This is a genomic window from Legionella steigerwaltii (genome assembly GCF_001468065.1).
Taxonomy (GTDB): Bacteria; Pseudomonadota; Gammaproteobacteria; order Legionellales; family Legionellaceae; genus Legionella; species Legionella steigerwaltii.
The window spans coordinates 164,039-221,709 of record NZ_LNYZ01000038.1 but is presented as its reverse complement, the minus strand read 5'-3'; the positions used below and the strand labels follow the sequence as shown (position 1 = coordinate 221,709).

The window sequence follows — 57,671 nt, the reverse complement described above, 5'->3', positions numbered from 1 at the left end:
CGCTTTTGACGCGAAGTCAACGACATCGACCCACTGGCCTTGAGGTTTTAACCCAGCTTCTACAGCATTAAAAAATAAAATCCATTGTTGTTTTGCTGCAACACTCATTTTCAACAATGGAAGTTGAATACAACCTTGATGGCTTAATTGTTCTGACTGGTTTAAGCAGGCAGTGACACGTTGCTCATAATGGGTTAGAGAATGTAAAGAGGCAGGCGGCTCTTGGTAAAATCGATTTCCCATGCTGTTGGCAGGATAAGCCATCAGGCAACGAGCTAAAAACCCGCTTTGTCGACTAATACCTGATGCTTTCTTGGTAAGTTGTTGTAATATAAGTGGTTGCATCATCAAGTTAAGTGTTAAACGTCGATTTTCAATGGTAAATCCTTGCGTTGTTTTACGATGAGCCGTAAACGTCTTGCCGTCCCACAAACGATTAAGCAAAGCTACAAAACGAGTCGGATTGCCTTGCATGCTATGGCTACCTAAGATGATGCCTGCCTCATCAGACCATAAGGATGCAGAAGGCCAGCCTTGGGCCAAATGAATAGCCAGTGCTTCTTGGGTAGCATCTTCAAAATAAAGAGTAGGTTGCAAAGGAATTTCCGGTTCTTGATGAATTAATTCATCGAGCATTTCTTTGGCATAATCAGAATCTTCTCCCGTATAAGTTGCACGTTTGATTTGGGAGAATAAACTGTCTTTTTCCATTTGCCATACTTGGTGTTGCGTTAGCGCTGATAACACTTCAGGTTCACGCCTTTTACGAATAAGTGTCTCCCAGTGACGCGCTGCTTTCGAAAAAACATTGTCTGCAGCAGTTTTTCGAGTACCAGAGCCGCTGGCAATTAAAAAATAAAGCGATACAGGACTAATTAAATAGTTGTCTCGTGCTACATTGGCAAGAGATTGGCATGATAGAGACATATTAGCCAAGGCGCTGCATGCAATTAAAGGTAGCGGTTGCTGTCCATATTGTTGATAGTCCACTACGGCTTTTCTAACAATTAAGGGAAGTGCCTCAACTGGATAAGGACAGTCAGGGGCTAAGATTGGAGAAAGCGGGATAGGTTGTCCCCATACGAAGCTTTGATGTGACTTATTTCTGATCTCTAATTCATTTTGTTCGATAGTCATTATTTTAAGGATTGTATTTTGTAATAGACTTTTATTTTACCCTAGCTTCAATATCATGCAAAATGAGAGGACTGAAAAGCTCTGTAGCTAAGAAAATAGAAGATCAAATACAAGAAGTAAATTCTTATTGCTAAATTATTGGGGCAACTACTAATTAATTTTTAGTAGTTGCCGTATAAACCAGCATTATGCTAATAACAGCCAACATTCTGTAAGCAGTTCTGTCTCAGAAACTTCATGATCAAAGTTGTAATAGCAAAAAATACAGGGCAAATCACCCAGCTGTTCATCGGAGCTTGGCAACCAATCACGATATAAACTATAAACGGTATCACTAATAGTATCTCGTGTTCCTTTATGCGTTGCTACAGCATAACGTCCTGCAGGTAAACGTCTTTCAACGATATTACCCTCAAGTTTTATTTGTTCTGGTACAGTAATCGCTAAGTCAAAACGAAAATCGGAAGGCTCTGTTGTCTTAGGATCGTCGTAAGCAAAACCAAACGCTTCTCCTGCTTTTGGCTTTAAGTTAATTGATTGAGATTTTGCCCAATCAATTAGCTGGTTAACACTTTCACCTAATTTTTCAGGCGTACCTCGATGTTCAATAATCGCTAAACGTCTAGCAGGTATTTCTTTAATCAATACATTCATAATATTACCCTGGTTTGGCAATAAATACGGTGGACGCTCCCAAAAACTCCAATTTGAATGCAGCCTAAACTCACTAGGACTCAGTCCACAGCTTTGTTTAAATACACGAGTAAATGCTTCATGAGATTCAAATCCCGCACTTATTGCAATTTCAATAATGGTTTTATTCCTATCTACGATTAATTGATGGGCTGCTCGTTTTAAACGAAGCCACCGAATATATTGTTGTAGTGATAAACCCGTATAAGCAGTAAATAAACGATGAAAATGATATTTTGAAAAGCAGGCAATATAACTCAATTGAGTCAAATCAAGCTTTTCATCAAGATGTTTGCCGATAAACTCAATTACTTTTTCTAATTGTTGCTTGTAATTCATGCTTTCCTCAATTTAAAACCATCAAACTATTTACACAAACCATGTTATCTTATTTATGTAGATATACTTTGACCATTTTTGCTAATTTTAATGCTGTTTCAATTGATGTAGCCAAACTCAGAAGCAACACTAAAAGCGATTCATGTTAAGAGCAAGAAACAAGCTCAAATAAACCTTATCAGGCATTGAGCAAATAAAAAATGACGATAAAATGTAAGAGTCGCAGAAATTCAAACCCACCCCATTTTCAATTTTTATAACTATTCTAATAACAAGATGAGTATATTGGGGCTATAGATAAGAAGATACTATGAGTGTATTAAAATTTATTATTCAAAGAGCAATCCCGTACCGTTGGTATTTGTTCGGCATTTTTGCTGCTATGTGTCTTATCACTATTGATAACACATTAAAGCCTTTTTTGGTCAAACAACTTATCGATACGGTTTCTGGAAGACAAAACACAAATCTATGGCTTATTGCTGGATTCTATGGATTTTTGCAAATAATGCTGGTCAGCAGCTGGACTCTTAGTGATTATTGTTTGACCCGTTACGTTGCCAAATTTAGGCTGGATGTCGCTGAACATTTTATGAAACGTCTCTATGATTATCCTTATAGTTTTTTCCAGAATCAATTGTCAGGAAGCTTAACTTCCAAACTAAATGATGTATTTCAGCATTTGCCCCATCTTATTTTTACTCTCATTAATCCGTTTTGCTATTTTCTGATACTCATTTCTATTTCTCTTGTGTTGCTCTTTTTTGTTGCCCCAGTTTTTGCGGTGATATTAACTCTCTGGGTGCTTTTATTTTTTTTAATCACCTTTTTTTCATTGCGACAAAGCATCATTTTGAATAAGGAATATTCTGAAGAAAAAGCAAATATTATTGGTCTTTGCGCAGATTATCTAAGTAATATGCTAAGCGTTAAAACTTTTACGACCAAGCAATATGAGCTCGGTCGTTTTGAACGTTTAAAGAAGCCTTTTATTGCTATTGCTGAACGTGGCGGCTTTTATCATACCTGGCTTTATGCCATTTTAGGTCTTTTTACTTCAATTTATGCCTTTGGATTTATTGTATTTTTGATTCTCGGTTACCAAAAAGACAGCTTAAGCCCAGGAGATTTTGCGCTGGTTGTAATGCTTAACTTCAATATTATTAATACAGTCTTTGAACTATCACATAAATTAAGAGACTTTGTTGTTGATTGGGGTGCCGTCACTCAAGCATTAGCAATGCTTGAGGAAATGCCCCAGAAACTAGACAAGAAAAATGCAAAAAACCTTGTCGTTAATCAGGGCCAAATTGTCTTTGATAAGGTTAAGTTCAATTATCATGGGGGATATTCACTTTTTCAGAATAAATCGGTTGTCATTGAAGCAGGGCAGAGAGTGGGTTTGGTGGGTTATTCTGGTGGAGGTAAATCGACCTTTGTGAATCTAATCTTACGACTTTATGATGTAGTTGATGGTCAAATTCTAATCGATGACCAAGACATTCAATCTATTACCCAAGATAGCTTACGTCAAGCGATTGCTATGATTCCCCAAGACCCAATGCTTTTTCATCGAAGCCTGATGGATAACATTCGTTATGGCAGGACAGGAGCTTCGGATGAGGAAATCATTTTAGCCTCTCAGAAAGCTCATGCCCATGAATTCATTAGCAAGTTACCTCATGGTTATGATGCTTTGGTTGGAGAGCGCGGAGTTAAGCTTTCAGGCGGTCAGCGCCAGCGTATTGCCATTGCTCGTGCCATTTTAAAAAATGCGCCTATTTTAATCCTGGATGAGGCCACGTCTCAGCTGGATTCCATTACAGAATCCAACATTCAAGACAGTCTTTGGGAGTTGATGCAGGGAAAAACAACCTTGGTCGTTGCTCATCGCCTATCTACTTTGTTGCATATGGACCGAATTTTAGTATTTGATAAAGGACATATTATCGAAGACGGTACACATACAGAGCTATTGATGCTTGGTGGTTTGTACAAAATCCTGTGGGATGCTCAGGTTGGCGGCTTTTTACCAGATAAAAACCCTTCGGATCAACTCAATTAATACTTAGAACAGTCCTAAGTCAGAAGGCTTTTGCTCTCCTTCTTGCTGTCCTATAGTAGCGACTGTCGTCTGCTCCTGTACACGTTGGTTCATTTCTTGAGTTGGATTTTCTTTTACGCGCTTATCAAGAGGTAATTCTTCTCGTATTGATAACCATTGCCTAATAGCACTTAAATCGCCAACGATAGGCTCTGCAATTTCTCGAAAAACAGCGGGTCCATTTTCACTATTGGTGAGACAAACAACCGCTTCATCGGTAGTAAGATTAATCGCTGCTAAATTGCGTCCAGTTCCATTGTCACCCCAATGAAATGCGATACGGGTTCCATCGGTATTTTTCTGAATACCAATGCCTAGACCCCAAGAGATTTGATCTAAAATATCAGTAGAAACTCCCTGGCTCATTGCTTTAGTATCTTTATCTCTTAATGATGAAACAATAGGTTTGAACATTTCCCACCTAACATAGGGATCGTTAACACAGGCTTTTAAAAATTTTGCATAATCAGAAGTTGTTGTATACAAAGAGCCTGCCGGGTGAACCATATAAAATTTTTGCTTAAGATTTACTGAACCATCTTTATCATGACCTATTGCTATTGTTGCAGCATGTGCTGGGGGATGACCAAAAATAGTAGTCACAAGGGGTAATTCCCTTGCTTCAACCGGTATGGGTTTTGACCAAAAAAATGGTGGTATTTGAGCAAAGCGGGCTTTGATTTCTTTTAGACTTTTTTCTTCAACTTGGCTGGAGTTTTTTTCAGTAATTTGTACGCTGCCGTCTACTGCTCTTTCAGCAACAAATAATTTATCCTTATGAAGGATAATACTTAATTGACCATGTACATCTAAAGTATCTTTTAATAATTTTTTAATGCGTTCAGGCGTTGGCTCTTCCTCTTCATCTGACAGTTTAATAAGACTGCAACCCGTTGGTGGCATGAAGCTACTATCGGTCATACCTATATTAGCGAATTCTTCTTGGGCTAAAGCTTCCAGTGATTTTGAAGTAATGTGTTCCACAATTTCACCTAAAAATTGATAAGCCACACCTGAATAATCAAATTGTTTTCCTACTTCAGAAACATACTTTAGAGATTCTGGGGATGAAAATTCATTAGGTAACCCTGCTTGATGAGATAGGATCATACGAGCGGTTAATTTTTTATAATTTTTATCAGCTCGCATCTCCAGAGGACCAAAATCACCGTACTCATGAAGTGGTTTATCTAAATCAATGAGACCTTTTTGCGCTAGTTTCAATACAATATAAGCAAATACAGGCTTACTCAATGAAGCGGCTTCAAAAACAGTTGAACTAGTAACTTCTTCTGGTTTGTTGACATTAGTCACACCCACCTCTTGCGTAGTAACAACTCCGCGGTCAGAAATAATTGCTGTAGCAATACTTGGGATATTAGTTCTTTTTTGCAACTCACCTAAGGAGCTTGTTAGCTCTTTAGATGGATTGGGTCTTGGAAATGGATTTATGCCCCAATTATTCGTTTTACCACATAGCTCATCAAGAGTTCTAGCAAAACCCCATTTGGGGAAAAAATAGTGTGAAGCCAGTTCTATTTGAATTGTCGAAGGGATAATGTGTTCCGCAAGAATATGTCCATTATGCGAATTAGCAAAGAATACCACGGCACTCTTATCTTTTAAATTGACTGCAACCCATGCTCTACAATCATTCATGTCGCCTGAGTGGTAAGCCGTAACAACATCCTCCTTTTCATTGGTTTGTAGCCCCCAACCTAAGCCCCATGCGACATGACTTAAAATGAGCTCGGGTATCTTGTCTCTAGCAATTCCGATCGCTCCAGCTAAACCTCTATCGTGCGTCATGAAGGCATGCGGAACAAAAGGATTTTCAATGGAGTTGTCATGGCTTAGATGTTTGACAAACTTTGCATAATCTGTTGCTGTAGTTCGTAGTGTATTGGCGGCACATGGTTTGGGTTCTTTACATCCATATTGCGAGATTACAGCTTCTATCAACTCCAAATTGTTTGAAAGTTTACCTTTATCAGGTAACTGTCTAAGAATTCCTGGAACTACTCTTTCCGGAAAAGAGCGATTGACTATTTTTCCATTCTCTAACCAATAGGCTGTTAGTTGCTCATCTTCTTTTAGTATGACAATCTGACCAGGCTTCATTTCATCAAACAAGGGTTCTTTTTCAGCATGCAAAAGCAAGTGATAGGCCTTTGGTGGCTCATAAGTGCTATGAGTCATGTCACAATGATCAAACACATGGTTTTTGGCCAATGTTTCTAGATTTGCTTCAGTCAATTTTTCAATCACTTGATGTAAGTACACAATACCAACATTTGAATATCCATGCATTTTTTCTTTAGAATCTTTTTCTTTAGGATTAGGAATGAACTGAAACTTCATTTCACCATGAGCAAGGCCTGTTGTATGTGATAACACCATCCTTGCAGTAAGTGCTTGGGCACAGACAACAGCAGATGTGTTAGACATATCAAATTTCATTCCATCTATCTCAAATTCTTCTAACGGCAAGATATGAAAAAGAGGGGTATCTAAATCAAATTGACTCAGGTTGAATTTATCTAAATTAAATTTACCTGTCCCTTTCTCTGCTTGATTCGTCGCATTTGACTGAATCAACTTTTGCACTAAATAAGCAAATACGGGTTTGCTTAGCGAGGCTGCTCCAAAAACGGTTTCTGGTTTCACTCTCGTAGGTGGTGTAAGACCTGTTAGAGTAGTTATTAATTCAGACTCTTGAGGATCGGCCAATTTATAGGTATCAGTACAACTTTTTCGTAACTTTTGATATGAGGATTGATTACTTTCATTTAACTGTATTTGATGAACGCTTTGTGTCGTTTGATTTACATAATAAAGTTTGTCGTCAAATAAAACTACAGCATCTTTAGTTCCTAATCCCAGCTTATTAAAGGGACACTTGAGTGGATCAACTGGTATTGCAAAAAGACCGCAACCCTCTGTAAGGCCTTGTTCTTGAGTAGATATGATTCCATCACTGCTTATGAAGGCAATAGAAACTCCTGGAATCTGTGCTTTAGACATGACGTCCAGCAAAAGTAATTCTGCCATTTTTGCATAAGACATAAAATTGCTCAAAATACAAACTAGTGATTTAATTATACCTGATGCCGTAAAATTTATTCTCAATCAGCATTTTTTTACGAATTTTTTAACATTGGCGGATGCTCAGGTTGGCGGCTTTTTACCGAACAGAATCCCCCTAGATGGATTAAGTTGATATTTAATTAAGATTGGATCGGTAAAAATAGCACCGATCCAAATTTACATCTATTGTTTACATTTTGTAGGCATCTAAGATACTTTTAAGCCAAGTCTTTGCCTCTAGACTGACCTTGTCATCATTCAAAGCAATGTCACAAACATCATATTTTCGTGAAATTTCTTCACCATACATATCATCTAAGGCCTTATTCCAAAGCATTAGTACAGTGGAAGCTGAAGTTTTTCCTACTTGTTCAAGAATGCCATAAAGTCTATCCTTCCAATAAGCATCTAAAGCTTTTTCTAACCATGCCATGATCTCTGATGTTAATCCAATGTCGTCAAGACCTTTTCCTTCTCCAAATCCTTTTTCCCATTTTTTGGTTCTTAGATGAGCATATTTTTTACCGTATACGCTGTTAACCCATTCCATGTAGTTTTTTCCTGTTTGGATACCTATAGTGGAATCAGGATCGTGTTTCACGTTTTGTTTCAGTTCATCTAAGAGTTGATGCCATTGTTTTTCAAACTCAGCCTTATTATTTGTTTTCATTTCCTTTTCAAATGCTACATATTGTTTTAATTCATCAGGAGTGAATATTTCCTTAACCCAATCATGTTCAAGATGTTCTGCCATTTTATATACCTCAATCAGCTGAATAATGGTTTCCCATGGAATGGATTGATTGATATCAACAGAGTTAATAATGCTTCTTAAGGTTTTAGCTCCGGAAGTACATGCCGCTGCTTTTTGTTCTAACACTTGAGCTTGGGCCTCAAAATGGTTTAGCGCATGACGTTCTTCAGAGAGCAAGGTTTTGATTTGTGACAACTCAAAACCAAAAAACTTTAAAGCAATAATCTGTTGTAATTTCAATAAATCCTTCTCGGAGTAAATACGATACCCATTGGACTGTCGCAATGAAGGTTTAAGTAAACCAATGCGGTCATAATGATGCAATGTTTGCACCGAAACACCGGTCAATTTGCTTAAGTCTTTTACGAACCATTGAGTCATAGTATTACCTCCTTAGGAACAAAGGTAAGATATATAGTAACAATAGGGTCAAGCGGTTTTTTCATAAAATGGATGTTTATTTTTTTATACCTAACGTTTCAAGGACAAATCGGCAACGCTCTTCAATCGCATTATTAGGCACAAGCACAATTTCAAAACCAAACTCTTTGTATACCTCTATGTGAATTTGCTCAAAAATAAGGGCATCTTCATAACTGATTTTGCGAGCGGAGGTTGGTTCAATAAACCCCAAGTTCTCAAAAAAGAATACTTTGCGTTGATAGATACCCGCTTTTAGGCAGCGGTCAACTTCAGCTAATAAAACAGGTGAGGGTGTAAAATCACGATGATGCCAATGAGCGGAATAACGTCCCAATGCATAAGCACAAAATGGTGATCGATCATAAAATTGTAACTCACCTTTAGCATTCAATTGCCTTAATTTTTGTGTTAAGGCAATCTTATCTACAAAATCAGCCTGCTCCCATGGGCGCATAGTTCCCTTTGCCTGCTCTTCTGCAATGACATCCGTTGCAGATTCAGGAATCACTACATGCCCTAATCTTTTCAATGCCAAAATAACAGAAGTTTTTCCACTGCCTGGGGTGCCAGTGAAGATAAAACGATTTGCTTGTTCTAATCTATTCATTTAATTCAAATCTTTTTTGGATCTCACCGTTTATCTCAATGTTTTCAAGGAACATCTTAAGAGGTCGAACCCATAGTTTAAAATCACCGTAAAGCGCTCTGTACACCACCATATCTTCCAAGCTTTCCGAATGCCTGGCGATATCAATTACTTCATACAAATTACCTTTATAATGACGGTATATTCCTTTTTTTATAAAACTCATAGTACCTTCTTCATATAATAACGCTTATGACCTTTAGGGCAGTCATCCAGAACTCCAAACTCTTCGTAACCATATTTGAGATAAAAATCTTTTGCTTGAAAATCAAAGGTATCGAGGTGAATTAAAGTAACTCCTAATTCTTTAGCTTTTTCCTCAACTTTATTGAGTAAAATGGTACCCAAACCTTGGTGGCGATATTTTTCCTCAACAAAAAAGACACTGATGTACAGGATCTTCCATGTATAAACCTCCGAACAAATACCCGCTATTATTTCATCACCATTCTTGATCGTAACATTTATATCAATTACTTCAGGTTTTTGTGTGGAAGGGACGCACGATGTATTAAACTCAAACAACTTTTGATCTACAATTTTAAATGAATCTTTTGCATTGAACTCCAATTTATAGTTTGTATTTGGTACATACACATCGTGGCTATCAGTTGTTTTTTTAATTACGGCATCACTTTCTGCATGCAAATTGGTTAATTTTTTAGTAAACCACAAAATTAAATCATCATCCAAAGGATATGTTTCCCCAGGAATGGTTGGTTTATAACTATAAGTTACCCCTAAACCATCAGGAATATAACCACGGGTAACATAAAGTCGTTGAGCTTGTCCATATCCTCCATCGGAACCACCATATAACCCAACACCAATACCTACAACATCACACTGACTTGCTGCCTTGTCTTCAGCAACAGTGAGTAAAGCACTGCCTATTCCGAGCTTGCGAAAAGCAGGCAATACATTTAAGTCCATAATTTCTGGGATTTCTTTATGAGCAAAGGGTTCATAGTGTGAGGCCCATTTTAGAGTAACATAGCCCGCAATTTGGTCTTGAACATAGGCTACCCAAACTACTCGCTCAGATTGTTGTTGTTCTTGATGATACCCTTCAAACAAGACGTAAGGTTTTTGCCAATTTGCTTTTTGAAACGCATCGACCAAAACGGGGATATCAGATAATTCCATTAGCTTAATGGCAATTGACCGTTGGTTTTCTGCTAAAGGTTCAAGCTGTTTTATCATGTACACCATATTCCACTCATACCCTGCAGGTTTTAAATCAAAAAGAGCGTTAAAACCAACTGACTGATAAAATCGGTAGGTTTTAAGGTAATTCTCTTCCAATTCAGAGGGGCTAAGTGTTTCAACGGTTATGGTTTTAGCTCCTTGTGTTGCAGCAAAATGGCAAGCCGCTTCGATTAATTGCTTTCCTACACCTTGACGATGATAATCACGTTTTACAGCCATCCAGTAAATATTGGCATTATTAGGATAAGGAAAATCAATAGAAACGAGGCCCATAGTGTCATCTCCATCTTTCGCCGCAAAATTAGTGCGTGTGTTTACACCTATTGCGTAGTGCTCGTTCGCTTCTGGTAAACCAAAGTATTCTGGCAAATCCTTTGTAATGGTTCGACATAAGGTTTGAGCCCAATCTCCCGTTATTTTTTCGATTTGAATCATAGTATTTTCCCTACCGCAGTATCTCTCGCATCACCTTCATAGCCATCTGGATCATCAAATGGCATGTCGATATAACCATTATTTCTATAAAATCTTAGAGCATCCGGTGAGGACTCCACGTGCAAGCTTTGATATCCTTGGTTTTTGAGCCACTTTTCACATAACGCCAAGAATTGGCTACCGTATTGATGGGTTCTTTTTTCCTCATCAATCACAATGATACGCAAAGCGGCTCTCTGATGAGGCCATAATTGCAGATGGGCATAACCAATGATGTCGCTTCCTTGAGATAAAACAAAATGAACATGAGCATCATGCTCAAAAGTCCAAGTGTAAGGGTCAGAAAGCCCAGCTTTATCAAAAAAATAGAATTGTCTGAAATGACGTACTTTATCCCATTCTCGCGGCGTTAATGCCTTCACCACTCTTAATCCATTAAACCCTGCTTTTTTATCAATTGTTGCAATAAAATCTTCTTTGCCCAAACAATAGGCAGTAATGTCATAGGGATATTGATGGGCCAACTCTTGTTTTAAACGAGCATAAGCTTCTCTATCTTCTGGATGTGCTCTCATCCAGTCCCTAAATTTTAAATGCCGCTCGATTTCGGAATTTCCAAACTCAAAAATATGAGCATGATGTGTTCGTAGACTTTCTCCCTTTTGGAAATAGCGGCGAAAAGGAATACCGTATTCTCCTTTGGCTTCATAGCCAAGTGCCTGCATAGCAGCATTGGCACTGTCCACTTTGCTAATATCTAAAACAACTGGAATCATATCGATTACTGGTTTTGCAGCCAAACCTGGTACTGATGTGGAACCGATATGATGAATTTCAATGCAATTACTGCCTAATGCTTTTTTAATTCGCTTTGCTTCCTGTTCAAATTGCATAGGCCAATTAGCATTATAAGGAACTACTTCGATGAGTCTTTGTTCTTGGTTGACTTCCATCATTTATTCTCTCTCTTGAATATGCTGAACTATTTCACCCACAAATGCAGTGACTTCTTGATAGGTTTCTTCGGTCAAGATATCGCTTGCATGATTTAGTTCAGCTTTAGTTAATGCTCGTTGAATTAAAACTCGCCATTTTGGGAATTGATTTTTAGCCCAAGTTCCAGCTTTTAACTTAGAGCCTTGTTCCTGATGTTGGAGCACATACAAAGCCCGGCATAGAGTTAATACAACATAATATTGGTACCCTAAAGAATTTTTGGTATGAGTAACCCAATCTTGCCACTCAATGGCCTGTTTTTTGACATGCTCTATAAACTCACTATTTGATACAGGAGCAATAATCGACTTTGCTGATGGACCATATAGAATGAGGCTATCTCTTTGCAACAAATAATAATTAATAAGCCAGTCAGTCCCCGCCTGTTTGAGGTGAAACGGTTCCCCTGGGCTAATGACAGCAATTTGACCTGGCTCTGTCTTAAAATGTTGTAACATTTTATAAGATGCATAAGCTACTTCAATTCGGTCATTCCAAGCTGGAAAATGCTGAACCAGATTGGCATGCAAATCATCTAAAGCCGCGAATTCTTCTGGTGTCATTTCTTTGTTTAATGCCACAAGAACATCAATGTCGCTGGTTGTTTCATCAAAATCACCCCAAACAAATGAACCATACACATAAACGCCCAGCAAATGTTCCTTTAAAATTGATTGCAAACCGGATAGTAAGTCATTAAGTAAATGATGCACTACCCTAAACTCTGTATGTGGTTTATTCATTTGCTACCCCACTATCCACTAAGAGACTCTTCTTTTCGTTCATCTGGTAAAAACCCACCTACCTGCGCATCCCATAGTGTTTTGTACAAACCACCGCGATCTAATAGTTCAGCATGTGTCCCGTCTTCAACGATATGGCCTTTATCAAATACTAAAATTCGGTCCATATGCAGCAGAGTCGATAAACGATGTGCAACGACTAAGGTTGTTTTTCCCTGCATCAACTCCCAAAGACTGTCTTGAATGTTAGATTCTGTAATAGAATCGAGTTGAGAGGTGGCTTCGTCCAACATTAAAATGGGCGCATTTTTTAAAATCGCACGTGCAATGGCAATGCGCTGGCGTTGACCACCTGAAAGCTTCACCCCACGTTCCCCGACCAAGGTCTCATAACCTTCTGGCAAAAGACTGATGAATTCATGTGCATGGGCCTTCTTGGAGGCTGAAATGACTTCCTCATCCGAAGCTGTTGTCCTGCCATAACGAATATTATCCATCAGGCTTCGATGAAAAAGCATTGGGTCTTGTGGAATCATGGCAATGGCTTGTCTTAAACTCTCTTGAGTCACTTCGGATAGGTTTTGACCGTCGATTAGAATTTGCCCATCCACCACCTCATATAGTCGTAAAATCAAATTAACAAAAGTGGACTTGCCGCTTCCTGAATAGCCCACCAAACCCACTTTTTGACCGGCTTCAATTGTGACGGACTTATTTTGGAACAGGGAGTAACCACCTTGGTAATGAAATTTCACCTTGGAAAATTCAATTCGTCCTTGCGTGACCACTAATTGGGATGCATTATTTTTATCCTGTATCTCATGAGGGATGACCAATGCATTTAAACTTTGTCTTGCCTTGCCTAAAGCTTGGTTAAATTGGTCCACTTGGTACATGGTGTACCACATCATGTGTCCCAATTCCATGGAAAGCCCAAGAATCAAAGCAAAATCACCAATGCTCATCAGTCCCTTGCCATACAAGTGAATTAAGGTAATCGAGGCCAAACCTATCATTACCGCAATCATTCCACCCTGTGCGCAGCATAACAAAACAATAAACAGCTCTTTTCTTTGAAAAGCCCGTTGTACCAAGCTAAAAAACGTGTTCATACGTTCCACTTCGTAGATTTTGCGTGAAAAAATACGAATATTGGATTGATTCGCCAGGCTATCGACTAATTGCCCAGAAAGCTGCGATTCGGAATTTGCATGGTCATCGGACAATTGAACCAATCGTGCCGACATCCAAATACTAAATGAGGCAAAGGCAATGAACCAAAGAAATAAAATATAAAAAAACAGGACATTAACAAAATAGGCTGTAATAAATGAAACCACTAATAATGAAGCACCACGAAGAAAGTCGATAGACACGCGATGCAAAATAATCTCAAGATTATCAGCAAGAGTAGTAATTTGTGTGGCAATTCTCCCCGATAGATTATCCTGAAAAAATTGCGTACTACTTCCCAACACATACTCAAACATTTGGCTAATGATTTGGTTTTTAAGCACTGCTTCGTATTTATAGTTCAAGTACCCGATTGTTCGCCAGGTGATATTGTCAAAAACAATAAAGTTCACTACCAGTAATCCAGCGATCCAATACAAAGAGGAGAAGTCCGTACTTGTTTTTGCTGCCAAGGTATTAATAAAGGATTTAATCAATAAACTATTAAACGGTCCCCAAAATCCAGCCATTAAAGCAAGCAGGATAAATAAAAAAACCATGCGTCGATACGGTTTTAAAAAATGCCACATAAAAGAGCCTATGTGGTTAGGCAAACGATTAGTCATGATGAACACCCTCTGATTGTTCCTCATTGAAATGATGTATCTTCCCTTGATGAACGTGATACTTAGTTTCAATGTGAATGGAATCTAAAAAATCATAATCGTGAGAAATAACCAGTATTGCACCTGAAAATTCACGTAATACTTGAATGATATGATCGCGTGTTTCCAGATCTACATTGTTGGTTACCTCATCTAAAATAATTAGCTTAGGCGGATTGGCAGCAATTAAGGCTAAAGAAAGCCTTGCCTTTTCACCACCAGAAAGATCTTTGACCTTTATTTCTACCTCGATGTTTTTGCGAAATAAAAAGTCATTCAAATGGACACGAAGTTCAGCATGAGAAGCATGGGGCATCTGACTTTTCATCAAATCCAGAACTGTTTCGTCACAATTCAGATGTTGATAATGCTGATCGAGATACCCAACTGTATTGCGCTCTGGAAGAGTCCACTCACCTGTTCTCTTAATGTGACTATCCTCCAAGATCGCTTTGACAAAGGTGGACTTCCCTGATGCGTTGTCCCCATACAATGCCACCCGTTCGCAGCCATTCAAGTGAAAATGAATCTCTTCAAGAATCACATCGAAAGCCTCGTAGGCAATAGAAGCGTCTTGAATACTGATTAGGGGCTTATGGTGGTCAAGACCGTTTAATTTAAATTTGGGCTTAATCGTTTCCGGAAGGTTTAAAGATGAAAGCTCTTCAAGCACCTGTTGTTTTTTATGATTAATCTGACTTAATCGTTTATTTCCTGTTGTCATTGCATTGGCAAGCTTTGTATGAGACCGAATCGTTGGCCATTTACGCTGCGCTATCTTTTTTTCACCCTGAACACGAGAACGTTTATTCCGTTCTTGTTCTCTCATTAGAGCAAGATGTGATTCTTTCTTCTCCCGTGAAATCCGTGATAATTCCTGTTCAATCGATGCTTTCTTGTCTTCAAGCATTTGCTGATAATCACAATAAGCCCCTCTAAATACAGCGAGCTTACCTAAATCAATATGCCATAGAGTATCTGCGACTGTATTGATGAGCTCCGTATCATGAGAAGCAATGACCAACGTCCCCGGATAATGCAGGAGCATACGCATTAAAGAACGGCGATTGCGTCTGTCCAGATGATTTGTGGGTTCATCCAACAACAACACATTCGGATCTTCAGACAATATCTTGGTTAATGCTTGGTTTAATCGTTGACCACCACTTAAATCAGGACATTCTTCAATCACTTGGGGTAAATAACCAATACGAACATCCTGTGGCATTTTAATTTCGCCAGCAGAGGCTGAACAAAGACCAGCAAATCTCTTAAGTAAGGTTGATTTTCCTGAGCCATTTCGGCCAATCAGTGCAATACGCTCACCAAAGTGAATTTCACCACTGAAGTCTTGAAAACAGATTTTATGCGGGTAGATAAGACCTAGGTCTTTAAATTGAATCGGTTTATGATGCATGATTTACTCTTAAGCATATCTTTTAGGACAATAAAAATAGAAAATCAAAAATGATTTACTCTCTCTGCCCTGTAGAAGGGCGTACTTAAGATGTAATTTTCATGGCGTTATAAACCTACTTTTGATGGTTTTTTATATCACTTGATATTTTAATGCAAAATAGTTGCTGATGTCAATTTTTATTTCACTCTCTTTGGGCTCGCGAAACCATCTTTTTTATAAGAATTTCTTAGGCTTCAAATAGGCCTAGTGTAATGAAATGAACTCCTTATTTATTCCAATCCGTAAACTGGGATATTATCCCGTCTGTAAGGAGAGGAGTCCATTTCATTACACTAGGCCTATTTGAGGAAAAAGCGAAGGATTGGATGGCACAACAATCGAAAAAACTTTCATCCAAGGTTAACATACATTTTAATTATGGCGGCAAAGGTAGTGTGGTTACAATTTTTGCTTCTTTAGAGGAAGCAGAATGGTTGATGTCACATCTTAATGGTGAGTCACTAAAAAAAGAATGACTGAACACAATTTATTCGATAGAATGATCATAATTTAACCGCTCCAGGAAAAAGTGTTCGGTTGACTGTTGTTTCAAACCAAATTAAGGAAAATGGTAATGAGTAACATTCTAAACATTAAAAATCAATTTCACCTCTCAATACACAACCTTAATGCCTTATGTACAGGATTGTTACACCTCAATCCAATACATAAAAAAAGTACGGGTAATTAATTCAATAATTACGGGATTTTCCGTCACTTTGTTTCTCTTAAGGTAAGTCCGAAACTCATGTGACACCGTTTAGCATTAAAAAGTGGATGCCCACTCGTTGTAAGGAAGAACCATGACGTATCAAAAATTGGAACTTGAGTTAGCTTTAGACCTTCATCCGTCAGAAAACATGGAGCAGGACAACCCCAATCAAAAAACAAAAAAAGATAAAGAACGTTTTGAGAAGATTGTAATTACTCAAAATAAAATACAAAAAATCAAAGAAGAATTGAATCAATTGATTCAGGCGATGAATCACAATCCAAGCTTATTATCGCGTGCTGCCAGTTTCTGGAATGAAATCCCCTTATGGCAAAAAATTACTGCAGGTGTCGTGCTCACCGTACCAGTGTTGATGATTGGACTCATGGCAAATCTTGCAGCCCTTATTACGCTCAGTATTGTTACTGGAATTGTTTATACGGTAAGCCATATCCTTCTTGAAAATCATCAGAGTCAAAATGCAGACAATATCGAAGGTTTAAAGGCAGGAATCTCAAGTCTTGCTGATCTGCTGGACTCGGTTATTTCAACTCTAGATCTCTTACGCGAACAGCTGGCAATTGAAATTGATGCATTCCAGAAAGAAAATACGCGCCTAACCGCTAATATTGATCAATTTTGTGAGCAAATTAAAACATTAAAGTCACAAATTAATGAGCTTACGGATACCGAAAAAGCACTGCGTGCCACTCAGATTGAACTTGAACTTACTAGCAAAAGGCTCAAAGACTCAAACGATGCGCAGTCTCAAGCTTTAGAAAATACTCAAAGACAATTAGAACAGGTTGCTCAGGCGTATAAAGAAAATCAAAATCAGTTATCTGATAAAATAAAAGAACTGGATAACGTGAAAGAAAAAATGGGAATAGAAGTTGAACAGGCGCGGGCTGTTGGACTGGTATTAAGTGGAACAGTTGAAACATTTTCTAATATGGTTATTCAAGACAAAGAACAACGAGCTGCTTTTCAAAAAAGATTAGAGGAATTTCTAACCAATAAAGAGAAAAGCTTTGTTGAGGTGGCAGACCGAATTTGTGATGCCGAACGCAAACTGTCAATAGTTACCAAACAATTAGAAGAAAGTAATCAGCGGTATCGCAAACTTTTAGACCGACAGGAACAACAGATTATTCGCCTGGAACAAATTGATGTGTATCAATCTGAAGAGACACAGGAATCGTTTGATGGTGTTAAGCCAAGCATCAAAGGGTTTTATGCAATAAAAAAAGAGGCTCCTTTTTTAGCTGTTTCTACCCATGGGGCACAGATGACCGTTGTGATATAAAAAGGCAATATATTCCTTTAGGACTTATGGGTCGTAAGACTTTAAGCTGGGTATTGATGCGCCACAATTTAGGTAGGGTAACGACAGAGATGACTCATTTGGCTGCGATTAATATTTTGTTTGAAAATAATAAGTTTTGATGATTTGAAAAAGAATATCGTTTAAATGACCTATAACTCTCTCAATCAAAATATTAGATTGATGGGGTTTTGATTGAGCCAGAATCGTGCTAATTGCATCGTCGTGCTGTACCTCTTTGGCCAGTATTAGTAATAAATGTTCAGGTTGTGTGTAAAGGAACTCATAAATTAACCCCTGAAGATTTTCTTGAGTCACTATTCTCGTGGATAAAAAAATTAAGCACTCACGTTCGAGTGTATTCAATAAAATAGTCACGTTTTTTGAACTCCACAAATAGAAATCTTTTCAAAACACTCTCATGAAAGAAAATAGCTTTTGTAACAAAAATGGATGCCCATCTTATTCAATTCTAGGATAATCTTGCATCAGAAACATGAATTAACTGAGAAAAAATGGGTTTTTTTATTTGTTCCATGGGCCTTTATCTCTAAAATGATCTTTCTAGCATAAACATCCTAATTCAATCAATAGTGTCTCATTCGTGTGGCTGCTATTCATGAAAAAAATCAAAACTGGTTTTATACTCATGGATAAGGGTAATGACTGACTTGATAAAATGAGTGCAACTTTTATTCCCATCGGTATGATTACTTTAGGTATTCTACTTCTTTCAAAAGGAGGGTATCTAATTCATGGCCTTCTTCGTGAAACAAATGGATATCGTTACCACTGGATTGCCTAATTGACTCTTATTGGTCTGTTCATATTGAGCTATTTAAGCTGCATTCTTTACGGTGTTTTTATTGATCCCCACTGTCTTAATTATTTTTATGCCTCTGTATTTTTATTGGGCGGACTTTATGTTTATTTATCGTGTCAGTTAATGGAAAAAACGATTAAAAAAACAGAAATGATTAATGATTGATGACTTAACGTTGCGTTTTGCAACATTGGAACATCGAAGCAAACATGATGGACTCACTGGTTGTAACACAAGGGAGCATCTTCTTGATGTGCTCAATACTTACTTCCAGAATATACAAACAGGTGGTGGAATGTGTGTCATCATGTTCATTGATATGGATAACTTTAAATTGGTGAATGATAACTTTGGTCATGATGTCGGTGATAAGGTGTTGCAAAATTTTATCACATTATTAAAACAACGGCTTCGAAAAAACGACTTGATTGCGCGTTATGGTGGTGATGAATTTATTGCAGTGATGAACCATATTTCTTTGGAGGAGGCTTCTCATATAGCACGAGATATCGTGCAACTTGCATCAAAGTCTTATGATGCCAATGAGTTTAACGTTGGATGCTCGGTAGGTATCTCCATACTAAATCGTGATTCTGTATCAGTCATTGAGATCATCAAACAGGCTGATATAGCCTGTTATGCTGCAAAACAAAACATCACATACGATTCGGTTTGCATTTACAATGGTTCATAAGCAAGTGGAGCATCCAATTAATTTACGCTCATAAACCGAATCCGTTATTTCTATTAATTTGTTCTCCTTGTTGCTTTTTGTTGTGTCATAGGCTCGGCTCGTCGTTTTTTATTTTCTATCTTAGCGTTGACAAAATACCCCTTATGGGTATATACCTATAGGGGTATACAGGAGAAAATACATGTCAAAACACCCAGAGCATCACCACGAATTATCCCGACTTAATCGAGTTACAGGTCAGCTTGAAGGCATTAAGCGGATGATTGAGGAGAAACGCTATTGCGTGGATATTCTGTCGCAACTACGCGCTGTTCGTAATGCGGTAAAAACCATTGAGCTTGGCGTGCTTGAGCGCCACGTGTTGAATTGCCTTAATGAAGCGGCCTGCCATGGCAATCAGGAATCTCGCCAGGAAAAAATGGATGAGATTATGGCCTTGCTTAAAAAATACGATTGAGGTGCATGATGAGTACAAATAAACACGGTTCTCAGCACCATAAAGAAGCACACAGTTGCTGCAATCATCAGCATTCACAAACATCTGCGCCTACTGTGACGACATCAAAAAACGCCCTGTATACTTGCCCCATGCATCCCCAAATCCGTCAAGATAAACCAGGAACCTGTCCCATTTGCGGCATGGCGCTTGAGCCTGAGCAGGTGAGTTTAGCTGAGCAAAAAAATCCTGAATATGAGGATATGTTTAGGCGTTTTATACTGTCCTCTATCCTCAGCATCCCGGTTGTTCTCTTAGCGATGGATGAGTATTGGATGGTCGCACCTACTCGAATGTCCTTATCCTTGTGGCTTCAAGCAGCACTGACCACTTTGGTGGTTTTAGGTTGTGGCAGGCCTTTCTTTGTTCGTGGTTGGCAATCGCTTTTGTCCCGTCACTTGAACATGTTTACCCTGATTGCTTTGGGAACAGGCGTTGCCTGGGGCTATAGTTTAGCGGTAGTTATTTTCCCCCAATTGCCACCCCTACATATGCAGAAAAGCAGCATGATGCCGGTGTATTTTGAAGCAGCAGCAGTCATTACGACCTTGGTGCTTTTAGGGCAAGTATTGGAATTAAAAGCACGCGAGCGCACAGGGGATGCCATTCGCGCATTGCTTCATTTAAATCCAACCCTTGCTCACCGATTGAATAATGAAGAGCAAGAAGAGGACATCACACTTGATGAAGTAGCGGTAGAGGATAGGTTGCTTGTGCGCCCCGGTGAAAAAATTCCGGTTGATGGGGAGGTAATTCGCGGGCAAAGTGATGTCGATGAGTCCATGTTAACCGGTGAGCCTATGCCTGTCGCCAAAGAAGTTGGCAATCAAGTCATTGGCGGGACGCTCAATCAACATGGCAGTCTCATTATAAAAGCCGCTCATGTGGGTAAAGACACCATACTTGCCCGCATTATCACACAAGTCAGTGAAGCACAGCGTAGCCAAGCGCCTATTCAGCGTTTGGCCGATGCTGTATCGGCTTGGTTTGTGCCAATCGTTTTAGGGATTGCGATACTTTCGTTTCTCGTCTGGTTTTTAATAGGCCCTGCGCCTTCCTTAAGCTATGGCTTAATCGCTGCCATCTCCGTACTGATTATTGCCTGTCCTTGTGCTTTAGGACTTGCAACGCCTATGTCAATCATGGTTGGGATAGGTGAGGGCGCACGACGTGGTATCTTAATTAAAAATGCAGCATCACTAGAGCAATTACGCAAAATCAACACGTTGGTGGTGGATAAAACAGGAACACTGACTCAAGGCCATCCGGCATTGACCCAAATTATCCCCAGTGGTCACTGGCAAGAAGCGGAACTTTTGGTTCTTGCCGCCTCCCTTGAGCGGCATAGCGAACACCCATTGGCTAGAGCGCTACGTGATGAAGCGCAAAGACGTCAGATGACACTGAAAGAGGCCACCGATTTTATTGCAGTCCGAGGAAAGGGGGCTCAAGCGCAAATCGATAGTGCGATGGTTGCCATTGGCAATGCGCACTGGTTGTCTGTTCCTGACAATGAAATTCCAATTGCTGCGTTAAAAGCACAAGAAGAAGGGGCTACTTTGATTTATTTAACGGTTGATAAACAATTGGCGGGTGTTTTTATTGTGACCGACCGTATTAAAGAGTCCAGCCAACTTGCAGTTGCTTCTCTTATGAAAAAGGGTATTCACGTCATCATGCTCACGGGTGATAATGCTATGACTGCAAACGCGGTGGCCCAACGCGTAGGTGTTACAGAGGTGATTGCAGAAGTATTGCCCGATGAAAAAAGCAAAGTGATTTCCGAACTGCAACAAAAAGGACATGTGGTTGCCATGGTGGGAGATGGAGTTAATGATGCCATTGCGTTGGCAAAAGCCGACATTGGCATTGCGATGGGAACCGGTAGTGATGTGGCGATTGAAAGTGCTGGCATGACCTTATTATCAGGTGATTTAAGCAAGCTTTTAGAAGCCTACGAATTATCGGTCCATACGGTACAAAACATTCAACAAAACCTCTTTTTTGCCTTTTTTTATAATGCACTGGGTGTGCCGGTTGCAGCAGGCGTTCTTTATCCACTCACGGGCTTGTTGCTTAACCCGATGATAGCCGGTACGGCCATGGCACTCAGTTCAGTGTCAGTGATTGTCAATGCGTTGCGTTTGCGTCATAAACTGACATGATAGAAAAAGCAATGAAGGACTTAGGTAATTTTAGGGGCAGAGTATACATGATGAATAAAAAATGGCGCTTGAACTATTTTGTAATTTCATAATAGCTCGAAAGTCCATCTTAGTGCATGCTAAAAACCCTCCTTGAATTTAAAAAACAGGCAGCAATTAAATAAGGACAAGGGGCAGGCATCAGCTGATTCGTGATGGCTCTTGTGATAAGGACAGGGGATGTCAAGCCTTAAATTTCTTTAAGCTTAACTTAAATAGGTTGTTTGCTGTATTTATTGAAAAATTTTAAAGGTTGCAGAATAAATAACCCTAATTCTCTTATTCAAGGATATATATTTTGCCAGAATTAGCATCGATGCGTAATTTAATTTTTTTATCCTCTTTACCAAGGGCCTTTGCCTCATACTGACTGCCGTGCGCTTCAATTTTGAAAATAGTATGATAGTCCGCGTCTTCAATTCTCTGGGCCGCTTCAAGCATTGAGATGGGGTATTTCGTGGTTTTTAAATTGGTGTTGATAAAGTCCCCTGTATTGGGGTTCATTCGAAGAATAAGCTGAATCCCTTTCTCATCAAGGCTTCCACCTCATATAAACCATCATCAAATTCAACCTCTCTTATCGCGCTATAACCCCGAGTCTGCAGAATTTTCAAAATTTCAGACATAGGTAAGGTGTGTCTGGGAATTTCATCGGCCAGAATTGTTTGTGTGGCTAAAGAAAAAATAAGGCCGCCACAGATTGAAATAAAAACCTCTTTTTTCATATTGGCCTCCTGTGCGGTGTTGACGGGAATAAAATTTCATCAATTTAACTCCGTGTTTTATATTGAATGAATATAAAACGAAAGGAGTACAATTTACTTTTATTTCATCCATAATAATGATATTAAAAAATAACAGCAAGTGAGTTATTCTAAGGATGCGAATGATGAAAAAATCTAGTTTAGTAACCTCATATGTATTGATGCTCATTTCTTTAATGTTTTTGTTGGCTTCCTGCGCTTCTTCTATTAATAAAGAAGATTCAAAAAACAATCAACAGCCTAAGCGAGTATTTAGTGGGTATCACCCGCATGGTCATGGTCACGGACACTATTAAGCCAAATTAAATTAAAACAGTGACATTAAGATAACCGTTAGTGATATATATTAATGCATGGGTATGGTGTGAAAATATTTTTGATATAAAGACAAATAGAATCCATTTTTTTCAATATGTTTTAAGGCTTGATTGATTTGGTTCATTAGCATCTTAGAATCCATTTTGGCCATGATTCCATAACCGATGCCGACGGGGAAGGGTTTGCCTAATCCTTTAAACAAGGTGTTATTATTAGCTATCCAATAATCAGCCGAAAAATCATCCATCAGCAGGGCATCCACTTCCTGTTGATTTAAGGCAGTGATGAGTTGATTGGTTGAAGGATATTCTCTAACCCTATTGGTTTTAAATTTCTGAGTAATGAGTTGTTTGAAGAGAGAGCCTCTGATAATGCCTATTGATCTATTGTTGAGTTGTTCAAGAGATGTAATTGAGTCGTTTTTTATGGTCATAAAACGTGCTGCACTGGCCAGATAGGGAAGACTAAAGAGAAAGGTTTTCTGCCGTTCGTTGGTGATGGTAATTGCCGCTATGCCCAAGTCAATTTTACTCGCTTTTAATTCTGTAAACAGCTCGTCAAACAGCATGGATTTCAATTGACACTGAGCTTTAATTTGCTTGCAGAGCTCCGTTATGAGCTCAATGTCAAACCCAAAGAAATGATTTTTGTCGGCATTCATTGAAAACGGCGGGTCATACGCCACTATTCCAATAGTTAATGACTGAGCCTTCAGTTCGGCAGTCAAGATTATTAAAAAAACAAATAATAATCGTAGGTACATAGGATAAACAAGTTAATGGATTATAAAGATCAGTGTATACCAGTTTGGTAATCATTTCAGTGACTTAATGCTATGATTTTCTGGTTTTTTTAGCAATAGGGTGTATCGAGGCCCAAAATCAAGGTACACTGAACGATAAGGTTTGAAAAGGATTTGATAGGGTAGGGAATGCGTAATTTATTTTATTATGTTATATGGAGTGCAATGAGCCTTGTAGCGAGTGAGGCGCTCGCGGCCACCCCTTTGACATTCAAACAAGCCCTGGGCATTGCTTATCGCAATAATCCCGAATTACAAGCCGAAATAGATAAAGCACAAGCCATGCGCGGTTTTTTTATCCAAAGTGGGCTTTATCCCAATCCTCAAGTGACTTTAACCGCAGAAAACTTTGGCGGCTCGGGAAGTTATTCGAGTTATGAAGCGGCAGAAACTACGGCATCAGTGACCCAGCCCATCCCTTTGGGGAATCGGTTACAGTATCTGAAAAAAGCAACCTATGCAGACTACTTAGCTTCTCTTGCCCAAATTCAAGTGCAAAAAGCGATACTTTATGTGGCAGTTGGTGTGGCCTATGTGGATGCACTTTATGCAGGTCAATGGCATCAAGTAACCCAAAAACTTATTCGCCTCAATCAAGACATCGTAAGCGCAATCGAGCGTCGAGTTAAGGCAGGCGCAGGAGCGGAATTAGACTTACGTTTGGCCCAGGTGCGCTTAGGCGAAGCGCGTATTCAAGAAAATAAAGCCGCACGGGATGCTTTATTTCAGCGTGCGAAATTGGCGCGTCTATTAGGTGATGGGTTACGAGTTGATAGACAATTGGTGGATAAAGGTCTTCCTGGAGTGACATTGAACTGGGCTGTGTTACTTAGAAAATTACCGCAAAGCCCTCAGTTAGTGCAGCTTCAACAGCAATTACACGCCAAGCGTGCAACTATTACTGCAGTTAAAAAATCTGTGTGGCCGGATTTAAACATTCAATTAGGCGGTCGTCATTTCTCTGATGATGGCAGTAATGCCGCAGTGGCTTCTGCTTTTGCAGAAGTGCCTGTTTACAATAGAAATCAAGGCAAAATCATAACCGCTGAGGCACAATACACCCAAACGGCTCATGAGCTTCAAGGTACACGCCTTGATGTGCGTCAAAATGTCTATGGGGCTTTTCTACAAGCCGAACAAAGTCATTATGAGGCAAGCTTGGTGACGAATTCATTATTACCTTTGGCCCGTAAATCAATCAAATTGGCACAAGACGGCTACCAAATGGGACGTTATACGTACATTGAATTATCTACAGCCCTTAATTCGTTGTATGAAGAAGAGCGTCATTACCAACAAGCTCATGCTGATTATCATAAAGCCTTAATTCAACTGACCGGGCTTTTAGGATTAGCGCCTTCTAAGGAGAGTAAATGAGAGTTTTAAAGCCATTCCTATCCTGCATGCCCTTTATAATTCTGTTATTGGGGTTAAGTTCCTTTTCGTTATGGGCAGCAAATGAAGAATCCCATGGCGATGAAGAAAAAAATCATCAAGAAACCATGGAAAAGGGTCCGCAAGGTGGGCGTTTGTTTAAGGATGGAGATATAGCCCTTGAGTTTTTAATTTTTGAACGAGGTATGCCACCGCATTTTCGCGCTTATTTGTATAAGAATGGTGAGCCTATCGCGCCTGGGAAAGCGCAATTGACCGTTCAGTTAAAGCGATTTGGTGATAAAAAAGAAGCAATTGCGTTCACTCCTGTCGAGAATTTTTTACAAAGCGTTGAGGCGATTGAAGAGCCTCATTCTTTTGATGTGAGCATTCAATTAGAATTCCAGGATAAACGTTATGCCTGGCATTATGCGACTTATGAAGGCCGCATTAAAATGGCGCCAGCCATTCTGAAAGCGGCAGACATTCAAACGGCTAAGGCACAAAGCCAAACAATTAAAACACAACTTAAAGTCGTAGGCAAAATTGCTCCCAATCGAGATACCTTAGCCCCCATCTATGCACGCTATTCAGGCATTATTAAATCAATGACTAAAAATTTAGGCGATGAAGTCACCAAAGGGGACGTATTAGTTACGATTGAGAGTAACGAAAGTTTACAAAATTATACAATTAATGCCCCCATGAGCGGAACCATCGTGCAAAAATACGCAACCAATGGGGAGCTTGCGCAAAACACCAAACCTATTTATGAAGTGGCTAATTTGGCTACTGTGTGGGCCGATTTTACCTTGTATCGTAAAGAGGTGCCTTTAGTAAAACAAGGCATGAGTGTGGTGGTAACTGGAGATGAAGGAACACCAAAATCCATCAGCACCATTTTTTACATTGCGCCCTTAGGCATTGAAGACAGTCAAACAACGCTCGCACGAGCAGTTCTTTCTAATGAGCCTCGTGTTTGGTTGCCTGGGATGTACATTAATGCCGCAATTACCATTAAAGAAAAAACGGTTCCAGTTGCCATACTTTTGTCGGCTATTCAGCGCATGGATGAGAAAGAGGTAATTTTTATCCAGCAAGGAGATTATTTTGAGGCAACGCCTGTTATTTTAGGCCAAAGGGATGATGAGTGGGTCGAAGTAGTTTCGGGGCTTGATGCAGGCCAGCGCTATGTCAGTAATAACAGCTTTTTTATGAAAGCAGAATTAGGTAAGGATGGCGCGAGCCACGAGCACTAAGGATTGGTAATGCTTGAAAAAATAATTCGTTTTTCCCTAAAGCATCGATGGTTTGTCTTATTATTTACGACAATCATTGCTCTTTATGGTGTGTATAATTTTCAACGTTTGCCTATTGATGCGGTACCTGACATCACCAACGTGCAAGTGCAAATCAATACTCAAGCCTCTGGCTATTCACCCTTTGAGGTGGAGCAACGAATTACTTTTCCTATTGAACTGGCTATGAGCGGGTTGCCTAATCTGGATTACACTCGTTCTTTATCACGTTATGGACTGTCGCAAGTCACGGTGGTCTTTAAAGATGGAACGAACATTTATTTTGCGCGTCAATTAATTAATGAGCGCTTGCAGGAAGTAAAAGACAAGCTTCCTCCAGGAGTAGAAACCACCTTAGGCCCAATCTCTACAGGGCTTGGTGAGATTTTTATGTACACGGTCACTAACAAGGCAAATGTACCAGTAAGTCAGCGTTACAATCCAACGGAACTGCGTACCGTTCAAGATTGGATTATCAAGCCACAACTGCGTAATGTGGAGGGAGTGGCTGAAGTAAACACCATTGGGGGTTATGAAAAACAATTTCACATCACTCCAGATCCCATGAAACTGGTTCGGTATGGGTTAAGCTTAAACAACGTGGTTGAGGCATTAGAACGCAATAATGCCAATGTGGGTGCGGGATATATTGAAACCAATGGCGAGCAGAACTTAATTCGCGTACCAGGGCAGGTGCAAAACATCACCGATATTGAGAACATTGTTATTGCAAGCTTTGAAGGAACACCTATCCGAATTCGTGATATTGCAGAAGTGGCTTTAGGCAAGGAGCTACGAACAGGAGCAGCAACAGAGAACAGTAAAGAAGTCGTTTTAGGCACAGTATTTATGCTTATGGGCGAGAACAGCCGCACGGTGTCTGAACGAGTCGCGGCCCAAATGAAAGTTATTAATAAATCATTGCCAGATGGTATTGAAGCAGTCACGGTCTATAACCGAACCTTGCTTGTGAACGCTACCATTAATACGGTGAAGAAAAACCTGATTGAAGGGGCATTGCTTGTTTGTGTTATTTTGTTCTTGTTTTTAGGTAACATTCGCGCAGCACTGATTACCGCGATGGTGATTCCTTTATCCATGTTGCTTACCATTACAGGGATGGTATCTAATAAAATCAGTGCCAATTTGATGAGCTTAGGCGCTCTTGATTTTGGTTTGATTGTCGATGGTGCGGTCATTATTGTTGAAAACTGCATTAAGCATTTGGGTGAACAACAGCATGCTTTGCATCGTGTTTTAAATTTAGAAGAGCGCTTGAAAGTCATAGCTTATGCCACAACGGAGGTGATTCGGCCTAGTATCTTTGGTGTCTTTATTATCACGGTGGTTTATTTACCGATTTTAACGCTCACAGGGGTTGAGGGGAAAATGTTTTTGCCGATGGCGCAAACGGTTATTACCGCGCTGCTTGCTTCCATGCTCTTTGCTCTGACTTTTGTTCCAGCTGCCGTTGCCATTTTTTTAGGTGGACGTGTACAAGAAAAAGAAAATTGGTTGGTACACTACCTCTCACTTGTTTATGCAAAAGCCTTGCGCCGCTGTTTTCATGCCAGAAGGTTGGTGATAGGAGGTGCAGTTGCTTTGGTAGGGATTAGTCTCTTGCTCGCATTTCGTTTGGGCGGGGAATTTATTCCAAGTCTTGATGAAGGCGACATTGCCATGCACGCGATGCGAATTCCTGGCACCAGTTTAACACAAGCCATTACCATGCAGCACTTAGTGGAAGAGCGAGTAAGCCAGTTTCCCGAAGTCAAACGAGTTTTTGCAAAACTGGGGACTGCGGAGGTGGCCACTGATCCTATGCCGCCCAATGTCGCTGACACGTTTATTATGTTAAAGCCTCGGAAGGATTGGCCGAATCCTAAAAAAAGCAAACAGCAACTAGTACAAGAAATCGAGGCGGCAGTAAAGCAAATTCCAGGGAATAACTATGAATTTACTCAGCCCATTCAGATGCGCTTTAATGAATTAATTTCAGGGGTGCGTAGTGATGTCGCGGTGAAAGTATTTGGTGATGACATGAATACATTGCTCGAAGTAGCTGAAGCCATCAGTGCTCAATTAAAAAAAGTGCCTGGTGCTGCTGATGTAAAAGTAGAGCAAGTCAGTGGTTTACCGCTACTAACCGTTGAAATCAATCGCGATGCTTTGGCACGCTACGGCTTACAAATTGGCACGGTTCAAGATGCCATTGTCATTGCCACAGGCGGCAAAAAAGGTGGCGAGCTCTTTGAGGGAGACAAGCGTTTTGATTTAGTGGTGCGCTTGCCTGAAGAGTTACGTACAAACCCTAATGTACTACGCCAAGTATTTATTCCGTTGCCACAGGCTAAAGATGGCGAACGACATTTTATTCCGTTGAGTGAAGTAGCCAAAATGGTGCGCAGTGAAAGCCCCAATCAAATCAGTCGGGAAAGTGGTAAACGGCGTGTGGTGGTCAGTGCTAACGTTCGCAATCGGGATTTAAGCTCATTTGTGAATGAAGCCAAGCAACGGATTGACCAGAGTGTCAAAATTCCCAGTGGCTACTGGGTAACCTGGGGTGGTCAGTTTGAGCAGTTGCAATCAGCCTCTCAACGGCTACAAATCGTTGTTCCTATCACACTATTGGGCATTTTCTTATTGTTGTTTATGAGTTTTGGTCGAGTACGAGATGCGCTCTTAGTGTTTAGTGGCATTCCTTTGGCGTTAACTGGTGGGGTATTTGCACTGTGGCTTCGAGGGATTCCCTTGTCCATTTCAGCAGGTGTTGGGTTTATTGCGTTGTCAGGGGTGGCAGTTCTTAATGGCCTGGTCATGATTACCTTTATTAATAAACTGCATGAACAGAAAAAAATGTACTTAAAAGATGCGGTGCTACAAGGCTCTCTGGCGAGGCTTCGTCCGGTACTCATGACTGCTTTAGTGGCCTCTTTGGGGTTTGTACCGATGGCTTTGGCTACGGGCACGGGCTCTGAAGTACAACGTCCCTTGGCGACCGTGGTCATAGGTGGCATTATCTCATCCACTTTTCTAACACTCTTAGTCTTACCCGGTTTGTATTACCTGTTTCATGAGCGGCACAAGAAATCACTAATTAAAAAATCAGGCAAAGATGAGTGATTTCTTTGATGGAACTGTAACAATATGAGTAATTGTCATTTTAAAGTAAGTGGAAAGACATCCATAAAGAACACTATAGCAAAGATAAGTGCGGCAGCAAGAGAAAGATAAAATCCCAAGTGTGTTATAAATTTCATTTTATGGCCGGAGCTTCCTTTTGCCAGGATAATCAAAATTAGCCCCATAAAAAAACAAATCCTAAGATGATAAGAAGACTGTGATTTGAAAGAAGGGGCGTCATTCTTCTTCCTTGTATAAAAATAAATTCATTTAATTATAGCTCTTTTGAGCAAAGGACACGGATAGTGTTTTGACAACTTCTGTGAATGAGCTACACTAATAGTTAAATACTTATTTAACTGTTTAATTAACTATGCTAACTCAAGACCAAATCATCACTTTAAGCGATATCTTGCATTTGATGGGTGAGCCCAATCGTTTAAAGCTTCTTATCGCGTGTTTGGATGGTCCAAAATCAGTTTCAGAGCTGGCGGAACAACTGCAACTTTCGGTGCCATTGGCGAGCCATCATTTAAGTCTATTACGTTCTGCACGTCTTCTTTTAGCAAATAGAGAGGGAAAACATATTTATTACACTATTTATGATGCGCATGTGCGTTGTATTTTAGAGGACATGCTCAAGCACTTTACTGAAGAAATGGAGAATTAACATGAGTTTTCTAAAACGAATGCTTGGAAGTCTTGGCGGCCATCATGGCGGATATCGCCGCTCTCATCATGGTCAAATAAGCCAACAGAATAATTACTCAACCAATCCTGAATCAAGAGGATTGAGTTGCCCGCGCTGCAAGAGCTCTCTAGCTCCTGGGGCACGATTTTGTAGTCAATGTGGCAGCGGTCTTGAGAATACTCAATGCAGTTGTGGTGCCACTATTACTGCAGGGGCAAATTTTTGCGGCCAATGTGGGAGCTCATTATGACAAAGCCTCTAACTTTAACTACTTTTTTTGTTGCAGGCCTTGATTGTCCGGCTGAAGAGCAATTAATCAGGCGCCAATTAAAAGTGATTCCTGAAGTGGCGCAGATGGATTTTAATTTCATTGCTGAGGAAGTGACCGTGCACCATCGTCTTCCAGCTATTGATGTGTTGCAAAAACAAATTGAAGCGTTAGGCATGAGTGTTCGGGTTCAAGGCAGCACCTCCTCTGCAAAAGAAGAGAAGAAGCAAGTTGATTCGTCATGGCCATTGCTAGCTTTGGCAGGCTTTTTAGCGCTTTGCTCTGAGTTAACTGCTTATTTCATTACTAAAGAGCAATTTATTTGGGTCATTCTTCCCGCTCTGCTTGCCATTACCTTAAGTGGTCCCTCTACTTTTAAGAAGGGTTTAATCGCGCTGCGTACTAAGGCCATGAACATTAATAGCCTGATGTTAATTGCAATCACCGGGGCCATGATTATAGGGGCCTGGCCGGAAGCCGCGATGGTCACTGTTTTATTTGCTCTTGCTGAGCGAATCGAACGTTATTCTTTAGATAAAGCCCGCCTTGCCATTCGCAGTCTCATGCAAATTGCACCAGTGGTGGCTCGGATTAAAATGGATAATGGTCAATGGCAGACTTTGCCTGTAGAAGAGGTAGCCGTTGGTGCGGTATTTAAAGTAAAACCCGGTGAGCGCATCCCACTGGATGGGGTGTTGATATCGGGACAAAGTACGGTCAATCAAGCCCCGATTACAGGGGAATCCATGCCAGTGAGCAAGCAAGTAGGTGATGACGTGTTTGCAGGGACTTTAAATGAGCACGGTGCCTTTGAGGTTAAAGTCACTAAGGCTTCGGGTGATACATTGCTTGCTAAAATTGGTAAAGCCATTGAGCAGGCACAAAGTGAGCGGGCGCCAACGCAACGTTTTGTCGATGAGTTTGCCAAATACTACACCCCAATTATGGTCTTGATTGCACTGGTTATTGCACTTATTCCCCCGTTGGTGTTTGGTTATCCTTTTTATGACTGGATATATAAAGCCTTAACGTTATTGGTTATTGCTTGCCCTTGTGCTTTGGTCATCTCTACACCGGTAACGGTAGTCAGCGGATTGGCTTCATCGGCACAACATGGTCTTCTTATCAAAGGAGGCAGCTATTTAGAAATGGGGCACCAGCTTAAATTAATTGCTCTGGATAAAACAGGCACCTTAACAGAGGGAAAACCTGTAGTGACTGATTTTATCGTTTATGATAAACAACAATCGAAAGAGTCCTTATTAGTCCTTGCTGCAAGTCTTGATAGTCATTCGGAACATCCAGTGGCTCATGCTTTGGTTGAATACTGGCGGCAAAATCAACCTAATGAGTCTTTGCTTGAGGTAGAGCAATTTTCAGCACTTCCTGGCCGCGGGGTGCAAGGAATTATTAGTCAAGGATTGTATTACGTTGGAAATCATCAACTGGCAGAAGATAATAAGGTGTGCTCTCTTGCTGTAGAGCAGGAACTTAAGCGTTTGGAAGAGGAAGGAAAAACAACAGTCATTTTGAGTAATTCAGCGGTGGTTTTAGCCGTTTTTGCAGTGGCCGATACGCTTCGTGCTACGAGTAAATGGGCAATTGACACCTTGCATCAACAAGGACTTAAAACAGCGATGTTAACCGGTGATAATGCCCTGACGGCTAAAGCCATTGCCAAAGTGCTGGGGATTGATGAAGTGCAGGCGAATGTTTTGCCTACTGAAAAATTACAAGCAATTAATCGGCTTTTGGAACAGTATAAAACGGTGGGAATGGTGGGTGATGGAATCAATGATGCACCAGCACTTGCAAAAGCTACGATTAGTTTTGCGATGGGCAAAGGTACCGATACGGCTTTAGAAACCGCAGATGTTGCGTTAATGAATGATAATTTAGCCATGCTTCCTTTATACATTGATTTAAGCCGAAGAACGGCGCGTATTCTTCGCCAAAATATTACTTTGTCCCTTGCAATTAAAGGGGTGTTTTTCATTCTGGCCCTGGGAGGATTAGCAACGTTATGGATGGCGGTATTTGCTGATATGGGTGCGAGTCTAATTGTTGTTGCGAATGGGCTGCGCTTACTTAATTCCCATAAAGGGCATTCGGAGTATCAGGAAATGAAGGGATAATGAGAGTCTTGGTGGGTTTGTCACGAAAGAGGTTGCATGATGAATGATTGGGTTGAAAATGAACAATATAGCGCTCATCCATTGCGTTTTTTAGTGGTGGAATCCTCATTAGGAATTCGTATTCTCATTCGTATGCATTTATTAGAGTTGAAGCATTTGGTGGATATGGCAGGGGATGATGAATCGGCAAGAGAGTTGGCTTTCATGAGAGTTTATGATTTTATCTTAGTGGATAAAAATTTAAATTGCTATGAGCTGATTGACCAGATACAAAAAAATTCGGTATTAAACAACCATACGCCCATAATCATTTTAACTTCTAGCCATAATCAGGAAAACCCGTCTCATGAGAGCGCTACTTATTTTAAAAAACCCATATCCAAGAAGGATGCAGTACAGTTGCTTTATTTTCTAAAAAATATTAAAAAATGAATTTTTTTAAAGGTGGCGTGCAAACATAAAATGGAGAAGATAAGATGCATTTATCTTCTGTTATTCAGTATGTTACGATGTAAGTAGTTTCAAGTTATTTTGATTGGCTGTTAAGGAGAAATAATGAATACTAATGGATTTAAAATAATTGTATTAATCGGTTTATTGGGTTTGGGCTTGACTGCCTGCACTCCTAAAACAACACCTGCTCCAGCTCATCCTGAGGTTAGCTATGAGGGAGGATTTGGTGGCGATGGTGGTCATGACCACCAACCTAAGAACGACTAAATAGGAAAACATAAATGTTTACTAATGGATGGTTTTTAAGTTCTTTAGGTATTGCAATTATTGTATTGATTGGTCTTATCTGGTGGTTCAGAAAAACTAAGAAAACCATCCATTTTTACACCGCTTTTATTACTTTTCTTATCCTTGCCGCGATTTTCTTACATGGTGTTTCATTTAAATTAAATTAGCTGGTGCTGATGAGGAGCAATAATGAGTAAGGATGTACCTCATGATTTAAAAAAATACTCAAAAGAGCAGTTACTGTGGTTCGCTCTTTTGCTCACGGGAAGCTTTTTAATTGCCGAGGTCGCTGGTGGCATTATCACAGGAAGCCTTGCATTAATTTCTGATGCCGCACATATGCTAACGGACGTTACCGCTCTTATTATTGCTCTAATTGCGATTCGTATTAGTAAACGTCCTGCCGATGCGCGTCGCACGTTTGGTTATAATCGATTTGAAATTTTAGCGGCTGCATTTAATGCGGTCCTTCTTTTTTTAGTGGCCCTTTATATTTTGTTTGAGGCCTATCAGCGACTCAAACAACCTCCTGAAATTTATTCCTTAGGAATGCTCCTCATTGCCAGTCTTGGTTTGGTTGTTAATATAGCGTCTATGTACCTTCTTTCCCAAGAAAAAGATAAAAGCTTAAACCTTAAAAGCGCTTATCTTGAGGTGTGGAGTGATATGTTGGGCTCTTTAGGGGTTATTGTTGCCGCACTTATAATTCGCTTTTTAGAGTGGAGTTGGGTCGATTCTGCTGTGGCAGTATTAATCGGTTTGTGGGTATTGCCACGCACCTGGGTTTTATTAAAAGAAACAGTGAATATTCTTCTTGAAGGTGTGCCAGCTGGAGTGGATCTGGAGATAATTAAAAACCACATGATGGCTGTTGAGGGTGTTTTGGATGTACATGACCTGCATATTTGGGCGATTACCAGTGACAAAATTAGCCTCACAGCGCATCTTGTCATTACTCCCTTTGTAGAAGAGGGAGCTATAAGAGTGAGCGTTCAGAGCATTTTATTCTCTCAATTTGATATTGGGCATACGACCTTACAAACGGAACATAAGAAAACTCTGGATAAAGAGGGTCTTTGTAGTTTTTCAAGCCATTAGGTTTCTAATAAGAACTGCTCTTTGATGAGCTTCGGATTAAACCATCATTACTGCTAATCTTTAAGAATTAAGATGGAATAGGAGTCGTTCATGGAAACTGCGACCAAGAAACAAGGTTTTGTAATCAGTATAGGGGCCCGATTGCTGATTGGATTTATGGCTCTTAGTTTGCCTTTATTGATATTAATTATGCTGTTATTACCTAAAGTAAATGATGTGATTGATCTCACACATAAAATTCATAGTGAAAATTTACCACCAATCCTTGATAGTCAAATTTATCAAGCTCAGGACATTCTTGAACATTGGGCAATGACTGGAGATCCAAAGGATAAAGTTTATTTTGCTCATATCTGGAATGAAATCACTCATGTTAGAGATCAGTGGGATCGAGTCATACGCAAATTAGATGATCCAAAACTACGGCATGAGTGGAGCAAGCTACAAGAATTATATTTGCCTTTTTATCAAGCTCAAGCGTCAGTACTCAATGCTTCTCGAGACCCGAATAATCCAGATAATGTAGAAAACAGCAGAAATAAGACAAGAGCTTTTGAAAAATCAATGATCAATATCATTGATGGTCCTTATTATGAAGAGACCGGCAAAAGAACTGGTGGATTATTCAGCGACTTAGCACGTGAAATAGAAAAGAATGTAAATACAATAGATAACAGCCTAATTTCCTTAAAAAAATCAGCCTTTTGGCTACTCATTTTAGCCATTGTTTTAACCCTTGTTGTGCCTTACACAACCCAACGAGCTATAGCAATTCCAGTAGATAAAGCGATTGATATAGCCGAACGAATTGCTGCAGGAGAGCGTGATGTCGTGATCCAAATTCAATCGGCAGGCAAATTAGGTAAATTGCTTCTATCGCTCAAAGCCATGCAAGAAGCCATTAGAAAAAATGAAGAAATTCTTCGTACTAAAGAAGAAGAATCTCGAGAATTATTTGAAAAACTCGTTAATGCATCGAAAAAATTTAGAGAATACAGCAGTAAAGTTGCTGCAGGAGATCTTCGAGAGCGTCTTGAAGTTGATAAAGAAGGTATTTTACACGAGCTGGGTAACGATTTAAATTCGATGACCAATGGTTTGGCATCTATTACCCAAAAAATCACCAAAGTAAGTAATAATATCGTAACTATGGTTGGGACGGTCATTACGTCTGCTAATCAACAAGCAGAAAGTATTACCTCCCAAGCAACTGCAATTAATGAAATCAGTGCTTCGCTGGAAGAAATTGATAAAAGCTCAAAAGAAACGATGACCAAAGCACAAGCGCTGAAAGAAGTGGCTAAAAATACCTATGAACAAGGAAAACGAGGTAGAGAGTCGGTCCAGAAAAGTATTCAAGGATTCAAAGATTCAGAAGAAAAAATGAAGCTTATTGCGCAAACCATTCTTGATCTAAGTAATCACACCCAACAAATTGGCGACATCACATCGGTGGTCAATACTTTGGCCCAACAATCAAAAATGCTGGCATTGAATGCTTCAATTGAAGCATCAAAAGCAGGTGAGGCAGGAAAAGGTTTTGCTGCAGTAGCTAATGAAGTAAGACATCTTGCCGAACAATCAGAACAATCGACAGTACAAGTACAAAAAATTCTTGAGGACATCCGACGAACTACAGAAAAAGCCGTTACCGTTACGGAAGAAGGAACAAAAACTCTTGATTCAGGAACACAACTTATCGAAAAAGCAGGCCAAGTCATTCAAGCGCTCAGCCAAATGATTCATGAAGCATCTATTTCCAGTCAACACATCGAGGTGGCTATACGGCAGGAAGCTGTAGGTATTGAACAAATTGTTGAAAGTATGAATGAAATTAATCGTACCACTTCAACCTTTTCAAGCGGCATTAAAGAGATGATGGCATTTATTCATAATTTGGATGATATTGCCAAACATTTAAAGGAAGACATCAATTTATATAAAGTTTGAAGGCAGCGCATGTTTTTAGGTGACCTTATTATTTAAGAACGGGTTGTATTTTTTAGGCACAGCTCATTTATCAATTTTCAATAAAAAATTATAATGGACGACTAAGAATCCCGCAGCAACAGAATAAATGGAGTAAAAAATTATCTGATGTGTCAATACACGCAAGTAGGTTTTTTCCACCGATCCCGTTCAAGCTGCCAATAATAATTAAATCAGTATGGTTAAGTCTATTATGCATTCAGTAAGATTGGTTTTACTATTACTGTTAAAGGCAGTGGTTTTCTTGGAAAAAGCTATTTTTTCCAAGAAAATTGTGCCCTAATGGCCAGAGTCAATTAGAACAATTTTAAATGTAGAGGGGAAAAGAGTAAATGAACACCATAAGCCGCTATGTCGTACCTTTTCTAGTTCTTGGATTCGTTGGTTGCAGTAAAAATGTACCTTTATTGCCTGAAGCACAGCATATCAGGGTTGCTCCACCGAGCAACAATATGAAGCATTGCTCCGATTTGGGCAAAGTGGTTGCCTATGATGTGAATGGCGTTAGTCAATCTTATCAATCCCATGAGCATCTTTATCAGGACGAATTAAATACTTTGAAAAATAATACCGCCGAGTTAGGAGGCGATACGTTAGTTATTACAAAAGATAAATCAACTTTTAGTGGTAATCCTAAAACACATTTAGTCGATAAACATACTTTAGAGGGTAAGGCTTATCGGTGTAAGTAAATGACAAAGAAATCCTATCGGTGCTGCATGAATTATGTAGGAGTTAAAATGCTAATTTTTATTCTCAAAGGTACCACTTAGGTTATCCATAATGAATGCAAAATGAAATTGTTCTCAGTATGATAAGTTAGACCATGATAAAAAGGATTTTATAATGTTTGAAATACTCCCCAATTGGCATCCGATTTTGGTGCATTTTACCGTCGCATTATTTACTACATCATTTGGTTTTTACCTACTTACGTATTTATCTAAATCCACGCCTCTTGTCTCGGATAAAATGACGTTAGAATTTGAAGTTGTTGGCCGTTGGTGTTTATGGTGTGCGGCTTTAGTGACGATTTTGACGGTTATTGCCGGTTTTTATGCTTATTATACAGTGAAGCATGATGAGCCAGCACACATGGCCATGATGAACCATCGCAATTGGGCATTGTCTACTGCTTTTGCCATGTGGCTTGTTGCAATTTGGTCTTTATGGCGCTATTACAAGCAAAAAGCAATGACTCTTACGTTCCTTGTCGCAATGTTTCTTGTTCAGGGTTTGTTGCTCTCTACAGCCTGGCGTGGTGGGGAGCTTGTGTATCGCCATGGATTGGGTGTCTTGTCGCTACCAAGTACCGAAGGTGAAACCGAACATCATCATGAATAAAGCCCATGAAAAGTGCGTCGATTTTTTCTTAATAAACATCTTAAAACGCAATCATTGAAGAATAAGAAGGGAGAATGGATTGTGCTGAAAAAAATAAGTGTATTTCTCACCAGTCTTTTGGTGATGACCAATGTGTTTTCTGCCCAGCGTGTTGTTGATTTAGTTGTGGGCTACAAGACCGTTCATTTTGCTGGAAAATCTCGAGTTGCGATTGCGGTAAATAATCAGATTCCAGCACCAACACTACACTTTAAGGAAGGCGATAAGGTCACTATTAATGTATACAATCATTTGGATAAACCCACAACAATTCATTGGCATGGTGTTTTAGTTCCTTGGCAAATGGATGGTGTGGAGCATGTGAGTCAAAAAGCGATTCCATCAGGAGGTGTATTTCATTATCAGTTTGTACTCAAGCAATCAGGAACGTATTGGTACCATGCACACTCTGAATTACAAGAACAACAGGGCTTATATGGTGCCTTCGTCATCGACCCGATTAAGGCACCCAAATATAAATACACGAAAGATTTTGTTGTGGTGTTATCCGATTGGAGTAATACCAAACCAGAGCAGATTTTAAAAAATCTAAAGAAAGAAGGGGATTATTATTCTCCGCGATTTCCGCTGCAGCCCTCTTTATTAAAATTTATGCATGATTATAAAAAAGGCTCCGCAGAGGAACGTAAGCGATTGTTTAATGACTACAAAATGATGCAACAAATGCGCATGAGTATTTATGATTTTAGTGATGTTGCTTATGATGCATTTTTACTCAATGGTCAACCCAAATTCAAACCTTGGACTGCTTTGGTGAAGCAAGGGGATGTGGTACGGTTACGCTTTATAGGTGCTGGAGGAAGCACCATTTTTCGTGTAAAAATTCCTGAGTCTGAAATGCAGATGGTGCACGCCGAAGGGAATGATGTGAGACCCTATATGATTAAAGATTTTGCCATTGCATCAGGTGAAACCTATGATGTGCTTGTTAAAATTCAAAAAAACACACCCTACATCATTTATGCAGAATCCTTAGATACAGTAGGGGCTGCATACGGTGCCTTAGTGACCTCTTCGCAACATTCTGTAGATTATTCAAAAGTACCTCCATTTCCTGAGCCATTGCCAGTTACTCGAGATATGATGGCCATGATGATGGGGAATATGAATCAAGGTACTTTACCTCAGACAGCAAAATCAGCCACTAAGACAAAAGAGAGAAGACATGCTCTTAAAATGAACATGAGTTCAATGTCTCATGAAATGGACAAGAAAAAATCACACGTTAAGGGAGCAAATAATTCATCGTCTATGCCCAACATGAAAATGGACTCCAACATGAAAATGGACTCCAACATGAAAATGGACTCCAACATGAAAATGGACTCCAACATGAAAATGGACTCCAACATGAAGATGGACTCCAACATGAAGATGGATTCCAACATGAAGATGGATTCCAGCATGAAGATGCCCACGGAGCCAACTATTATTGGAGACAAGATGGAGCCACCCAACTCCTCTTACAAAACTTCAATGGGCACAAAATATCAGCCCATGATTGCCGCAGTGAAAACAAATGATCCGAATACTCCAGTAGCGCATGTAATCAATATGGAGTTGTTTGGGTATATGGATCGATTTATTTGGTTTATCAATGGAGTTCCTGCTTATAAAGCGAAACCCATACGTTTAGATCCTGGGAAACGCTATCGGTTTGTATTTACCAACACATCCATGATGCATCATCCCATGCACATTCATGGTCATTGGTTTATTTTGCGCAAGGGGAATGATGCCTACGATCCTTTATTGCATACGATTGATGTGCCACCAGGTGCTACGATAACCGCGGATGTTGACACCGATGCCAGTGGCCAATGGTTTTTTCACTGTCATTTTCTTTATCATATGATGACTGGGATGTCGCGTGTGTTTCAATATTCTACATTAATAGAAATTACACAGGGTAAAAGAAAGCCGCAAAATATTATAAAACAAACGCCTTATTACAATCGTCCCATTGTACGAGTGGATGAAACCATGCCTATCGATTCTTCCTTGGTGAAGTATCCGATGGTCCATCCTGCAGGTTTATGGCGCGCCTCATTTATCGATGCTGGTGCTGATCCGTTTCATAATGCACAACGCCTAAATTACAAGGGTTTATATGGTCCTGATTATCATAAGCTTGAATTATTCGTCAATGATGCGGAATTGTTGAAGGGAAAGGTTGAAAGTGCTGACATTGATATTTTTTATTGGCATTTAATCAGCCAGTTTTGGGCGATTAAAGCAGGTGCTAATTATACCAATAAACCAGCAAATACACCCTATTGGCAGCCAGGTATTGGTATTGAAGGGTTAATGCCTTATTTTATCGATACCAATCTTCGAGGCTATTACTACAATGGAAGTGCTAAACTGGATTTGGAGTTATCGCGAGATACCCAGATCACCAATAACTTTTTTATTAGGGCAGGGGTACGCAGTATTCTGGCTTCGAAAACAGTCATTCAAGCCAATATCGGTAATGGACTCAATCAAATGCGCTATATTGTCAGGCCTTATTATCGGCTGGCTCCTGGATTAAATATTAATGTTGAATACGAACATGAGCAAGATTATGGCGCTTTTAAAAACATACAAATAATTAATGGGGAAGCAGCCAGTCAAGATACGGTAACATTTGGCCTTACCCTGTTATTGTAAGAGAAGTGGACAATTAATATTGAAATTTGAGCTTTTTATTTTAAATCAACTCTGATTATGAGCCTTGTCTTGTACTATTCCAGGTGTTGAGCAAAAGATTAAAGTGGTGTCATTTAGAGTTAGAGGGTCGAGGGTTAGCTGATGTACTTACGAATCATATCTCCAACGTTTGCGGCTCTGGGTGCCGCTGTGTTTTTGGTGGTTGCATACCTTTTGCCAAAGAACTTGTTGGATTATTATATGTTGGTAGTGGTATAGGATTGATTGTAACCTGCTTAATTAAAGACCACGGTTGGCATCATTCAGGATTGGTAAAAGATGATTGGATTTGGCGGAATTTTAGAACCTGTATTATTAACGTTTGGCCTACAGTAAACAAGTGCCGCAACAACTTCTATATTATTGAATCTTAAAGCAGTACCCACTGCCTTATAAGGGGGTAATTCCATTTCGTTGTATAAGGACCCTTCACCACCTTGTTGAGCCTGCTTTAGAAGTGCTGATAATAAAGCTGTATTGTAATAGATCATGCACCAGGGGGTTCTGGTTAAGTAGAGCAATCAGACCTCCGTCCACTTGTTATTCAAGTATCAATAAAACAGATCGAGTTGGGTAGGGCTTCAGGTTTTGATTCCCTTTTCATTTCATCACATCCATTGGCTTATTTAGCCCTGGTGCAATTATTAAGATCTTTTTGAGAATTTTGATGTATACTATACCTACGTATAGTATACATTTTTAGAGATTTAATTTATGGCACATTTATTAAGGGATAAAAAGAAGCTACTTCATCGCATTAACCGTATTCAAGGCCAACTGAATGCATTGAAAGAAAAGCTAGAGCATTCTGAAGAAAATGATTGTGGCGGTGTTTTGCAGTTAATCGCTGCATGTCGTGGTGCAATGAATGGTTTGATGGCCGAAGTTATCGAAGGTCACATACGTAATCATCTGGTTGATCCTGATAAAAGTCCATCATCAAGCCAAGCACAAGCAGCTCAGCAATTATTGGATGTTGTTAAGACCTATTTAAAGTAAGTTTAAATAAATTGAGGAACTGTCAATGAATCAAGAACATAATGATCACAGCCATATTTTTACTTTGGTAGAGGGATTGCGCATAGGATTCGTATTTATTTCTCTTCTATTGAGCTGGACACCTTTAGGGACTCAATTTGTACCATTTAAATATATTGGTTTTATTGCCGCACTCATAGGTGGGTATCCTATTTTTAAGGAAGCATTTTCATCTTTAAGCGAACGCAAAATGACTATGGAATTATCCATGACAATTGCATTGCTAGCCGCTTTAGCTATTGGGGAAGTATTTACAGCATTAGTGATTATACTTTTTGTATTAATTGCTGAAGTACTAGAGGGTCTTACTATCGAGCGCGGCAGACGTGCTATAAAAAGTCTTCTTGATTTCATGCCTAAAGAAGCATTCATTCGGCACCAAAATGGTGAGAGCAAAAAAAATATCGAGGAAATAAAAGCGGGTGATACTATTATTGTTAAACCGGGTTCCCGTATACCAATAGATGGAACTGTTATTAGAGGACTAACTTTTGTTGATCAATCTGCAATAACAGGTGAGTCAATGCCAGTAGAAAAAATTGCTGGATCTGAGGTCTACGCAGGATCTATCAATCAATCTGGTGCCATTGATGTGGAAACAAAACGAGTTGGTAAAGATACGGCTTTTGGAAAAATTATTCAGGCAGTTGAAGCGGCGGAAAAATCTCGTGCTCCCATTCAGAAAACAGCTGATCGTCTTGCAGGCTATCTTGTTTATTTTGCTATTGGTGCCGCACTTCTCACCTATTTTCTTACTCATGATATCCGCTCAACTATATCTGTGATTATTGTAGCAGGTGCATGTGGCGTAGCCGCGGGAACTCCATTAGCTATTTTAGGAGCAATTGGTAGAGCTGCGGGCAAGGGGGTTATTATAAAAGGTGGCTTATATATCGAAGTGCTAAGTAAAGTGGATACGGTAGTTTTTGATAAAACAGGAACCCTTACTTATGGCGCACCCTCTGTTGTTGCTGTTTGTCCTATGCCCGGCATTACTGAGCAGGCTGTACTTGAGGCTGCGGCTATTGCTGAACGATTATCAGAACACTCAATCGCCAGAGCTATTTTGCAAAAAGCAAGCGAGCAAGATCTGGATATTATTGAACCGGAACACTTCGATTATAAACCTGGAAAAGGGATTATTTGTTGGGCAAATCAAGAAAAAATTATTGTTGGTAATTTGGCTCTGTTTCAAGAGGAACAGATCAATATCAGTGACGTTAAGCCAGGCCCGAACTATTTATCTGAGGTGTTTGTCGCGCGTAATAATCAATTACTCGGTGTAATACGAATTGCAGATATCATACGTAAAGAGGCCAGAGAAGCAATAAGTGAAATAAAAAGAATGGGTTTAAACACAATTCTTTTAACCGGGGATACCTTAACGATTGCGCAGGAAATTGGTAAGCAGCTTGGAGTAGCCAAGGTAGAAGCCGAACTGCTTCCAGAGCAAAAAGCAATCCGTATTCGAGAGTTTATGTTAGCAAAGGCAAAAATAGCGATGGTTGGTGACGGTATCAATGATGCGCCTGCATTAATTGAAGCAAATGTGGGTATTGCTATGGGTACTGGGACGGATGTGGCGCGAGAGAGCGCTGACATTGTATTATTAGGCAATGATTTATTCAAATTTGTTGAAACAAAATTTGTTGAAACAGTTGGAATTGCAAGAAGATGTTACAAAATTATTATGGCGAATTTTGCAGGCACACTTTTGGTAGATACGGTGGGTATTTTATTAGCGGCTTTTGGCTTTCTTAATCCGCCATTGGCTGCTTTTATTCATGTTTCTTCAGAACTAATTTTCATTATGAACTCTGCCAGGTTGCTTCCAAATGTAATAATAAATAGGAAAGAGCAAAAAGGGATTGTAAATAATACTATTTAATATTTTCTGACTCAAAATTGGCTTCTATTCCTGAAAGGATATTTTCTGTCATGCATGTATTATCAATTACCTTTGATTACGATAGGTTTTTCATAAACAGAATCCTTTAGGATATCAAACTGTTTTATTGAGGACATTATTTGCGAAGGACATCGATAGGCGCTTCCTTCAATGGTATGATTGCTGATGTCTGTATGTCGGCTCGGACTCCATAATTGATATCGCTTAACCAAGTTTTGATGTTTTTCAAACACAACAACATTTGCATTTAATTTTTTTCCTTCATTTTTAAGAAAATTAATGTCATCCTTTTCTAGGTTTTTTTCTAATCCCCAGGTAAATTGAATCTTCGTACCATGCACATCCTTGCCAGAGATTTTGCCCAAAAATGTGCAGGATTTTAAATCCGAAATAGTGTGATCATAGAGAATCGTGATATTTTGAGCACCGGGTTTTAAGGATCTTGGTACACAGCCAATAGTGGTACTCATGATAAAGAAAATAATCATTAAAAAAATCGATTTATTCATGGCAATCCCTTATAAATCTTATGACAGAAATCGACGATTGTTTGTCTTAACGCTCCCTGAGATCGCCGGCCCTTATATTCAAAAAACATATAAATAACTTTTGGTTACACATTATATTTTCTTTGTTGCCAAAGAAGATAGATTACTGGAATGACAATCAAGGTAAGTACTGTCGCACTGAGCATACCCCCAACCATTGGGGCCGCAATGCGTCGCATGACCTCAGAGCCTGTGCCTCCTAAGAGCATAATAGGTAATAGACCGCCGATAATGGCAGTTACCGTCATGATTTTAGGGCGAAGCCGTAAAAGAGCACCGGCCACTACCGCATCAAAAACATCCGCTCGAGTCAGGGCACGCTGCTGCTGTAACGCCTCTTCCCTTGCTTTTTCCAAGGCCTGGTTAAGAAATACAAGCATAATGACCCCAGTTTCTGCAGCGACTCCAGCTAGGGCAATAAAACCAATGCCGACCGCGACAGAGAGATGATAGCCTAATAAATACAAGAGCCAAATGCCCCCGACTAACGCTAAGGGTAATGTCCCTAAAATAATCAGAACCTCAGCTAATCGACCAAAATTAAGATACAGCAAAAAGGCAATAATTGCTAAGGTTAATGGGGCTACCAAAGAAAGGCGTTGTTTGGCGCGTTCCAAATATTCGTATTGACCAGACCAAGTTAATGAGTAACCCGCGGGTAATTTCACTTGACTCTGAACAGCATCCTGAGCTTCTTTAACATAAGAACCTAGATCGCGTCCGGCAATATCAATGTAAACCCACCCATTAAGCCTGGCATTTTCACTGCGAATCATGTCGGGGCCTTCGGTAATTGATAAAGAGGCAATTTCACTTAACGGAATCGTGGCACCCATTGGCGTGACAATAGGCAATAAACGAAGCTTTTCTAAGGAATCGCGAAGGTCGCGAGGATAACGAAGATTTACAGGATAACGTTCGCGTCCCTCAATGGTTTGGGTTACATTCATGCCACCGACGGTTGTTTCAATAATTTCTTGAATGTCCTCAACATTTAATCCATAACGAGCCGCTTTAAGACGGTCTATATCAATGGTGATGTAATGGCTGCTTGCAACGCGCTCTGCAAAAACAGACGTGGTGCCGGGAATTTTTTTCAAAATGATTTCCAGTTGTTCCCCAATGGATTGAATGGTATTTAAGTCAGGCCCCGCAATTTTAATACCCACTGGAGTTTTTATCCCTGTGGCCAACATATCAATACGGGTTTTGATGGGCATGACCCAGGCGTTGGAAAGTCCCGGCAATTTAAGCCGTAAAGACAACTCTTCGCGCAATTTATCCATGGTCATTCCTGGGCGCCATTCGTTATGGGGTTTAAATTGAATGGTTGTTTCAACCATAGATAAAGGTGCTGGGTCGGTGGCAGTTTCTGCTCTGCCTATTTTACCAAACACCGTTTTGACTTCTGGGACAGTCGCAATAAGTTTATCGGTTTGTTGGAGTAGTTGTTGTGCTTTTCCGATGGAGATTCCAGGAAATGTTGTGGGCATGTAAAGTAAATCTCCTTCATCAAGTTCCGGCATGAACTCATTACCCAAATAATGAAGGGGTAAAAAACCAAGAAAGACAATTAGAGCGGCTAGGGCTAAAATCATTTTTGGGGCTTTTAAACTGGCATATAACACCGGTTGATACAATGCAAGTAACATTCGGTTAATAGGATTTTCATGTTCTTGTTTGATTTTACCCCGGATAAAATAGCCCATGAGTACGGGAACTAAAGTAATCGAAAGAAGAGCGGCTGCGGCCATCGCATAGGTTTTGGTATAGGCAAGAGGGGCAAACAATCGTCCTTCCTGTGCTTGTAAACTGAAGACCGGTAGAAAGCTAATGGTAATAATGAGTAAGGAAAAAAATAAAGGAGGCCCTACCTCAAGTGAGGCTTGTTGCATGATGTGCCAACGATTCTTTTCTGTAAGGGGTTCATGCTCGAGGTGTTTATGTGCGTTTTCAATCATCACGATGGCGGCATCAACCATGGCGCCAATGGCAATGGCAATTCCTCCTAAGGACATGATGTTGGCATTAATACCTTGAAGGTGCATGACCATCAACGCCAATAAAATTCCAATAGGTAAGCTTATGACAATGATTAAGGAGGAGCGAAAATGAAATAAAAAGACGATACAAATAAGCGACACCACAATAAACTCTTCAATCAATTTATCTTGCAGGGTATTAATGGCACGCTGAATTAAGCTTGAGCGATCATAAGTCGTACTAATTTCTACCCCTTTGGGTAGACTTGCTTGCAATTGTTTTAGTTTTTCTTTCACATTCGCGATGGTTTGCATGGCGTTTTGCCCAAAGCGCATCACGATAATGCCACCTACAGCTTCACCTTGACCGTTGAGCTCGGTAATTCCGCGGCGCATTTGTGGGCCTAATTGCACTTGAGCGACTTCTTGTAACAAAATAGGAATGCCATTTTTACCAAGTCCTACGGGAATTTGCTCCATATCTTTTATGGATTTTAGATAGCCCTTGGCGCGTATCATGTATTCGGCTTCACCCATTTCAATGGCAGAGCCGCCTGCTTCGCGATTGCTGCGTACCACGGCTTGTTTTACTTGTTGAAGGGTTAATCCGTAAGCGCGTAAACGGTCAGGATCTAAGGTTATTTGATATTGTTTGACCATGCCTCCTGCGGTCGCTACCTCAGCTACACCAGGCACTTTTTGTAATTCATATTTCAAAAACCAATTTTGCAGACTGGTTAATTGGGCGAGGTCGTGTGTTCCTGTGCGATCCACTAATGCATATTCATAGACCCAACCCACACCAGTTGCATCAGGACCTAAAGTGGGCTGGGCACCTAGGGGTAGGCGATTGGTAATTTGGCTTAAATATTCCAAAACCCGTGAACGGGCCCAATATAAGTCAACCCCATCTTGGAAAATAACATACACATAAGATACTCCAAAACCCGATTCACCACGTACCGTCACCGCACCCGGTACTGCCAACATCGCAGTGGTTAGAGGGTAGGTTACTTGGTCTTCAACGATTTGTGGCGCTTGACCTGGGAACTCTGTTTTGATGATGACTTGCACATCAGACAAATCAGGAATGGCATCGACTACAGTATGTTTTACTGTATAGATTCCCCCCAGTATGAGCATGCCGGTCATTAATACAATTAAAAAGCGATTTTTAATCGACCAGCGAATAATGGCAGCTATCATTTAGAGTTATCGTCCTTGGGTAATTTTTTTATCTTAGTAATCATAAAATCAGTGTTCTTTTTTTCTAAATCAAATTGAATCGAGTCACCGATTTTAAGCTCATCAAATACAATGTCTTGTGCTACTGAAAAATTCATTTCCATGGCAGGCCAATTTAAAGAGGGAATTGCCTCGTGTTGAATGGTGAGCGAATGATTGGCAAAATTTATCTTTTTTATAATCCCGACTCCTTCAACGGATGTATTAGAGGTAGCACTGGATTTTTGATTCTTTTTGTCTTGGTTCGGTGTTTGTAACCGTTCAAGTCCTGCTTTTAAATTGGACTCGGAATCAAGAAGAAATTGTCCAGAAACAACCACCTGTTCGCCTCGTTTCAATCCGGAGATAATTTCAACTTGGCTTTCTGACTCCATACCCACGGTTACAGGACGAACTTCAAATCGTCCTTGGGCTTGCGCCACGATTACGCGATCACCTTGGCTGCTTCTTATTAATGCTTCGATGGGAATATGAAGCACATTGGCTTTAGGTTGGGTAAGAATGGTAATACTCACATACATATTAGGCTTTAACTGATTATCCGAATTTTCAAAGCGAAATCTGACTTTAACAGTGCGGGTCGTGGTGTCTAATTGCGGATAAATGTACTCTACAGCACCTTTCCATTGTTTATTAGGAAAAGCAGATATTTTTGCGATGGCACAATCCCCAACATGCACCCAACTGGCTTGTTCTTCAAAAATTTGAGCAATCATCCACACACTAGCAAGATCTACAAGGCTCATCATCTCTAAATCTGGAGTGACTCGCATGCCTTCACGAATATTAAGTTGGGCGACAATGCCATCTTGAGGTGCATAGATAGCGACTAATTGATTGGCTTTATGAGTTGTTTTGATTTCTTGAATTTGTTGTTCGGAAATATGTAACGACTGTAATTTTTTATAAGAAGCATTGATTAAGACCGGCTTTTTGTTCTCTAAAGCAATTAAGTATTCTTCTTGAGCAGTTACTAATTGCGGCGAGTAATACTGTAATAGAAGTTGGCCTTTTTTTACCGTCTCACCTACTGTTTTAACCACGAGATTTTTTACCCAACCATCAGCATAGGTATGAATATGACCAATTTTGTTTTCATTAGGCTCCACATAACCCACCGTATCAATTTGCTTTGCCAAATCACTTTGCATCACAGGTGCAAGACGAATGCCTAGATTATTGCTCACGACAGGAGAGATTTGCACTGTCCCATCATTTGGATGTTCATCAGCATAGACCGGAGTTAATTCCATTCCCATGCGTGATTTTCCAGGTCCTGGGTAGTGAATGGTGGGCTCCATGGAATCAATCCAATAAAGCGGTTTTTTTTCTTCTTTGGCCATGGATGCTTTTTTATTAGTGGCATCTGTTGACCATCGCCCAAGAACAATGCCTAAAATCAGAACAACGAGTGCAAAAGTGACTAATTTTTTGTTCATGTTGGGGTTCCTTCGAGATAGAGCAAGGTTGCATGAGCTTTTAAGCGCTCTACTTGCAGTTGAATGTGCTCTAATTGAATGGTCAATTCACTGCTGTAGGCGCGTAATACGGTGGTTAATTCGGTCGTAGCATTTTGATAAGCGAGTAATGCCGCCTTAGCATTTTGCTTGGAATCTGGAATTAATTGCTGGTTGTATAAATGTTCTCGCTCTAAAAGATGTTTCCAGGTGGTATATTGTACATTAAGAGATTGCAGCAAATCACGATAATGAATGTGTCTGTCCATTTGAGTTGCATTTAATTTATTGAGGCTTGCATTGAGTTGTCGGTCTTGGCGGTTTGCCGTGAAAAAAGGCAAATCCATAGTCACTTGAGCCGTCAGCATATCAGAGCGTGGTGTTCCATCAGGCATTCTACCTTGTCTTAGTCCATAACCTACACCCAATTGCCATCCCGGTTTATACTGCTCTTTAGCATAAGCGACTTCGAAAGAGGAGGCTTTGATATTTGCTGCATCTGCTTGTAATAGAGGATGTTTCATAAGGCTGTCTTGTAATTTTGCCATGGAAGGCAGGGCAGGCCAACGGGGCATGGACAGTGCTAAAGGACGATTGACGTTATTCATGCCAATCCAACGACCCAGTTGTGCTTTCAAAATTGCAATTTGCTGCTTGTTTTGAATTATTTGATTCTTCAGTTTTGATAGTTCTAACTGAACTTGCACTACATCGGTTTGGTTGATTTTTCCTGTGCTGTATTGAGACTCTGTTACTTGCAGTAACTCTTTATAAAGTGATTCATTGGTCTTTAGGGTGTGTAGCGCTTGGGACCAGTAATACAACTCCAACCAAACTTCACGCACAGTACGAATTAACGTCAGTTTTTGTTCTGTTATCTTAATCAGTTCGGTTTTGGCTAATGCGCGCGTTTGTTGGGATTTCATTTTGAGCGATCTACCGCGTGCAAATTGTTGCTGGAGTCCAACTTGTACCATCGTCATTTCGTCTTGAGTAAAACTAAAGGTATCGGTTGGAACATTAATAGTCCCTGCGGCTAATTGGGGATCGGGTAGTTGTCCGTCTGCGATTGATTGCTGTCTTAGGGCTTGGCTGTTTGCGTTTAAACGTTGTAGCTCTGGAGATTGGTTAATTGCTAGATGTTCTGCTTCGGTTAGAGTCAGTGGTCGGTTTTGTGCAAAAGCAAAGGGTGCTATTCCCCAAAAAAGGTATAACATTGCTGCAAAGAATCGAAAGACACCTTTTGTTTTCATGTACTGACCTTAAAAATTAACTGTCTAATAATAGTAGTGACACGGTACAATATAAAGAGTGCCCTCAGTTGTTTTATAGATAATTGGGTTTTCCTGCATATCAAGCCCAAACTGGCAATGATCAATCATCAGTACTCATCTCCTTCGTCTCTTGCAATGCAAATGCATAAGTGAATAACCCTATTGTGGCTATAAAAGCTAATGAAATAAATCCCACATCTGGTTCTGGTTAAGAACCTCCAAAAATGATCTGGTCTAATATTGAGTAATTTCAATATTAGATTATATCTATTTTTCTGGTTCCAGGTTTCTTTCTGAAAACCATGAACGTTGTAGCCAAAAGGCAACATCCACTAACAAAATAAGAACAGGTACTTCAACCAGTGGGCCAATGACTGTTGTAAAAGCAATGCTAGAATTTAGTCCGAAGGTAGCAATTGCTACAGCAATAGCCAGTTCAAAATTATTACTGGCTGCTGTAAAAGACGCTGCTGTTGTTTTTTCATAGTTAGCACCAACGAGTTTGCCCATCGCAAAACTGATAAAGAACATCACAATAAAATAAAGTGTTAATGGAGTTGCAATACGAATCACATCCAAGGGAAGTTGTAAAACCATAGCCCCTTTCAAAGCAAACATTGACAATATCGTAAAAAGCAGAGCAACTAGGGTAATAGGAGAAATTTTTGGTAAAAAATGGGTTTCATACCAAGACAGCCCTTTTTTCTTTATCAATACAAAGCGAGTTAGAAATCCAGCAAAAAAGGGAACTCCAAGATAGATAAAGACACTTTCAGCAATGGTCATAAAATCGATGTGAATTATTTGGCCAGTCATGCCTATCAGAGGAGGCAAGACCGTGAGGAAAAACCAGGCATAGATACTAAAAAACAACAATTGAAAAATGCTATTAAACGCGACTAAGGCTGCAACATATTGATTATCACCCTCAGCCAGCTGATTCCAGACAATGACCATGGCAATACACCGCGCTAACCCAATGAGAATGAGTCCAGTCATATATTCAGGGTAGCTATGCAAAAATAAAACAGCAAGCCCAAACATGAGGAATGGACCAATAAGCCAATTTTGAATTAAGGACAATAATAAAATGCGCCAATCTCTAAATACCAGCGGTAATTCTTCATATTTCACTCGGGCCAGAGGAGGGTACATCATTAAAATCAATCCAAATGCGATAGGAATATTGGTGGAGCCAATAGATAATGAGTTGATAAATTGTGGTGTTTCCGTAAAGAGTGAACCGATACCAACACCTGCGGCCATGGTCAGGAAAATCCAGAAGGTTAAATACCTATCTAAAAAAGAAAGGCGATGGGTGCTACAAGTGTTCATGATAGCAACTCCTTTTCTATCCGTTGTTTCAGTTGATTAAATACCTCCTCAAATGCGGCATTAATTTCCATTTCAGAGCCTTCTGCTTTAGCAGGATCAGGAATACTCCAATGGAGTTTTTTCGGGTGACCAGGGAAAATGGGACAACTTTCGCGAGCGGCCTGATCACAGACGGTAATCACTAAATCAATAGACTCTGATTTAAACTCATTCCAGGATTTACTACGAGGCGCATTTGGCTTTATGCCATGATTGGTAAGCGTTTCAATTGCTTTGGGATGTATGTTTCCAGTCGGGAAACTACCCGCGCTAAAGGCTAGATGGCGGCCATTGGAGTAATGATTGGTTATAGCTTCGGCCATAATAGACCGACAAGAATTACCTGTACAAAGAAATAATAATCTAATTGGCTTAGTATTCATCAGCCACAGCATCCAGTTGCTTTTGACTTGGTATCACAGCAAGAAGTTGTTGTGTTTTTTTCTGGTATACAACAAGAGCTTTCAGTTGAATCTCCACCCGAAAAAAATTGTACATCTTGCATGGTATGATAGGCTTCCCAGACGATTCCATTTGGGTCATTGACCCATGACTTCTCTGATTTGGCATAACAACAGGTTGTTTCACCCTCACTATGCATAGAAATATTGGCTTCTGAAAATTGTTTTCTTAATTCCGCTAACTCAACGGCATTATCTACTTGAATACCTAAGTGCTCTACCCCATGTTTGTCAGCACGCGTTGAAATTGCAAAATTGATGCGCGGATCTTCCAGCATCCATTTGGCATAATCAGATTTCACTTTGACAGGCTCAGCTCCAAACAAAGCATTATAGAAACGGATGCTCTCATCAAGGTTGCTCACACCAATATGAATATGAAAACGCTTCATGATTTACTCCTTAGTAGAAGGACAACAACTATTTAACTCAATAACGAGACAATTTTTTGTATCGGGTTGTTGAATTCTGACTTGTTGTTTGCTGCAACAATCCTGAACAAGAAAGGCGATAAAATCCCGCATTAATTCAAAATTTGCTGAATAAAAAACATAACGTCCTTTACGGCAAGAGGTTACAATTCCAGCATGAGACAAGTGGCTTAGATGAAATGACAAGGTATTGTGTAAGATACCTAATTCATCGCCAATTGCACTTGCTGATAACCCTTCAGGTCCCGCCTGAACAAGTAATCGAAAAACTTGCAAACGGGTTTCTTGCGAAAGAGTATCAAATATTTTTATAGATTCTTTTGTGTCCATAATTCCAGAATAGTCGAATAATTAAATTTAGTCAAATGTATTAGGTGCGGCAATCCAAAAATGATCTACATAGAGTACATTAAAATAATTTGCTTCTACGTTCTAATAATATAACGTCTCTCCAAACACCATTTAACTGACCTAACTTTTCTCTAAAACCAATTTCACGAAAACCAAGTTTTTTATGAAGTATGAGACTTGCTGAATTTTCAGGAAAGATCCCAGCCTCCAATGTCCATATTTTATTTTTCTCTGATTCGGAAATAACTTTCGAAAGAAGTAAACTGCCAATCCCCTGATTTTGATTATATTTAGATACATAGACACTAACTTCAGCTACCCCAGAATATACACAACGATTTGATATAGGGCTTAACATTGCCCTACCCATCATTTGTGTGGATGTTGCTACAAATCTACATATGGTTAAATGGGTTTTATCCCATTCATGCCACTTTGGAGCAGCTGTTTGAAAAGTTGCATTTTGAGTGGCTATACCTTCTAAATAGATATTTTTAACCTCGTTCCAATCAGAAGACAGCATTGTTCTTATAGTAGTTGTCATAGTTCACTCAGCTAGATAAACCGTTGAAGTATTTTTATAACTTTGTCTTATTGGAGTCAATCAGCGCAGGATTTGTCCTTGCATTCAAAATATTCGAGATGCTGTTGATAATTTATATTCAGATAGGAGGCAGTTTCTGGGGTATTCTTAAAATACCCCATAATAGAAAACAACGGAGCGTTTCTATAAAATTCAGCAGTCCATTTAGAGTAATTTTTCTTCATTTGGTGTAAGCTCTATTTTATTATCATTAGGACGATCGCTATGACAGATAAAATACGTGGAAAGGTAAAATGGTTTAATAAAGATAAAGGATTTGGCTTTATTGAGAGTAGTGGCAAGGATTATTTTGTGCACTTCAGTGCCATTCAGGGTAGCGGTTTTAAAAATCTTCATGAAAATTCTAGTGTTCTATTTAAAGTGGGTAAAGGCCAAAAAGGCTTGCAGGCAGAAGAAGTTGAGATTGCATGATAATTTATTATTTTTTTATCTATTGAAGAAATATTTAAATGAAGGAGTCGTTTATGGAACGAATGACAGCAGTGGTAACAGGAGGTACCGGTGGGATAGGTTCTGCAATATGCCAACGTCTTGCAGCTGATTACCAAGTCATTGCATGTTATTTTAAAAATGGCAAACATGACGAAGCAAAACGATGGCAAGAAAGTCAGAGAGAGGCCGGCTATGATGTGGATATTCTCTATGGTGATACGACTCAATTTGCTGATTGTGAAAAACTCACTGATTTATTGATGGAGCGCTATGGACGTATCGATGTTTTGGTCAATAATGCGGGGATCACATGCGATACGACTTTAAAGAAAATGACCTCCCAACAATGGCAACAGGTTATTGATGCCAATTTGACCAGTGTATTTAATATGACGCGTAATGTGTTACCCGCTATGCTTGCTCAAGGCTATGGTCGAATTATTAGTATTTCATCGATTAATGGTCGCAAAGGCCAATTTGGGCAATGCAATTATGCTGCAACCAAAGCAGCTCTTTTTGGTTTTACCAAAAGTTTAGCGTTGGAAGTAGCTAATAAAGGAATTACAGTCAATACCATTTCTCCAGGATATATTGAAACGCCCATGTTAGCTTCTATCAAAGAAGAGATTCTCAATGCAATTGTTACTTACATACCCGTTGGTCGATTAGGTAAACCTGAAGAGGTAGCTGATGCAGTCACATTCCTTGCAGCTCCCGAAAGAGGCTTTATTACTGGCGCTAATCTAGATATTAATGGTGGGCAATACATGTAAAGAAGATGAATCCATATTTATCTTGTGTTAATTATTATTTATTTTACTATTTCACGGCCTGGAGTGTACCACAACTTGCTGATTATATAGAAAAAACTCATTCGGGACTTCGAGGATTTACAAGACCAAATTGTTTAGCATGAGGCAATTGTACGAAATCTATTAGGATGACAAAATTGTCTCACCAGTGGCGAGACAATTGCCCTGGACTCACAATCTCATCATTCTTAGTCAAGGTGAAAATAGACAAGAGCGTGAATTTTATATACAGAATGAGTGAGGTAAATAAAGGGAAGGTAAAAGGTCGATTGCTCGCCTAAACTTATAATTGGAATTAACTAGTTAGGTCAAATAAGGATTGGCAACTAAGTAAGAAAAAAATGCCATAGCCATTTAGCAACTAGGGTAATAACTATTACCCACAAGAGCACAATAATTGACGCAACCACCCAGTTTTTTGGTAATAACTCACCTTTATCAATAGAAATATCTGCAAGCCGATTGCAGTCATTCCAAACCTCTTGAGGTATTAGTTTAATCGCTAAGTAAATTCCTAAGGGGATAATGATTAAATCATCTAGTAATCCTAGAATAGGAATGAAATCAGGAATTAAATCAATTGGGCTCAAAGCATAAGCGAGAGTCATTAGTACAACTAATTTAGCTTTCCTATTAACTCTAGGATCTCGTTTAAGAAAATATAATATCCAAACATATTTCTTCATGGATACCACTACTTTATTTGAATTATTCATACAGGTGATAATCTCCTAAATAGAGGCCATGGAGCATAGTGAACAAGTTGTATTCAACCCAGAAAAAGTGATTAATGAGATGATTTGAGGTATAAATAGAATTGTATTTACCCGTCAACATATTGAAAACCTGTCATGGATGATGCTTCCTGCTATTGGCATGATGAACCATGGTGAGTGGCTTTTGATAAAATTATATGTTGTTTCAGGATAAATTACACATCAGTTTAAGATAAATTACCAACCTGTATGATGTAACCATAATTGTGAGATAATGTTCCGTGCTTCTTCGTCAAGAATGAAAATTGCCTGCACGAAATTAGGGCACTGAGCCTGGACTAAAAGTTCCTGACCACAGTCAGGATCATAAAACGAATACATTAAACCAAGTAAAACTTGTTTGCCATGACTGTAGCTGCCAATTGCATTTTTGATAAACTGGTAGTTTGGCTCTAACTGCCATTTTTTCTGAGCCATATCAAGAGATGAGGCTTTTATATTAAAAAATTCAGCTCCTACTTTTTTAATCCCTTTCTTCCAGGCAGAAACAAACAACTCTTCTGTCATAAAGCACCTTGGTTTAAAAGATGTTCAATTATATTCCATACATAAATTTTCTTCCACATTCCGGTGATTACTGCTCAGAGTGCAACTTTGATTAATAAAAAATAGTCCCCCATAGTCTGGAATGTAGCTTTAATCCATTATTTAAATGGTATCTAAGCATTAAAACCTCATATCAATATTTAAAATATTGTAATCCCATTAAAATGCTTTATTTTCAACAAAATATTACTTGTTTTTTTTCTTGACTGAATATTTGAATTTTACAATAGCAAGATTAACTTCTATGCTAGCTTCAGTTTCAGATGTGTCGAGGTCATCAGGAACTACTAGATCTGAAATTAAATCACCTGTTTTTTGCATGAGCTCTTGATACTTTGGTGAGTTTTGTGGGGTTTGTGGTATTGCTTTAATAGTGCGTGATATTTCTCTTACCTTTGTGAAGGTATCGATGATAGCTAGGGTAGTTTCTGTGGCTTTTGGGCTTTTTAATATAGTCGCTAGCATATAAAGGCCTTTCTCTGTGAAAGCCTTAGGCAAATTAGGTGAAAATTTTAGAGAAGTTAGGTGGTCGCAATTTGCGACTACCTCCTGTTTTTCTTGTTCGGTAAGTTCAACCAAATAACCTTCAGGAAATTTTTCTGGATTTCTGCTTACAGCTTCGTTAATTCTTTTAGTTTCTACACCATATAACTGAGCGACATCACTATCTATAATGACATGTTTGTTTCTGATTTCGATTATTTTATCTTCTACGTCTAATTGGCTGATATTCATTATTAAATCCGGGGTTAAAGCTTGATACACCATTATAAGGCGCGCTGAGTTTTTATCCCAGAAAAATTTATAAAAACAGGGGAGATTTAAGTTGGTGTAGGATGTGTTAATATTTGGGGTAGATAACGTACCTTATCTACCCCAAATAGGGTATTATTGAAAAAACACTCATGGAGAAGGCCTTGAATTTCCTGGATGACCAAAATGACAAAAATCGAAAGTTTGGGGTAGATAAGGTTTTTCATCCCTTGGATGTTCATTTTGATACCAATTCTTTGTCGGCCTGGTTGTCATTTTATTTTCAGGTTCATGTCAAAGGCGCACCTGAAAAAACAGTTCAGGCGAAACAAAAAGACTTATCTAAATTTTTAAATTTTTTCCAGGTCGAAGTAGGGCATGACCAGGTGGACAATTGGACACCAGCAGTCAGCAAACAATTTCAACGCTCCTTGTGTAATACCATTTCTGAGAAAACCGGTAAAGGATACAAGGCGACTTCCATAAATCGAACCATGGCAACCATTCGTCATGCAGGCCGATGGCTTTACCAACAAAGACCCTTAATAGCTGGTGATCCGTTATCTGGGGTTAAGGATTTACAAACCGATGCGCCAGAATGGAATGGTTTAAGTTCGAAACAGCTTATGCGTTTAAAAGCAGCCTGTGAGCAGCGTGCCAAAATGTGTACTCGAAAAAATCAAAATGCATTACTGGAGACGGCAGTCTTTTATGTATTGTTAGGAACTGGCTTGCGGGAATCTGAATTGGTCTCATTAAATATACACCAGTATCATTCAAAAGGGTTTCATTCTGTTGTTCGACATAAAAGTAAACGGGTGACTACTAAAATTGCGTTACCGCAAGAAGCCAGAGAACATTTGGAT

The 57,671-nt window shown here is 39.6% G+C and carries 56 protein-coding genes (2 of these 56 running past the window's edge); 28 read left to right on the top strand and 28 right to left on the bottom strand.

Translation table 11 applies throughout. The annotated features are described in order from the left end of the window. On the bottom strand, positions 1-1,137 hold the 5' portion of the coding sequence (locus tag Lstg_RS15995; protein WP_058478611.1) for a YfjI family protein. 372 nt of this gene lie to the left of the window's left edge; 1,137 of the gene's 1,509 nt are visible here — the first part of the coding sequence; it begins with the start codon at positions 1,135-1,137; its stop codon lies off the left edge, out of view. Positions 1,138-1,323: 186 nt separating this feature from the next. Then, entirely contained in the window at positions 1,324-2,169 is an 846-nt protein-coding gene (locus tag Lstg_RS15990; protein WP_058478610.1) for an AraC family transcriptional regulator, read from the bottom strand. 310 nt (positions 2,170-2,479) lie between these two features. On the opposite strand from Lstg_RS15990, the gene Lstg_RS15985 reads away from it, so the two are divergent. After that, a complete protein-coding gene (locus tag Lstg_RS15985) occupies positions 2,480-4,234 on the top strand; it encodes an ABC transporter ATP-binding protein (RefSeq protein ID WP_058478609.1) in 1,755 nt (584 codons plus the stop codon). A 3-nt stretch (positions 4,235-4,237) separates the two neighbouring features. Here the strand turns inward: Lstg_RS15985 and Lstg_RS15980 are convergent, their stop codons facing one another. The 9 genes from Lstg_RS15980 to Lstg_RS15940 form a co-directional block, all read right to left on the bottom strand. After that, positions 4,238-7,339 (bottom strand): serine hydrolase domain-containing protein, encoded by a 3,102-nt coding sequence (locus Lstg_RS15980; RefSeq protein WP_058478608.1) that lies wholly within the window; start codon positions 7,337-7,339, stop codon positions 4,238-4,240. Between the two features lie 211 nt (positions 7,340-7,550). Beyond that, entirely contained in the window at positions 7,551-8,495 is a 945-nt protein-coding gene (locus tag Lstg_RS15975; protein ID WP_058478607.1) for a MerR family transcriptional regulator, read from the bottom strand. A 76-nt stretch (positions 8,496-8,571) separates the two neighbouring features. Next, positions 8,572-9,144, bottom strand: a complete 573-nt coding sequence (locus tag Lstg_RS15970; RefSeq protein ID WP_058478606.1) for an AAA family ATPase — start codon at positions 9,142-9,144, stop codon at positions 8,572-8,574. Then, on the bottom strand, positions 9,137-9,349 hold the full coding sequence (locus tag Lstg_RS15965) for a DUF1653 domain-containing protein (RefSeq protein ID WP_058478605.1): 213 nt from the start codon (positions 9,347-9,349) through the stop codon (positions 9,137-9,139). Before Lstg_RS15965 ends, Lstg_RS15970 begins: the two co-directional genes overlap by 8 nt. Then, positions 9,346-10,827 carry a GNAT family N-acetyltransferase gene (locus Lstg_RS15960; RefSeq protein WP_058478604.1) on the bottom strand — a complete coding sequence of 494 codons (1,482 nt, stop codon included), beginning with the start codon at positions 10,825-10,827 and terminating at the stop codon, positions 9,346-9,348. Before Lstg_RS15960 ends, Lstg_RS15965 begins: the two co-directional genes overlap by 4 nt. Further along, positions 10,824-11,780: a bifunctional GrpB family protein/GNAT family N-acetyltransferase gene (locus Lstg_RS15955; RefSeq protein WP_058478654.1), complete on the bottom strand. Its 957-nt coding sequence runs from the start codon at positions 11,778-11,780 to the stop codon at positions 10,824-10,826. The genes Lstg_RS15960 and Lstg_RS15955 overlap by 4 nt, the downstream gene beginning before the upstream one ends. A 3-nt stretch (positions 11,781-11,783) precedes the next feature. Beyond that, positions 11,784-12,566, bottom strand: a complete 783-nt coding sequence (locus Lstg_RS15950) for a nucleotidyltransferase domain-containing protein (protein WP_058478603.1) — start codon at positions 12,564-12,566, stop codon at positions 11,784-11,786. 11 nt (positions 12,567-12,577) lie between these two features. Then, positions 12,578-14,365 carry an ABC transporter ATP-binding protein gene (locus Lstg_RS15945; protein ID WP_065235623.1) on the bottom strand — a complete coding sequence of 596 codons (1,788 nt, stop codon included), beginning with the start codon at positions 14,363-14,365 and terminating at the stop codon, positions 12,578-12,580. After that, complete coding sequence (locus tag Lstg_RS15940; protein ID WP_058478602.1) at positions 14,358-15,821, bottom strand: ATP-binding cassette domain-containing protein; 1,464 nt, start codon at positions 15,819-15,821, stop codon at positions 14,358-14,360. The genes Lstg_RS15945 and Lstg_RS15940 overlap by 8 nt, the downstream gene beginning before the upstream one ends. Before the next feature lie 368 nt (positions 15,822-16,189). Between Lstg_RS15940 and Lstg_RS17775 the strand changes: the two genes are divergently transcribed. After that, positions 16,190-16,339, top strand: a complete 150-nt coding sequence (locus Lstg_RS17775) for a hypothetical protein (protein ID WP_230849080.1) — start codon at positions 16,190-16,192, stop codon at positions 16,337-16,339. A 327-nt stretch (positions 16,340-16,666) separates the two neighbouring features. Next, on the top strand, positions 16,667-17,881 hold the full coding sequence (locus Lstg_RS15935) for a LegC2/C7 family Dot/Icm T4SS effector (RefSeq protein ID WP_078061484.1): 1,215 nt from the start codon (positions 16,667-16,669) through the stop codon (positions 17,879-17,881). Positions 17,882-17,989: 108 nt separating this feature from the next. On the opposite strand, the gene Lstg_RS15930 is transcribed toward Lstg_RS15935, so the two are convergent. Beyond that, on the bottom strand, positions 17,990-18,277 hold the full coding sequence (locus tag Lstg_RS15930) for a hypothetical protein (protein ID WP_058478601.1): 288 nt from the start codon (positions 18,275-18,277) through the stop codon (positions 17,990-17,992). Between the two features lie 301 nt (positions 18,278-18,578). Here Lstg_RS15930 and Lstg_RS18165 point away from each other — a divergent pair, with 301 nt between their 5' ends. From Lstg_RS18165 to Lstg_RS15915, 5 genes are all read left to right on the top strand, one after another. Then, positions 18,579-18,704: a hypothetical protein gene (locus Lstg_RS18165; protein WP_330138487.1), complete on the top strand. Its 126-nt coding sequence runs from the start codon at positions 18,579-18,581 to the stop codon at positions 18,702-18,704. Beyond that, the gene (locus Lstg_RS18160) at positions 18,705-18,887 is read left to right on the top strand and encodes a hypothetical protein (RefSeq protein WP_337955819.1); all 183 of its coding nucleotides are present in this window, start codon (positions 18,705-18,707) and stop codon (positions 18,885-18,887) included. It begins immediately after the preceding gene. Continuing rightward, a complete protein-coding gene (locus Lstg_RS15925; RefSeq protein WP_310790476.1) occupies positions 18,880-19,416 on the top strand; it encodes a GGDEF domain-containing protein in 537 nt (178 codons plus the stop codon). The genes Lstg_RS18160 and Lstg_RS15925 overlap by 8 nt, the downstream gene beginning before the upstream one ends. A gap of 181 nt (positions 19,417-19,597) precedes the next feature. After that, positions 19,598-19,873, top strand: a complete 276-nt coding sequence (locus Lstg_RS15920) for a metal-sensitive transcriptional regulator (protein WP_058478600.1) — start codon at positions 19,598-19,600, stop codon at positions 19,871-19,873. Positions 19,874-19,881: 8 nt separating this feature from the next. After that, positions 19,882-22,077, top strand: coding sequence for a copper-transporting P-type ATPase (locus Lstg_RS15915; RefSeq protein ID WP_058478599.1), 2,196 nt, complete (start codon positions 19,882-19,884; stop codon positions 22,075-22,077). A 318-nt stretch (positions 22,078-22,395) separates the two neighbouring features. On the opposite strand, the gene Lstg_RS18045 is transcribed toward Lstg_RS15915, so the two are convergent. After that, on the bottom strand, positions 22,396-22,620 hold the full coding sequence (locus Lstg_RS18045; protein WP_230849078.1) for a hypothetical protein: 225 nt from the start codon (positions 22,618-22,620) through the stop codon (positions 22,396-22,398). Continuing rightward, positions 22,617-22,841: a PepSY domain-containing protein gene (locus tag Lstg_RS18040; RefSeq protein ID WP_230849077.1), complete on the bottom strand. Its 225-nt coding sequence runs from the start codon at positions 22,839-22,841 to the stop codon at positions 22,617-22,619. Before Lstg_RS18040 ends, Lstg_RS18045 begins: the two co-directional genes overlap by 4 nt. Before the next feature lie 161 nt (positions 22,842-23,002). Between Lstg_RS18040 and Lstg_RS17770 the strand changes: the two genes are divergently transcribed. Continuing rightward, complete coding sequence (locus Lstg_RS17770) at positions 23,003-23,176, top strand: hypothetical protein (protein WP_155522664.1); 174 nt, start codon at positions 23,003-23,005, stop codon at positions 23,174-23,176. Between the two features lie 50 nt (positions 23,177-23,226). On the opposite strand, the gene Lstg_RS15905 is transcribed toward Lstg_RS17770, so the two are convergent. Continuing rightward, positions 23,227-23,961 carry a transporter substrate-binding domain-containing protein gene (locus tag Lstg_RS15905; RefSeq protein ID WP_065235622.1) on the bottom strand — a complete coding sequence of 245 codons (735 nt, stop codon included), beginning with the start codon at positions 23,959-23,961 and terminating at the stop codon, positions 23,227-23,229. Between the two features lie 204 nt (positions 23,962-24,165). On the opposite strand from Lstg_RS15905, the gene Lstg_RS15900 reads away from it, so the two are divergent. The 14 genes from Lstg_RS15900 (at position 24,166) to Lstg_RS15840 (ending at position 40,773) form a co-directional block, all read left to right on the top strand. Beyond that, positions 24,166-25,377, top strand: a complete 1,212-nt coding sequence (locus tag Lstg_RS15900; RefSeq protein ID WP_375152885.1) for a TolC family protein — start codon at positions 24,166-24,168, stop codon at positions 25,375-25,377. Beyond that, positions 25,374-26,633, top strand: coding sequence for an efflux RND transporter periplasmic adaptor subunit (locus Lstg_RS15895; RefSeq protein ID WP_058478597.1), 1,260 nt, complete (start codon positions 25,374-25,376; stop codon positions 26,631-26,633). Before Lstg_RS15900 ends, Lstg_RS15895 begins: the two co-directional genes overlap by 4 nt. Positions 26,634-26,642: 9 nt before the next feature. Further along, a complete protein-coding gene (locus Lstg_RS15890) occupies positions 26,643-29,795 on the top strand; it encodes an efflux RND transporter permease subunit (RefSeq protein WP_058478596.1) in 3,153 nt (1,050 codons plus the stop codon). A gap of 373 nt (positions 29,796-30,168) precedes the next feature. Next, positions 30,169-30,465 (top strand): ArsR/SmtB family transcription factor, encoded by a 297-nt coding sequence (locus Lstg_RS15880; protein WP_058478595.1) that lies wholly within the window; start codon positions 30,169-30,171, stop codon positions 30,463-30,465. A gap of 1 nt (position 30,466) precedes the next feature. Beyond that, positions 30,467-30,736 carry a zinc ribbon domain-containing protein gene (locus tag Lstg_RS15875; protein WP_058478594.1) on the top strand — a complete coding sequence of 90 codons (270 nt, stop codon included), beginning with the start codon at positions 30,467-30,469 and terminating at the stop codon, positions 30,734-30,736. Then, on the top strand, positions 30,733-32,889 hold the full coding sequence (locus Lstg_RS15870; RefSeq protein WP_058478593.1) for a heavy metal translocating P-type ATPase: 2,157 nt from the start codon (positions 30,733-30,735) through the stop codon (positions 32,887-32,889). The genes Lstg_RS15875 and Lstg_RS15870 overlap by 4 nt, the downstream gene beginning before the upstream one ends. 36 nt (positions 32,890-32,925) lie before the next feature. After that, on the top strand, positions 32,926-33,321 hold the full coding sequence (locus Lstg_RS15865; RefSeq protein ID WP_230849075.1) for a response regulator: 396 nt from the start codon (positions 32,926-32,928) through the stop codon (positions 33,319-33,321). Positions 33,322-33,444: 123 nt separating this feature from the next. Beyond that, entirely contained in the window at positions 33,445-33,609 is a 165-nt protein-coding gene (locus Lstg_RS17930; protein ID WP_165481737.1) for a hypothetical protein, read from the top strand. 14 nt (positions 33,610-33,623) lie between these two features. After that, positions 33,624-33,797, top strand: coding sequence for a hypothetical protein (locus Lstg_RS17925; RefSeq protein WP_165481736.1), 174 nt, complete (start codon positions 33,624-33,626; stop codon positions 33,795-33,797). A gap of 22 nt (positions 33,798-33,819) precedes the next feature. Next, entirely contained in the window at positions 33,820-34,728 is a 909-nt protein-coding gene (locus Lstg_RS15860) for a cation diffusion facilitator family transporter (RefSeq protein WP_058478592.1), read from the top strand. A 90-nt stretch (positions 34,729-34,818) separates the two neighbouring features. Continuing rightward, on the top strand, positions 34,819-36,678 hold the full coding sequence (locus tag Lstg_RS15855; protein WP_058478591.1) for a methyl-accepting chemotaxis protein: 1,860 nt from the start codon (positions 34,819-34,821) through the stop codon (positions 36,676-36,678). A 371-nt stretch (positions 36,679-37,049) separates the two neighbouring features. Beyond that, positions 37,050-37,409, top strand: coding sequence for a DUF4156 domain-containing protein (locus Lstg_RS15850; RefSeq protein ID WP_058478590.1), 360 nt, complete (start codon positions 37,050-37,052; stop codon positions 37,407-37,409). Between the two features lie 154 nt (positions 37,410-37,563). After that, positions 37,564-38,061: a DUF2231 domain-containing protein gene (locus Lstg_RS15845; RefSeq protein ID WP_058478589.1), complete on the top strand. Its 498-nt coding sequence runs from the start codon at positions 37,564-37,566 to the stop codon at positions 38,059-38,061. 93 nt (positions 38,062-38,154) lie between these two features. Beyond that, on the top strand, positions 38,155-40,773 hold the full coding sequence (locus Lstg_RS15840) for a multicopper oxidase domain-containing protein (RefSeq protein ID WP_238585465.1): 2,619 nt from the start codon (positions 38,155-38,157) through the stop codon (positions 40,771-40,773). 302 nt (positions 40,774-41,075) lie between these two features. Here the strand turns inward: Lstg_RS15840 and Lstg_RS15835 are convergent, their stop codons facing one another. Then, positions 41,076-41,333, bottom strand: coding sequence for a hypothetical protein (locus Lstg_RS15835; protein ID WP_115324599.1), 258 nt, complete (start codon positions 41,331-41,333; stop codon positions 41,076-41,078). A 193-nt stretch (positions 41,334-41,526) separates the two neighbouring features. Here Lstg_RS15835 and Lstg_RS15830 point away from each other — a divergent pair, with 193 nt between their 5' ends. After that, entirely contained in the window at positions 41,527-41,811 is a 285-nt protein-coding gene (locus Lstg_RS15830; RefSeq protein WP_058478587.1) for a metal/formaldehyde-sensitive transcriptional repressor, read from the top strand. 25 nt (positions 41,812-41,836) lie between these two features. Further along, positions 41,837-43,738 (top strand): heavy metal translocating P-type ATPase, encoded by a 1,902-nt coding sequence (locus Lstg_RS15825; RefSeq protein ID WP_058478586.1) that lies wholly within the window; start codon positions 41,837-41,839, stop codon positions 43,736-43,738. Positions 43,739-43,800: 62 nt separating this feature from the next. On the opposite strand, the gene Lstg_RS15820 is transcribed toward Lstg_RS15825, so the two are convergent. The 9 genes from Lstg_RS15820 to Lstg_RS15780 form a co-directional block, all read right to left on the bottom strand. Beyond that, on the bottom strand, positions 43,801-44,268 hold the full coding sequence (locus Lstg_RS15820) for a DUF4156 domain-containing protein (RefSeq protein WP_058478585.1): 468 nt from the start codon (positions 44,266-44,268) through the stop codon (positions 43,801-43,803). A gap of 104 nt (positions 44,269-44,372) precedes the next feature. Beyond that, positions 44,373-47,495 (bottom strand): efflux RND transporter permease subunit, encoded by a 3,123-nt coding sequence (locus tag Lstg_RS15815; protein WP_058478584.1) that lies wholly within the window; start codon positions 47,493-47,495, stop codon positions 44,373-44,375. Beyond that, positions 47,492-48,973, bottom strand: coding sequence for an efflux RND transporter periplasmic adaptor subunit (locus Lstg_RS15810; RefSeq protein WP_078061483.1), 1,482 nt, complete (start codon positions 48,971-48,973; stop codon positions 47,492-47,494). Before Lstg_RS15810 ends, Lstg_RS15815 begins: the two co-directional genes overlap by 4 nt. Beyond that, positions 48,970-50,244: a TolC family protein gene (locus Lstg_RS15805; RefSeq protein ID WP_058478583.1), complete on the bottom strand. Its 1,275-nt coding sequence runs from the start codon at positions 50,242-50,244 to the stop codon at positions 48,970-48,972. Before Lstg_RS15805 ends, Lstg_RS15810 begins: the two co-directional genes overlap by 4 nt. Before the next feature lie 288 nt (positions 50,245-50,532). Continuing rightward, complete coding sequence (gene arsB, locus Lstg_RS15800) at positions 50,533-51,600, bottom strand: ACR3 family arsenite efflux transporter (protein WP_058478582.1); 1,068 nt, start codon at positions 51,598-51,600, stop codon at positions 50,533-50,535. Further along, positions 51,597-52,022, bottom strand: coding sequence for an arsenate reductase ArsC (locus tag Lstg_RS15795; protein WP_058478581.1), 426 nt, complete (start codon positions 52,020-52,022; stop codon positions 51,597-51,599). The genes arsB and Lstg_RS15795 overlap by 4 nt, the downstream gene beginning before the upstream one ends. Further along, positions 52,022-52,492, bottom strand: coding sequence for an ArsI/CadI family heavy metal resistance metalloenzyme (locus Lstg_RS15790; protein ID WP_058478580.1), 471 nt, complete (start codon positions 52,490-52,492; stop codon positions 52,022-52,024). The genes Lstg_RS15795 and Lstg_RS15790 overlap by 1 nt, the downstream gene beginning before the upstream one ends. A 3-nt stretch (positions 52,493-52,495) precedes the next feature. Next, entirely contained in the window at positions 52,496-52,861 is a 366-nt protein-coding gene (locus Lstg_RS15785; RefSeq protein WP_058478579.1) for an ArsR/SmtB family transcription factor, read from the bottom strand. Positions 52,862-52,940: 79 nt separating this feature from the next. After that, the gene (locus Lstg_RS15780) at positions 52,941-53,426 is read right to left on the bottom strand and encodes a GNAT family N-acetyltransferase (RefSeq protein WP_058478578.1); all 486 of its coding nucleotides are present in this window, start codon (positions 53,424-53,426) and stop codon (positions 52,941-52,943) included. A 264-nt stretch (positions 53,427-53,690) separates the two neighbouring features. Between Lstg_RS15780 and Lstg_RS15775 the strand changes: the two genes are divergently transcribed. Next, a complete protein-coding gene (locus Lstg_RS15775) occupies positions 53,691-53,897 on the top strand; it encodes a cold-shock protein (RefSeq protein WP_058478577.1) in 207 nt (68 codons plus the stop codon). A 53-nt stretch (positions 53,898-53,950) separates the two neighbouring features. Further along, positions 53,951-54,691, top strand: a complete 741-nt coding sequence (gene phbB, locus Lstg_RS15770) for an acetoacetyl-CoA reductase (protein ID WP_058478576.1) — start codon at positions 53,951-53,953, stop codon at positions 54,689-54,691. A 365-nt stretch (positions 54,692-55,056) separates the two neighbouring features. On the opposite strand, the gene Lstg_RS15765 is transcribed toward phbB, so the two are convergent. The 3 genes from Lstg_RS15765 to Lstg_RS15755 all read right to left on the bottom strand — a co-directional run bounded on the left by Lstg_RS15765 (position 55,057) and on the right by Lstg_RS15755 (position 56,787). Then, the gene (locus Lstg_RS15765; protein ID WP_058478575.1) at positions 55,057-55,446 is read right to left on the bottom strand and encodes a YkvA family protein; all 390 of its coding nucleotides are present in this window, start codon (positions 55,444-55,446) and stop codon (positions 55,057-55,059) included. A 237-nt stretch (positions 55,447-55,683) separates the two neighbouring features. After that, on the bottom strand, positions 55,684-56,013 hold the full coding sequence (locus Lstg_RS15760; protein WP_058478574.1) for a hypothetical protein: 330 nt from the start codon (positions 56,011-56,013) through the stop codon (positions 55,684-55,686). A gap of 225 nt (positions 56,014-56,238) precedes the next feature. Then, positions 56,239-56,787 carry an ORF6N domain-containing protein gene (locus Lstg_RS15755; RefSeq protein WP_058478573.1) on the bottom strand — a complete coding sequence of 183 codons (549 nt, stop codon included), beginning with the start codon at positions 56,785-56,787 and terminating at the stop codon, positions 56,239-56,241. A 170-nt stretch (positions 56,788-56,957) separates the two neighbouring features. Between Lstg_RS15755 and Lstg_RS15750 the strand changes: the two genes are divergently transcribed. After that, positions 56,958-57,671, top strand: the 5' portion of a protein-coding gene (locus tag Lstg_RS15750; RefSeq protein ID WP_238585459.1) for a tyrosine-type recombinase/integrase. The gene runs 318 nt beyond the window's last position; the window shows 714 of its 1,032 coding nt (coding positions 1-714); it begins with the start codon at positions 56,958-56,960; its stop codon lies off the right edge, out of view.

What these genes read in the sequence shown, in the direction of transcription:
- Lstg_RS15990 (WP_058478610.1), bottom strand. Translation starts at nt 2,169, where the DNA reads ATGAATTACAAGCAACAATTAGAAAAAGTAATTGAGTTTATCGGCAAA.
- Lstg_RS15985 (WP_058478609.1), top strand. Translation starts at nt 2,480, where the DNA reads ATGAGTGTATTAAAATTTATTATTCAAAGAGCAATCCCGTACCGTTGG.
- Lstg_RS15980 (WP_058478608.1), bottom strand. Translation starts at nt 7,339, where the DNA reads ATGTCTTATGCAAAAATGGCAGAATTACTTTTGCTGGACGTCATGTCT.
- Lstg_RS15975 (WP_058478607.1), bottom strand. Translation starts at nt 8,495, where the DNA reads ATGACTCAATGGTTCGTAAAAGACTTAAGCAAATTGACCGGTGTTTCG.
- Lstg_RS15970 (WP_058478606.1), bottom strand. Translation starts at nt 9,144, where the DNA reads ATGAATAGATTAGAACAAGCAAATCGTTTTATCTTCACTGGCACCCCA.
- Lstg_RS15965 (WP_058478605.1), bottom strand. Translation starts at nt 9,349, where the DNA reads ATGAGTTTTATAAAAAAAGGAATATACCGTCATTATAAAGGTAATTTG.
- Lstg_RS15960 (WP_058478604.1), bottom strand. Translation starts at nt 10,827, where the DNA reads ATGATTCAAATCGAAAAAATAACGGGAGATTGGGCTCAAACCTTATGT.
- Lstg_RS15955 (WP_058478654.1), bottom strand. Translation starts at nt 11,780, where the DNA reads ATGGAAGTCAACCAAGAACAAAGACTCATCGAAGTAGTTCCTTATAAT.
- Lstg_RS15950 (WP_058478603.1), bottom strand. Translation starts at nt 12,566, where the DNA reads ATGAATAAACCACATACAGAGTTTAGGGTAGTGCATCATTTACTTAAT.
- Lstg_RS15945 (WP_065235623.1), bottom strand. Translation starts at nt 14,365, where the DNA reads ATGACTAATCGTTTGCCTAACCACATAGGCTCTTTTATGTGGCATTTT.
- Lstg_RS15940 (WP_058478602.1), bottom strand. Translation starts at nt 15,821, where the DNA reads ATGCATCATAAACCGATTCAATTTAAAGACCTAGGTCTTATCTACCCG.
- Lstg_RS17775 (WP_230849080.1), top strand. Translation starts at nt 16,190, where the DNA reads ATGGCACAACAATCGAAAAAACTTTCATCCAAGGTTAACATACATTTT.
- Lstg_RS15935 (WP_078061484.1), top strand. Translation starts at nt 16,667, where the DNA reads ATGACGTATCAAAAATTGGAACTTGAGTTAGCTTTAGACCTTCATCCG.
- Lstg_RS18165 (WP_330138487.1), top strand. Translation starts at nt 18,579, where the DNA reads ATGAGTGCAACTTTTATTCCCATCGGTATGATTACTTTAGGTATTCTA.
- Lstg_RS15925 (WP_310790476.1), top strand. Translation starts at nt 18,880, where the DNA reads ATGATTGATGACTTAACGTTGCGTTTTGCAACATTGGAACATCGAAGC.
- Lstg_RS15920 (WP_058478600.1), top strand. Translation starts at nt 19,598, where the DNA reads ATGTCAAAACACCCAGAGCATCACCACGAATTATCCCGACTTAATCGA.
- Lstg_RS15915 (WP_058478599.1), top strand. Translation starts at nt 19,882, where the DNA reads ATGAGTACAAATAAACACGGTTCTCAGCACCATAAAGAAGCACACAGT.
- Lstg_RS18045 (WP_230849078.1), bottom strand. Translation starts at nt 22,620, where the DNA reads ATGAACCCCAATACAGGGGACTTTATCAACACCAATTTAAAAACCACG.
- Lstg_RS18040 (WP_230849077.1), bottom strand. Translation starts at nt 22,841, where the DNA reads ATGAAAAAAGAGGTTTTTATTTCAATCTGTGGCGGCCTTATTTTTTCT.
- Lstg_RS17770 (WP_155522664.1), top strand. Translation starts at nt 23,003, where the DNA reads ATGATGAAAAAATCTAGTTTAGTAACCTCATATGTATTGATGCTCATT.
- Lstg_RS15905 (WP_065235622.1), bottom strand. Translation starts at nt 23,961, where the DNA reads ATGTACCTACGATTATTATTTGTTTTTTTAATAATCTTGACTGCCGAA.
- Lstg_RS15900 (WP_375152885.1), top strand. Translation starts at nt 24,166, where the DNA reads ATGAGCCTTGTAGCGAGTGAGGCGCTCGCGGCCACCCCTTTGACATTC.
- Lstg_RS15895 (WP_058478597.1), top strand. Translation starts at nt 25,374, where the DNA reads ATGAGAGTTTTAAAGCCATTCCTATCCTGCATGCCCTTTATAATTCTG.
- Lstg_RS15890 (WP_058478596.1), top strand. Translation starts at nt 26,643, where the DNA reads ATGCTTGAAAAAATAATTCGTTTTTCCCTAAAGCATCGATGGTTTGTC.
- Lstg_RS15880 (WP_058478595.1), top strand. Translation starts at nt 30,169, where the DNA reads ATGCTAACTCAAGACCAAATCATCACTTTAAGCGATATCTTGCATTTG.
- Lstg_RS15875 (WP_058478594.1), top strand. Translation starts at nt 30,467, where the DNA reads ATGAGTTTTCTAAAACGAATGCTTGGAAGTCTTGGCGGCCATCATGGC.
- Lstg_RS15870 (WP_058478593.1), top strand. Translation starts at nt 30,733, where the DNA reads ATGACAAAGCCTCTAACTTTAACTACTTTTTTTGTTGCAGGCCTTGAT.
- Lstg_RS15865 (WP_230849075.1), top strand. Translation starts at nt 32,926, where the DNA reads ATGATGAATGATTGGGTTGAAAATGAACAATATAGCGCTCATCCATTG.
- Lstg_RS17930 (WP_165481737.1), top strand. Translation starts at nt 33,445, where the DNA reads ATGAATACTAATGGATTTAAAATAATTGTATTAATCGGTTTATTGGGT.
- Lstg_RS17925 (WP_165481736.1), top strand. Translation starts at nt 33,624, where the DNA reads ATGTTTACTAATGGATGGTTTTTAAGTTCTTTAGGTATTGCAATTATT.
- Lstg_RS15860 (WP_058478592.1), top strand. Translation starts at nt 33,820, where the DNA reads ATGAGTAAGGATGTACCTCATGATTTAAAAAAATACTCAAAAGAGCAG.
- Lstg_RS15855 (WP_058478591.1), top strand. Translation starts at nt 34,819, where the DNA reads ATGGAAACTGCGACCAAGAAACAAGGTTTTGTAATCAGTATAGGGGCC.
- Lstg_RS15850 (WP_058478590.1), top strand. Translation starts at nt 37,050, where the DNA reads ATGAACACCATAAGCCGCTATGTCGTACCTTTTCTAGTTCTTGGATTC.
- Lstg_RS15845 (WP_058478589.1), top strand. Translation starts at nt 37,564, where the DNA reads ATGTTTGAAATACTCCCCAATTGGCATCCGATTTTGGTGCATTTTACC.
- Lstg_RS15830 (WP_058478587.1), top strand. Translation starts at nt 41,527, where the DNA reads ATGGCACATTTATTAAGGGATAAAAAGAAGCTACTTCATCGCATTAAC.
- Lstg_RS15825 (WP_058478586.1), top strand. Translation starts at nt 41,837, where the DNA reads ATGAATCAAGAACATAATGATCACAGCCATATTTTTACTTTGGTAGAG.
- Lstg_RS15820 (WP_058478585.1), bottom strand. Translation starts at nt 44,268, where the DNA reads ATGAATAAATCGATTTTTTTAATGATTATTTTCTTTATCATGAGTACC.
- Lstg_RS15815 (WP_058478584.1), bottom strand. Translation starts at nt 47,495, where the DNA reads ATGATAGCTGCCATTATTCGCTGGTCGATTAAAAATCGCTTTTTAATT.
- Lstg_RS15810 (WP_078061483.1), bottom strand. Translation starts at nt 48,973, where the DNA reads ATGAACAAAAAATTAGTCACTTTTGCACTCGTTGTTCTGATTTTAGGC.
- Lstg_RS15805 (WP_058478583.1), bottom strand. Translation starts at nt 50,244, where the DNA reads ATGAAAACAAAAGGTGTCTTTCGATTCTTTGCAGCAATGTTATACCTT.
- arsB (WP_058478582.1), bottom strand. Translation starts at nt 51,600, where the DNA reads ATGAACACTTGTAGCACCCATCGCCTTTCTTTTTTAGATAGGTATTTA.
- Lstg_RS15795 (WP_058478581.1), bottom strand. Translation starts at nt 52,022, where the DNA reads ATGAATACTAAGCCAATTAGATTATTATTTCTTTGTACAGGTAATTCT.
- Lstg_RS15790 (WP_058478580.1), bottom strand. Translation starts at nt 52,492, where the DNA reads ATGAAGCGTTTTCATATTCATATTGGTGTGAGCAACCTTGATGAGAGC.
- Lstg_RS15785 (WP_058478579.1), bottom strand. Translation starts at nt 52,861, where the DNA reads ATGGACACAAAAGAATCTATAAAAATATTTGATACTCTTTCGCAAGAA.
- Lstg_RS15780 (WP_058478578.1), bottom strand. Translation starts at nt 53,426, where the DNA reads ATGACAACTACTATAAGAACAATGCTGTCTTCTGATTGGAACGAGGTT.
- Lstg_RS15775 (WP_058478577.1), top strand. Translation starts at nt 53,691, where the DNA reads ATGACAGATAAAATACGTGGAAAGGTAAAATGGTTTAATAAAGATAAA.
- phbB (WP_058478576.1), top strand. Translation starts at nt 53,951, where the DNA reads ATGGAACGAATGACAGCAGTGGTAACAGGAGGTACCGGTGGGATAGGT.
- Lstg_RS15765 (WP_058478575.1), bottom strand. Translation starts at nt 55,446, where the DNA reads ATGAATAATTCAAATAAAGTAGTGGTATCCATGAAGAAATATGTTTGG.
- Lstg_RS15760 (WP_058478574.1), bottom strand. Translation starts at nt 56,013, where the DNA reads ATGACAGAAGAGTTGTTTGTTTCTGCCTGGAAGAAAGGGATTAAAAAA.
- Lstg_RS15755 (WP_058478573.1), bottom strand. Translation starts at nt 56,787, where the DNA reads ATGAATATCAGCCAATTAGACGTAGAAGATAAAATAATCGAAATCAGA.